At 41.3% G+C, this 57,671-nt stretch carries 49 protein-coding genes, 1 tRNA gene and 1 pseudogene (1 of these 51 running past the window's edge); 32 read left to right on the top strand and 19 right to left on the bottom strand.

Annotated elements, in window-relative coordinates:
* Positions 1-832: the 3' portion of a DNA polymerase I gene (gene polA / locus G500_RS0104565; RefSeq protein WP_035756302.1), read on the top strand. It extends 2,015 nt beyond the left edge of the window; 832 of the gene's 2,847 nt are visible here — the last part of the coding sequence; its start codon lies off the left edge, out of view; its stop codon occupies positions 830-832.
* Positions 833-939: 107 nt separating this feature from the next.
* Here the strand turns inward: polA and G500_RS0104560 are convergent, their stop codons facing one another.
* Both G500_RS0104560 and G500_RS0104555 read right to left on the bottom strand, forming a co-directional pair.
* Positions 940-1,743: a hypothetical protein gene (locus G500_RS0104560; protein WP_027001727.1), complete on the bottom strand. Its 804-nt coding sequence runs from the start codon at positions 1,741-1,743 to the stop codon at positions 940-942.
* Positions 1,744-1,895: 152 nt separating this feature from the next.
* Positions 1,896-3,587: a DUF262 domain-containing protein gene (locus tag G500_RS0104555; RefSeq protein ID WP_027001726.1), complete on the bottom strand. Its 1,692-nt coding sequence runs from the start codon at positions 3,585-3,587 to the stop codon at positions 1,896-1,898.
* A gap of 411 nt (positions 3,588-3,998) precedes the next feature.
* On the opposite strand from G500_RS0104555, the gene trxB reads away from it, so the two are divergent.
* Positions 3,999-4,949 carry a thioredoxin-disulfide reductase gene (gene trxB / locus G500_RS0104550; RefSeq protein WP_027001725.1) on the top strand — a complete coding sequence of 317 codons (951 nt, stop codon included), beginning with the start codon at positions 3,999-4,001 and terminating at the stop codon, positions 4,947-4,949.
* Between the two features lie 286 nt (positions 4,950-5,235).
* Entirely contained in the window at positions 5,236-6,177 is a 942-nt protein-coding gene (locus G500_RS0104545) for a tetratricopeptide repeat protein (protein ID WP_027001724.1), read from the top strand.
* 78 nt (positions 6,178-6,255) lie between these two features.
* Here the strand turns inward: G500_RS0104545 and G500_RS0104540 are convergent, their stop codons facing one another.
* Both G500_RS0104540 and G500_RS0104535 read right to left on the bottom strand, forming a co-directional pair.
* Positions 6,256-6,933: an ABC transporter ATP-binding protein gene (locus G500_RS0104540; protein WP_027001723.1), complete on the bottom strand. Its 678-nt coding sequence runs from the start codon at positions 6,931-6,933 to the stop codon at positions 6,256-6,258.
* A 117-nt stretch (positions 6,934-7,050) separates the two neighbouring features.
* Positions 7,051-8,145 carry an aldehyde dehydrogenase family protein gene (locus G500_RS0104535; protein WP_027001722.1) on the bottom strand — a complete coding sequence of 365 codons (1,095 nt, stop codon included), beginning with the start codon at positions 8,143-8,145 and terminating at the stop codon, positions 7,051-7,053.
* Positions 8,146-8,298: 153 nt separating this feature from the next.
* Between G500_RS0104535 and hemC the strand changes: the two genes are divergently transcribed.
* Together hemC and G500_RS0104520 are read left to right on the top strand one after the other, a co-directional pair.
* Positions 8,299-9,231 (top strand): hydroxymethylbilane synthase, encoded by a 933-nt coding sequence (gene hemC / locus G500_RS0104525; protein ID WP_027001721.1) that lies wholly within the window; start codon positions 8,299-8,301, stop codon positions 9,229-9,231.
* Between the two features lie 122 nt (positions 9,232-9,353).
* Positions 9,354-10,358, top strand: coding sequence for an SPOR domain-containing protein (locus G500_RS0104520; protein WP_027001720.1), 1,005 nt, complete (start codon positions 9,354-9,356; stop codon positions 10,356-10,358).
* A gap of 228 nt (positions 10,359-10,586) precedes the next feature.
* Here the strand turns inward: G500_RS0104520 and def are convergent, their stop codons facing one another.
* Entirely contained in the window at positions 10,587-11,138 is a 552-nt protein-coding gene (gene def, locus G500_RS0104515) for a peptide deformylase (RefSeq protein ID WP_027001719.1), read from the bottom strand.
* Positions 11,139-11,644: 506 nt separating this feature from the next.
* Between def and G500_RS0104505 the strand changes: the two genes are divergently transcribed.
* From G500_RS0104505 to G500_RS0104480, 6 genes are all read left to right on the top strand, one after another.
* A complete protein-coding gene (locus tag G500_RS0104505; protein WP_027001718.1) occupies positions 11,645-12,301 on the top strand; it encodes an LON peptidase substrate-binding domain-containing protein in 657 nt (218 codons plus the stop codon).
* Between the two features lie 36 nt (positions 12,302-12,337).
* Positions 12,338-13,507, top strand: a complete 1,170-nt coding sequence (locus G500_RS0104500) for a hypothetical protein (protein ID WP_027001717.1) — start codon at positions 12,338-12,340, stop codon at positions 13,505-13,507.
* A gap of 109 nt (positions 13,508-13,616) precedes the next feature.
* The gene (locus tag G500_RS22330) at positions 13,617-14,693 is read left to right on the top strand and encodes a hypothetical protein (protein WP_051203283.1); all 1,077 of its coding nucleotides are present in this window, start codon (positions 13,617-13,619) and stop codon (positions 14,691-14,693) included.
* A gap of 352 nt (positions 14,694-15,045) precedes the next feature.
* The gene (locus tag G500_RS0104490) at positions 15,046-15,570 is read left to right on the top strand and encodes a hypothetical protein (protein WP_027001716.1); all 525 of its coding nucleotides are present in this window, start codon (positions 15,046-15,048) and stop codon (positions 15,568-15,570) included.
* Between the two features lie 179 nt (positions 15,571-15,749).
* Entirely contained in the window at positions 15,750-17,201 is a 1,452-nt protein-coding gene (locus G500_RS0104485; protein WP_161626078.1) for a TolC family protein, read from the top strand.
* A gap of 35 nt (positions 17,202-17,236) precedes the next feature.
* Positions 17,237-17,818: a DUF1569 domain-containing protein gene (locus G500_RS0104480; protein ID WP_027001714.1), complete on the top strand. Its 582-nt coding sequence runs from the start codon at positions 17,237-17,239 to the stop codon at positions 17,816-17,818.
* 90 nt (positions 17,819-17,908) lie between these two features.
* On the opposite strand, the gene G500_RS0104475 is transcribed toward G500_RS0104480, so the two are convergent.
* On the bottom strand, positions 17,909-18,448 hold the full coding sequence (locus G500_RS0104475; protein ID WP_154657014.1) for a hypothetical protein: 540 nt from the start codon (positions 18,446-18,448) through the stop codon (positions 17,909-17,911).
* Positions 18,449-18,509: 61 nt separating this feature from the next.
* Positions 18,510-19,490 carry a sodium-dependent bicarbonate transport family permease gene (locus G500_RS0104470; protein WP_027001712.1) on the bottom strand — a complete coding sequence of 327 codons (981 nt, stop codon included), beginning with the start codon at positions 19,488-19,490 and terminating at the stop codon, positions 18,510-18,512.
* 194 nt (positions 19,491-19,684) lie between these two features.
* On the opposite strand from G500_RS0104470, the gene G500_RS0104460 reads away from it, so the two are divergent.
* Both G500_RS0104460 and G500_RS0104455 read left to right on the top strand, forming a co-directional pair.
* Positions 19,685-20,461, top strand: coding sequence for a hypothetical protein (locus G500_RS0104460; protein ID WP_027001711.1), 777 nt, complete (start codon positions 19,685-19,687; stop codon positions 20,459-20,461).
* A 112-nt stretch (positions 20,462-20,573) separates the two neighbouring features.
* A complete protein-coding gene (locus tag G500_RS0104455) occupies positions 20,574-21,251 on the top strand; it encodes a hypothetical protein (RefSeq protein WP_027001710.1) in 678 nt (225 codons plus the stop codon).
* A 90-nt stretch (positions 21,252-21,341) separates the two neighbouring features.
* Here the strand turns inward: G500_RS0104455 and G500_RS24810 are convergent, their stop codons facing one another.
* From G500_RS24810 to G500_RS0104435, 4 genes are all read right to left on the bottom strand, one after another.
* Entirely contained in the window at positions 21,342-22,193 is an 852-nt protein-coding gene (locus tag G500_RS24810; RefSeq protein ID WP_027001709.1) for a hypothetical protein, read from the bottom strand.
* Positions 22,194-22,353: 160 nt separating this feature from the next.
* On the bottom strand, positions 22,354-22,989 hold the full coding sequence (locus tag G500_RS0104445; protein ID WP_027001708.1) for a rhomboid family intramembrane serine protease: 636 nt from the start codon (positions 22,987-22,989) through the stop codon (positions 22,354-22,356).
* A 229-nt stretch (positions 22,990-23,218) separates the two neighbouring features.
* Positions 23,219-24,145, bottom strand: coding sequence for a gliding motility-associated ABC transporter ATP-binding subunit GldA (gldA, locus tag G500_RS0104440; RefSeq protein WP_027001707.1), 927 nt, complete (start codon positions 24,143-24,145; stop codon positions 23,219-23,221).
* A gap of 126 nt (positions 24,146-24,271) precedes the next feature.
* Positions 24,272-25,558: a metal ABC transporter permease gene (locus tag G500_RS0104435; protein WP_035756319.1), complete on the bottom strand. Its 1,287-nt coding sequence runs from the start codon at positions 25,556-25,558 to the stop codon at positions 24,272-24,274.
* A 350-nt stretch (positions 25,559-25,908) separates the two neighbouring features.
* Between G500_RS0104435 and G500_RS0104430 the strand changes: the two genes are divergently transcribed.
* From G500_RS0104430 to G500_RS0104390, 8 genes are all read left to right on the top strand, one after another.
* A complete protein-coding gene (locus G500_RS0104430; RefSeq protein WP_154657013.1) occupies positions 25,909-27,477 on the top strand; it encodes a DUF5723 family protein in 1,569 nt (522 codons plus the stop codon).
* A gap of 40 nt (positions 27,478-27,517) precedes the next feature.
* Positions 27,518-28,678, top strand: a complete 1,161-nt coding sequence (locus G500_RS0104425; protein ID WP_027001704.1) for a ParA family protein — start codon at positions 27,518-27,520, stop codon at positions 28,676-28,678.
* Positions 28,671-29,438, top strand: coding sequence for a hypothetical protein (locus G500_RS0104420; protein ID WP_027001703.1), 768 nt, complete (start codon positions 28,671-28,673; stop codon positions 29,436-29,438). Before G500_RS0104425 ends, G500_RS0104420 begins: the two co-directional genes overlap by 8 nt.
* A 238-nt stretch (positions 29,439-29,676) precedes the next feature.
* The gene (locus G500_RS24805) at positions 29,677-30,969 is read left to right on the top strand and encodes a hypothetical protein (protein ID WP_027001702.1); all 1,293 of its coding nucleotides are present in this window, start codon (positions 29,677-29,679) and stop codon (positions 30,967-30,969) included.
* Between the two features lie 247 nt (positions 30,970-31,216).
* Positions 31,217-31,573: a preprotein translocase subunit SecG gene (secG, locus tag G500_RS0104405; RefSeq protein WP_027001701.1), complete on the top strand. Its 357-nt coding sequence runs from the start codon at positions 31,217-31,219 to the stop codon at positions 31,571-31,573.
* 137 nt (positions 31,574-31,710) lie between these two features.
* The gene (locus tag G500_RS0104400) at positions 31,711-32,283 is read left to right on the top strand and encodes a hypothetical protein (RefSeq protein ID WP_161626077.1); all 573 of its coding nucleotides are present in this window, start codon (positions 31,711-31,713) and stop codon (positions 32,281-32,283) included.
* A gap of 66 nt (positions 32,284-32,349) precedes the next feature.
* A tRNA-Arg gene (locus tag G500_RS0104395) sits at positions 32,350-32,421 on the top strand.
* A gap of 36 nt (positions 32,422-32,457) precedes the next feature.
* Positions 32,458-32,868, top strand: a complete 411-nt coding sequence (locus G500_RS0104390; RefSeq protein WP_027001699.1) for a hypothetical protein — start codon at positions 32,458-32,460, stop codon at positions 32,866-32,868.
* Between the two features lie 37 nt (positions 32,869-32,905).
* Here G500_RS0104390 and G500_RS0104385 read toward each other — a convergent pair whose 3' ends face one another.
* Positions 32,906-35,098, bottom strand: a complete 2,193-nt coding sequence (locus G500_RS0104385; RefSeq protein ID WP_027001698.1) for a 7TM diverse intracellular signaling domain-containing protein — start codon at positions 35,096-35,098, stop codon at positions 32,906-32,908.
* 529 nt (positions 35,099-35,627) lie between these two features.
* Here G500_RS0104385 and G500_RS22315 point away from each other — a divergent pair.
* The 4 genes from G500_RS22315 (at position 35,628) to G500_RS0104360 (ending at position 44,069) form a co-directional block, all read left to right on the top strand.
* Positions 35,628-38,159, top strand: a complete 2,532-nt coding sequence (locus G500_RS22315) for a TonB-dependent receptor (RefSeq protein WP_245574458.1) — start codon at positions 35,628-35,630, stop codon at positions 38,157-38,159.
* A 514-nt stretch (positions 38,160-38,673) separates the two neighbouring features.
* Positions 38,674-39,402, top strand: coding sequence for a MarR family winged helix-turn-helix transcriptional regulator (locus G500_RS0104375; RefSeq protein ID WP_027001697.1), 729 nt, complete (start codon positions 38,674-38,676; stop codon positions 39,400-39,402).
* A 180-nt stretch (positions 39,403-39,582) separates the two neighbouring features.
* Positions 39,583-40,938, top strand: a complete 1,356-nt coding sequence (locus G500_RS0104370) for a hypothetical protein (RefSeq protein ID WP_211220135.1) — start codon at positions 39,583-39,585, stop codon at positions 40,936-40,938.
* 239 nt (positions 40,939-41,177) lie between these two features.
* A complete protein-coding gene (locus tag G500_RS0104360) occupies positions 41,178-44,069 on the top strand; it encodes a TonB-dependent receptor (protein WP_051203282.1) in 2,892 nt (963 codons plus the stop codon).
* 22 nt (positions 44,070-44,091) lie between these two features.
* Here G500_RS0104360 and G500_RS0104355 read toward each other — a convergent pair whose 3' ends face one another.
* The 4 genes from G500_RS0104355 to G500_RS0104340 form a co-directional block, all read right to left on the bottom strand.
* Positions 44,092-44,907: a shikimate dehydrogenase family protein gene (locus G500_RS0104355; RefSeq protein WP_027001694.1), complete on the bottom strand. Its 816-nt coding sequence runs from the start codon at positions 44,905-44,907 to the stop codon at positions 44,092-44,094.
* 264 nt (positions 44,908-45,171) lie between these two features.
* Positions 45,172-45,951 (bottom strand): LVIVD repeat-containing protein, encoded by a 780-nt coding sequence (locus G500_RS0104350; RefSeq protein ID WP_154657011.1) that lies wholly within the window; start codon positions 45,949-45,951, stop codon positions 45,172-45,174.
* 72 nt (positions 45,952-46,023) lie between these two features.
* Positions 46,024-46,548 (bottom strand): LVIVD repeat-containing protein, encoded by a 525-nt coding sequence (locus G500_RS22310; protein ID WP_154657010.1) that lies wholly within the window; start codon positions 46,546-46,548, stop codon positions 46,024-46,026.
* Positions 46,549-46,697: 149 nt separating this feature from the next.
* On the bottom strand, positions 46,698-47,243 hold the full coding sequence (locus tag G500_RS0104340; protein WP_035756298.1) for a cyclic nucleotide-binding domain-containing protein: 546 nt from the start codon (positions 47,241-47,243) through the stop codon (positions 46,698-46,700).
* A gap of 273 nt (positions 47,244-47,516) precedes the next feature.
* Between G500_RS0104340 and G500_RS0104330 the strand changes: the two genes are divergently transcribed.
* The 6 genes from G500_RS0104330 to rpmF all read left to right on the top strand — a co-directional run bounded on the left by G500_RS0104330 (position 47,517) and on the right by rpmF (position 53,685).
* Entirely contained in the window at positions 47,517-48,260 is a 744-nt protein-coding gene (locus G500_RS0104330) for a hypothetical protein (RefSeq protein ID WP_154657009.1), read from the top strand.
* A 186-nt stretch (positions 48,261-48,446) separates the two neighbouring features.
* Positions 48,447-49,349, top strand: a complete 903-nt coding sequence (locus tag G500_RS0104325) for a DnaJ C-terminal domain-containing protein (RefSeq protein ID WP_027001690.1) — start codon at positions 48,447-48,449, stop codon at positions 49,347-49,349.
* 214 nt (positions 49,350-49,563) lie between these two features.
* Positions 49,564-51,036 carry a UDP-N-acetylmuramoyl-L-alanyl-D-glutamate--2,6-diaminopimelate ligase gene (locus tag G500_RS0104320; RefSeq protein WP_027001689.1) on the top strand — a complete coding sequence of 491 codons (1,473 nt, stop codon included), beginning with the start codon at positions 49,564-49,566 and terminating at the stop codon, positions 51,034-51,036.
* Positions 51,037-51,399: 363 nt separating this feature from the next.
* A complete protein-coding gene (locus G500_RS0104315; RefSeq protein WP_027001688.1) occupies positions 51,400-52,566 on the top strand; it encodes a homogentisate 1,2-dioxygenase in 1,167 nt (388 codons plus the stop codon).
* A 154-nt stretch (positions 52,567-52,720) separates the two neighbouring features.
* Positions 52,721-53,362, top strand: coding sequence for a YceD family protein (locus tag G500_RS0104310; protein ID WP_154657008.1), 642 nt, complete (start codon positions 52,721-52,723; stop codon positions 53,360-53,362).
* 110 nt (positions 53,363-53,472) lie between these two features.
* Positions 53,473-53,685 (top strand): 50S ribosomal protein L32, encoded by a 213-nt coding sequence (gene rpmF / locus G500_RS0104305; RefSeq protein WP_027001686.1) that lies wholly within the window; start codon positions 53,473-53,475, stop codon positions 53,683-53,685.
* Between the two features lie 750 nt (positions 53,686-54,435).
* On the opposite strand, the gene creD is transcribed toward rpmF, so the two are convergent.
* Both creD and G500_RS0104280 read right to left on the bottom strand, forming a co-directional pair.
* A complete protein-coding gene (creD, locus tag G500_RS22305) occupies positions 54,436-55,794 on the bottom strand; it encodes a cell envelope integrity protein CreD (protein ID WP_051203278.1) in 1,359 nt (452 codons plus the stop codon).
* A gap of 438 nt (positions 55,795-56,232) precedes the next feature.
* Entirely contained in the window at positions 56,233-57,030 is a 798-nt protein-coding gene (locus G500_RS0104280; RefSeq protein ID WP_027001685.1) for a zinc ribbon domain-containing protein, read from the bottom strand.
* A 256-nt stretch (positions 57,031-57,286) separates the two neighbouring features.
* Here G500_RS0104280 and G500_RS26355 point away from each other — a divergent pair, with 256 nt between their 5' ends.
* Complete coding sequence (locus G500_RS26355) at positions 57,287-57,484, top strand: hypothetical protein (RefSeq protein ID WP_245574457.1); 198 nt, start codon at positions 57,287-57,289, stop codon at positions 57,482-57,484.
* A gap of 5 nt (positions 57,485-57,489) precedes the next feature.
* Here G500_RS26355 and G500_RS26565 read toward each other — a convergent pair.
* Positions 57,490-57,627: pseudogene (locus G500_RS26565) on the bottom strand (IS5-like element ISRfsp3 family transposase); the annotation flags it as partial.
* Positions 57,628-57,671 lie beyond the last annotated feature (44 nt).

Raw genomic sequence — 57,671 nt, 5'->3', positions numbered from 1 at the left:
GCGCGTGCATACCTCTTTCAATCAGGCGGTAGCCGCTACGGGGCGGCTTAGTTCTACGCAGCCCAACTTGCAAAATATTCCCATCAAAACCGAGCGAGGCAGAGAGGTCAGAAAGGCTTTTATACCAAGAGATGAACAACATTGTTTGCTTTCTGTGGATTATTCCCAGATAGAATTGAGAATTATGGCAGTTTTTAGCCAAGACCAAACGATGATAGAGTCTTTTGCGGCAGGTCGTGATATTCATGCCGCTACTGCGGCTAAAATTTTTCAAGTCCCTTTGGAGCAGGTTACGGCAGATATGCGCCGCCAAGCCAAGACTGCCAATTTTGGTATTATCTATGGTATTTCGGCGTTTGGACTTTCAGAGCGTTTGGGAATTGCGTCAAAAAAGGCAAATGAGCTAATAGAGGCATATTTTAGGGAGTTTCCCAGCATTAAAAAGTACATGGACGAAATCATTGCACAGGCGCGTCAGACCGAGTATGTCGAAACGCTCTTTGGGCGCAGGCGTTATTTACGCGACATCAATTCGCGCAATTACACCATGCGTGGCATGGCAGAGCGCAACGCCATCAATGCGCCAATACAAGGCAGCGCAGCCGATATAATTAAGTTGGCTATGATTAAAATTGATTCTTTTTTAGAAGAGAAAAAGTATAAAACCAAGTTAATTTTACAGGTGCATGATGAATTAGTTTTTGATGTGCCTTTACAGGAACTGGACGAGGTCAGACCTCAAATTATTGCCTTGATGGAGAAGGTAGTAGAATGGGCTGTTCCCCTACAAGCGCAGGCAGGGGTAGGCAAAAATTGGTTAGAGGCGCATTAAGGGCAGAAAGGTGCTATTTGTAAAGTTTGTGGAGAATAGAAAATAGCACCTTTATATTTAAAAATTAGTGAATATTTTGGCTTTTTACGCTTATAAAAGTAAGTCTATTATTCGTGGTCATAACCCTTTGGTACTGCTCCATAAAATAAGAAGTGAGCCGTTTGCGATTTATTTCTTTGCAACTCTTTGTAAACATAGTTGTGTTTCTTTATTTCAAATTGTCTTTTATCAAATGTTCCTTCATAAGATTTTGATATGTACAACGACTCTCCTATTTGTAGTCTAATTCTCATGAGTTGTTTTTCATTTCCACTATATTTAGAAACTAAAAAAACAACAAATTCGCCCGGATGAACTTTAAGTCCAAAATATCCATTTCCACAAAAATCAAAACCTTTGGATTCAATGGGTCTCCATCGCTCGCTATTCCGTTCGCTTGTGTCTCGCGCTTCTTGAATACCAAAGGCACGCCCGTCTTTACCAACAAATACTTTTGTTCGTGAGGTTTCATTCACCACATATACAGGAAAGTAACAATTTCCATTTGAAAAATATTCGTCTTTGTCATAAACATTTGTTTGATAATCAATAAAAATTTGAAATCCATCAGTAGTTAAAGTATCGTCTTTTGTTGGCTTTGGATATTCCCAAATAAAATCTTTTAGGTAGGTTGTATCTCTTTTGTGACGCTCACTAAGTTTTAAGGTGTCTGTAAATTTGTGTTTTCCGTAGAATTGAAAAAATGTTTGACTCAAAGAATCGACTTTGGCAAGCTCAAAGCTCTCTGGGGTTGTGGCTTGAATAAGTACAGGTATCTGAAATTCCCGATTTAGGGTTTCTATTACTTTTTCTTGACGTTGACAAGCCATAAAAAGCATAAATAAAAAAAGTATGTTTATATATTTTTTCATTCTAATTTGTTTTGTTAAGTGGTTATTATCCTGATATTACATCTAATTGTGTTGGCGTTTTGTGTAGGAAAATGGTTGAATAGCAGGCTTTCTTTCCAAAGTTACAAATAAAACCTATCTTTTCAAAACTAAGTTTTTGGGGATATTCTTTTTTACTCGTAGTAGGATACCCGCCAAATTGAGGTAGCTATTTTTGCCAATTCAGATTGTCTTTTATCTAAATTATTAGCGTTCCACTCAGGAAAAGTGATTCTTTTTGTCATTTCAAACCCACTATCTTCAAATATCTTAACTTTTTCAGAGTAGACTTTATTGCCTATCTCTCTATTTTTACCTGCTTCCAAAAGTGTATAGTTGCCAATTCTGAAAACATAGTTCTCCAATACATTTTTGGAAAAATACGCTTCCCATTCTTCGTTTGGATTTTCGGGAAGGATATGTTCTATCGTTGCGTTATGTTCTTCAAAATCATAAGAATTATTACTTATTTGGTTTTCTAATTCAAAAAGTATATAACGAATTAGCTTTTTATTTCGGCGTGTATTCAAAGAGATAGTTGAAAAATCATTTTTAAAATCTGTATCGCTTAAATATAATTCTTTGACTTCTTCTGCTAATTGCTGTGGAGATGTTATTTCGCCATTATCAATTTTTATGGCGGCTTTGTTATAGACTTCTTCTAACCTTCCACTGTGATAGCCACCTATGACGGTAGCCCGAAAAGAGATAACCGTTATTATTTTTAGTATTTTATCAAAATGATTAAATATTTTATCGTATGCGATTAGTAAAATAGGTAGGCATTGCTTTACCTGAAAAATCTCTAATTCTTTGATGCGTTTTTTGATTTCCTTGTTTCCACGCCATAATTCATCTGCCGAATTATTTAAGGCAACATACAATTCAGCATTTTTCTCTAACTCTTCAAGTAGATAGGAAAGATGCTCTGCATTTTGAACCTTAGTCCTTATATTTTTGTATAGGTACTCCTGACGCACCAATTTATTTCGTGAAATCCAATAATGGCGTAAAAATATAGGGAAATTATCTAACCCAACAGTATCTACAATTCTATTCCATTGAGAACGAATATGGGGCAAATCAACCTCAGATACCAAAGAAAATAAGTAATTCTTCAATAAATCAGTTACTGTCAAGCCCACGCCTCTTGAATTAAGGGTTTCAAAAACAGTATAAGCACGTAATTCATTTTCAACAATAATTTGAATAAACATTAACCTTTTAGCAACCGTTTCGTTCAAAAATTTGGCAATATCTTCTCCTTTGGGATTAGGTTCAAAATATTTGCTTACTTTTTCTTGAAAAAACTTATATGCTTTTAAGAGTAGTTTATCAGAGTCTTTGAAATTTCGTAAAGTTGCAGGCGTTTTTAATGTAAGAATATAAGATTGAAAAAATGTATTATTATTTTCGTTCAATTTTAATTTACTAAAATAAGTAAGTGAAGATGGGTCTTTGTCGCCAATAAATTTACTGCTTAGTAGTTTTACTCGCTCCTCATTTGCTTCTTTGTCAATATCATTCTGAGCCAATTCTTTTATTTTATCAATACACGCCAAAGCAATAATGGTAATAGTAGTTAGGCGTTGCTGCCCATCGATGATTGTATAAACATCATCCCCCTTACTTTGCAACACAATCGCGCCCATATAATGAACAGAATTGCTTTCTAAAACCAATAAAATATCTGCCCATAAGTCCTCCCAATTATCCTCTTTCCAAGAATAATCGCGTTGATATAGAGGTACAATATACTTTTTACCATTACCTAAAATGTCATTACTATTGACAGTTTTAGTATCCAATAAGTTATTGTTGTTCATTTTGTTGTGGTTTTTAGATAATAGTCGATAGATATTTTGATGCAAGTTTTATGTATTTTTACCTCAAAACCTAAGAATAAATGTTTTTTATTAAAACAGCAAAAAAAAGAAACTAATTTTATTAAAAAAGCCCCCAATAAATCCAACTCGAAAAGGCGAAGTTTCTTTTTCTCATAGCCCAAACCTACAAAACTTCCAACAACTTTCCAAACGAAAAATGCTGGTTTGTGAAAAAAGAAAATTCCTTTATTCGGCTAAAATTTGACTGCCAAAGGCAAAAAGACCTTAGAAAACTTCGCTTTTGCAGATTGCCGTTTTTTTCGTACCTTCGCTTACCAATTTCAAACCCAAGCGGTCTTTCTTTCGTACAAATCAATATGTATTCATATTAAAATCCAAGCTCTCTTTCCTATGACAACGATACAAACGAAATGTCTTATTATCGGTTCGGGTCCCGCAGGTTATACGGCTGCCATTTATGCGGCGCGTGCAGGCATGAACCCACTTTTATACAAAGGACATCAACCCGGTGGACAGCTCACCATTACCAACGACGTAGAAAACTATCCGGGCTACCCCGACGGCGTTATGGGACCTCAAATGATGGTAGATTTCGAAAAACAAGCTGCACGTTTTGGCACAGACATTCGTAGCGGTCTTATCGAGCGCGTATCTTTTGATAAAAATGGTGGCACGCACCTCGCTTGGGACGAAAACGGAAATGAAATTCACGCCCAAACGGTGATTATTTCCACAGGAGCTTCTGCCAAATGGTTGGGAATCCCCTCTGAAACACGCCTCAATGGGAAGGGCGTATCGGCTTGTGCAGTCTGTGACGGCTTCTTTTTCAGAAAGCAGGAAGTTGCCATCGTAGGCGCAGGCGATACCGCTTGTGAAGAGGCAAGTTATCTCTCCAAAATTTGCAGCAAAGTCTATATGATTGTCCGTTCGGATAAAATGCGTGCCTCACAAATTATGCAGAAGCGTGTGGAAAACACGCCCAATATCGAAATTCTTTGGAACACAGAAACCGACGAAATTTTGGGCAGCGAGGAAGTCAGTGGCGTGCGTGTGCGCAATCGTGAAACGGGCGAATTGAAAGAAATTGCCGTTACGGGCTTCTTTGTCGCTATCGGACACAAACCCAATACCGACATTTTCAAAGGGCAGCTCGAATTAGATGAAACAGGCTACCTTATTACCCAAAAAGGTTCGAGCCTTACCAATATAGAAGGCGTTTTTGCCTCTGGCGATGCCCAAGACAAAATTTACCGACAGGCAGTAACGGCAGCAGGCACAGGCTGTATGGCAGCCCTCGATGCCGAGCGTTATTTGGCTGCAAAAGAAGCGGTAGAAGCCTAAATTTGACACAAAAAAGCTAATAACAGTTCTTGTTATTAGCTTTTTTGTATTTTTTTATGAAACACTTTCAAAAAAATCTCTACAAAAAAATCTCTGTTGAATGTAGGGAAAAGGCACTGCCTTGTCCGAAGTTAGATTGAAACAAAAAATATTTTAATATTTAAACTAAATTTTACTTCATTTTTTTACCACTTCAATACAGAAGGAAAGAAAATTTTAGCCTTATTTTTCCACAATTTCGTTACCTTTGTTTTTCTTTTCAAATGCGATACAAAACACTTTAAAAATGAAGAAAAACATTCTTTTTTTGATTTTATTTGGAACTATTCCATTTCTTTCTACCTTCGCACAAAAAAACAAAAAATGGGCGCAGGCAGAGGCTTATTTTCAGGCAGAGGAACTTGACAAAGCACAGGAATTATACATCAAAGTTTTGGAAAAAAATCCCTTATTGGCAAGTGTTTATTCACGCCTCGCCGAAATAGAATGGAGCAAGGAAAGGTACAAAGAGGCTTTGGGGGTTCTCACAGAGGGGATTCGTCAGAACCCCGATTCGCTCCTACTTTACGCACATCGAGGTAAAGCCGCAGGCGCACTTCTGCTTTTCGAGCTTGCCTTGCAAGATTACGAATCTTGGTATAAATTAGTGAAAGATAGTGATGAAAAGTGGCAGCCCCTGCTCAATATGAGTTCGTGTCAGGTGAGTTTGGGGCAAAATAAGGCGGCGTATGCCTCTTTGATGGAAGCCTTTGAGGTAGCACCCAATCAGATAGAGGTACTCAATAATTTAGCTGTTTGGTATATGAAAGAAAAAGAATATCATAAATCAAATGAAATATTAGAACAAATTATTCAAATTGAGCCGCATACTTTCTATGCTTATGTCAATTTAGGCTATAATTCTAATCAACTTGAAGATTATGAAAAAGCCATAACTTATTTCAATAAAGCAGTAGAATATAATTCAGAAGAACCCTTAATTTATAGCAATCGCAGTTTTGCATACTATAAATTAGGCGATTTGGAGGCAGCCCTCAAAGATATAGAGTTTTCTATTGCCAATAAAGCCATGAATGCTTACGCCTATAAAATTCGCGCCTTGATTTTTATAGCCAAGGGCGAAAAAGAGAAAGCCTGTGCCGATTTGAAATTGGCAGAGCAGTTGCGCTACAAGCAGCAATATGGCGAAGAAGTGGAAGAACTTTTGAAAGCACATTGCAGCGAATAGGATAAAGGCAGCTAAAAAAGTCTTTCATATCCTTGTTGTGTTTTAAAATGAGGATATGAAAGATTGCTGTTTTACTTTTTATTTTATTATTTTTCCGTCTTCTAATTGTATTTTTTGGTCTATAAAAGGGTGTTGGCTTACCAAAGAATCGTGTGTGGTGAGCAAAAAAGTAGTGCCTTCGGCTTTGAGTTTTTCAAAAAGGGAGAGAATTTGTTGGGCATTTCTGCGGTCTAATTGTGAAGTGGGTTCGTCTGCAAAAATGATAGCAGGCTCGCTCACTAAGGCACGCGCTAAGGCAGTGCGTTGCTGTTCGCCACCTGAAAGTTCGCCTACTTTTTGTTGTAATTTGTGTGCAATATTGGCTTTTTCGGCAGCTTTTTGCACCTTTTCCCTGATTTCTTGGCTTGAAAAAGATTGACAATAAAGTGGCAAAGCGATATTTTCGAAAGCGGTTTTGGTGGGCAAGAGTTGGAAATTTTGAAACAGAATCCCGAAATGTTGTTGTCGGAAGGCGGTTAAAAATTTTTCTGACCAAAGGGAAAGATTGTGGTCTTTAAAAAAATAATCCCCCGAAGTGGGTTTGCTCAAACCTGCCAAAAGGCTCATCAACGTTGTTTTTCCGCTACCCGAACTGCCTTCTAAAAGCGTCGCGCTGCCTGCTTCAAGCGATAGGTCTATGCCCGAAAGTGCGACTACTTCATTTGGGCGTTTGGCATGAAAAATTTTGGTGAGCTGGACGGTACGGATAAGGGGCATTTTACTTTTGTGGGGACAAGGCACTGCCTTGTCCGAAATTTGATTGAAAAATATTTTATAGATTTTTATACTATTGTGCAAAACAAGCGTTTCGCAACACAAGCGGCTTATTTAGGCTCAAATCTCATTTTTAAGATTTAATAAAAAATCCATCGTATCGAGATTGTCGGCATAGTCGTTCAGACGGGGCTTCTGGGCTGTTCCGAAAGACAAGCCTCCCTTTCCTACCCTGCATTGTATTTTGTTTTGCCAAAGGGTTGCAAAATTTTCTACTTCGTCTTGGTTGCGATAAGTTTGGGCATAGAGGACGGCGGTAGGCGAAAAAAGCCCTTCATCGTGTTTGATAAGGCAAGTTCCTGCGTCTAAATGTGGGATTTGGTTCATCAAATAAACGGCTTTATTGTAGTCGTAATTATTGGCGTATTTGTTGTGCTGCATCAAATCTTTGCCTTTTTCGTAAAAAATATCGAGCAAGGGGTTAAAATCGTACCCTTCTGGCACAAATATTTTGGATACATTTCTGCACCCTAAACCAAAGTAGGTGAAAATATCGGTGTGCAAATTGGCTAAGTCTTCTGCACTTTCGTTGCCCTGCAAAACGGCGATAGAAGTGCGATTGCTGCGTATCAGGTGCGGATATTTGTCAAAATAATAGGCAAAGTATCGCGTCGAATTATCGCTTCCTGTGGCTATGTAAGCGTGGGCTTCTTTGAGCAGGTGGGGAAAAAATTGAATTTGAGTAGCAGCAGTAGGGAAAATTTCTACCAATATTTCTAACAAGGCAGGCAGCAAAACTGTATCTTTGCTACTAAGTTTTACCTGCGCCTGATTGCCCGACACAAAAATAGCAAGCCAATCGTGAAAAGCAACCAAGGGAATATTGCCCGCCGCAATAAGTCCAACCTTGCGCATCTGCTTTTTATCAGCCTTTTCTAAGGCAGTGCGATAGGGTGCTACCCACGCTTCTAACGCCGTTGGGTCAAGCAGGGCTGCCCATTCGGATAGCGCAAAGGCGAGGGAGGAGGGCGTAAACCAAGCATTTTGGCGATAGCTTTCTCCTACCCAACGCGCCGCTTCCAATAGGTTTGGCATTGCGACAAGGTCTTTTATTCGCTCGCCTAAGCAGGCAAGTGCGTGCAGACGCTCGTTGTAGGTAGTGGGTGTGGGTAAAGCCTTTGCGTCGGTAAGGGCGTTTTTAGGGTCTATTTTCATGGCTCGAAACGGCGGTTTTGTTTTTTTTGACTGCAAAGATGAAAAAAAATGAGCAAAAACTTTTTTTATCGACAAACAAATGTTAGTTTTTGGGGCGAAATCTTTGGTTTAGGCAAAACCCTTCAAAAATAAACCTATAAACATTCAGGAGCATTGGGAAAAGTTATTAAAATCGGAACTCGAAACAGTAAGCTGGCACTTTGGCAGGCACGTCACGTCAAGCACCTTTTGAAAAAGGCAGGCATGACTTCCGAATTGGTTACGATGGAAACCAAAGGCGACAAAATCTTACATAAAAGCATTGCCAAAATTGGCAGTAAGGGCGTTTTTACCGAAGAATTAGAGGAAAAACTCTTTGCAGGTGAAATCGACATCGCCGTTCATAGTGCCAAAGACCTGCAATCCGACCTCGATAGCAGGCTCGAAATCATTGCCTTTACTAAGCGCGAAAGGGTCAATGATGTCGTCATTTCGTTTAATAAAGACTTTCGCCTCGATACGGCTAATAAGTGGCTCGTCGGCACTTCTTCTACGCGCCGAACCGCTTTGCTTAAACAATATTATAGCAATGTGCGTACAACCAACATGCGTGGCAATCTGCAAACCCGCATGCGTAAGCTCGAAGAGGGGCAATGTGATGCCCTACTTTTAGCCTATGCAGGTGTGCATAGAATGGGCTACGGCGAATTTATCGTCCAAGAGCTTGAAAGCGAAACTTTCACTCCTGCGGCAGGGCAGGGCAGCATTGCCATTGAAGCGGCTCGCGATTTAGAGCCAACTCTTAAAATGCGCATCAGAGAGGCGGTCAATCATGAAGCCACTGAAACCTGCGTCGCTACCGAACGCGCCTTTTTGCGGCACATGGAAGGTGGTTGTAGTGTTCCCGTCTTTGCCTTAGCAACCTTAGAAGGCGACCAGTTGCGCCTCAATTGTGGCATCATTAGTTTGAGTGGGAAGAAAGAAATTCGCAGAAATGTCCTTGTTCCCATCAATGAAGCGATACACTTGGCACAACGCATGGCGCAAGAAGTCCTCGACGACGGGGGCGATAAGATTTTAGAAAAAATTAAAAAAACAAAGAAATAAGCGTCCTACTTCTACGTCCCTTAGTGGAAAATCAGTTTTCAACAACCCTGTCGGCGGCTTCAAGCCCTGACGGGGGAATCGGCGCGTGTAGCAATCACTTATTTCGCTATCAAAACTAAAATATGAGATTCTCAAAAAAAAATCTACTTCTTTTTTCGGAAAATCCTATCCTGAAAAAATATTATTTAATATTTTGGCTTGTCGGCGGACTTTTTTATCAGGGGCAGACTTGGGCGCAAACTAATACCCGTTCCATTGCACCTGCCAAAGGAAATGCTGCCAAATCAGACCCAAAAACTGCTAAGACACAGCCAGAAAAGCCCACCAAAAAAGAAACCGCTGCCCAAAGCCAAGACGACAAAACAAGCCTTGACCCAAATCTGCCCCAAGACGACAAAGAGGGCGTTATTTTTTTTGAAGGCACGTATGAAAAATTGAAAGAAAAAGCGCAGGCAGAAAAAAAGCCCTATCTCTTGTATTTTTACAATCGCCCAACGCAATACGACAGCACTACTTTTCGCAACCAATACGTTGCTATGTATGGAAACAAAAGATATTTGTTTTTCAAAGTAAAAGCCTATTCCCTTTATAGCGACTATCTAATTAAGACCTTTGAAGTCAAGACCTTTCCGCAGGTCTGTATCGTTACGCCCGAAGGCAAACTTTTGGCGCGAATCGAGGGTTATGTTTCGCCCCAAAAGATGATGGAATATTTGCGCCGCTATCCGCAGGCAGAGGGCAAGCCTGACGCGCCTATCCAAACTTTTGCGCGTAGTGCCGAACCAGAATTATCTTTCCGCTTGCGCCTCGATTCGAAGGTGCGCGGTCTTTACCGTTTGGAAGTTCATTCTATGCCTATTGAAGCGCAAACCTTAGGCGTGCAGGTGGGCGTTTTTGAAGAATATGAACACCTTTTGGCGGCTGCACACGAATTAGGCGAAAATTGGCATCGGAATATTATGGTGGCGATTGTGGAGCTGGACGGTAAAAAATATTATCGTTTGCTTTTAGCACCTTTTTATAGCTACGAACACGCACTTGCTTATCAGAAGGCTTTGAAGGAGAAAAAGGGACTCTATGGTATGATTGTGCGCCTCGATGAGGGTTTTATGCCTGTGGAAGAATAGGGGGAATTTCAAGTTTTGAAAACTACTCAATTGATAACTTTGTAGGGACAAGGCAGTGCCTTGTCCTAAGTGCTTCAAAATTTGCCCAAACTTGTTTAGGTTTGATTCAAAGTTGAAATAAGGGGTATGAGTTCAGACTCGAAATTGTCGCCGTTGTCTGTGTCCCACAAACGAGCCGTTGTCTGTGTCCCACAAACGAGCCGTTGTCTGTGTCCCACAGACGACTTCTTACTTCTTGCAGGGCAAAATGCGATAATCGGCTTCTACCTTGCCTTTTGCAATCTTATCCAGCTTATTTTTGAGCAGTTGTTTGCGAAAAGTAGAGATGTGGTCGGTAAAGAGAATACCCTCGATGTGGTCGTATTCGTGTTGGATAATGCGTGCGGCGATACCAGAATAGCTTTCCTTGTGGTGTTTCCAATCTTGGTCGTAGTATTCGATGGTAATATCTGCCTGCCGCGCCACTCTTTCGCGAATATCGGGTATGCTAAGGCAGCCTTCCTCAAATTCCCACTTCTGACCTTTTTCTTCGATGATTTGTGGATTGATAAAGACTTTCTTAAAATTTTCTAAGCCCTCTTCCATAGAGGCGGCATCTACTACAAAGATGCGTTGGCTTAGTCCGATTTGGGGGGCAGCCAGTCCCACGCCATGGGCAGCATACATGGTTTCGAACATATCTGCCACTAATTGCTTGATGTCGACGCTGCCGTCGTTGGGAATATCTTGGGCTTTTTTTCTTAGAACGGGTTGTCCGTAGGTATAAATGGGTCGAATCATATAGAAATCATAACAAGTTCATAACAAAGTCATAACAAAATAAAGGAGAAACAGCGACAAAGGCAAACAAAGGCAAACAAAGACAAAAAACGAAGAGCGCGTCCCTTTCGCCCAGTGATGTTACCAGTGATGTTAAATCCTAAAAGTTAGATTCAAACGTAGGGCAAGGCATTGCCTTGTCCTATGACCCAAACCCTAAGGGTATTCAAGACGCTTAGGGTTTAAGTCCAAATTTTATTTTGTGTCAAGTTTGAAAAAACTTTAATAGAACAAGGTTTTTCACAGAACTTAACATCACTGCCCTGTCGCCGTTTGGGTGCGTATAGAAGCAGTTGCAAAATTACAAAAAAACTAACTTCAAAGGCATTTTTTTTGGTAGCCTATGGAAGATAGACAGCGGCGCGGAGAAATTTTTTTTGCAAAATCGCCCTAAAAATGCTATCTTTTCCTACCAAAACCTTAAACAAAGGCTTACTTTTGTAGAAATCTAAACAGAAAAATATCCTATGACACTCGTGCTGCCGCTTTTTCCACTCAATTTGGTGCTTTTCCCTACTGACACGCTCAACCTCAACATCTTTGAGCCGCGCTATTTGCAGTTAGTAGAAGATTGTTTGAAAAACAAAACCAATTTTGGAATCCCTGCCTTTATCGATACCTCCATACGCGAACTGGGTGCAGAGGTGCGCATTACCGAAATTAGCAAGCGTTATGACGACGGTAGGCTCGATATCAAGACGAAGGTGATGTCCGTCTTTCGGTTGTTATCTTTTAAAAATCCCGTTTCGCAGGAAAAACTCTATGCGGGCGGCGAAATAGAGCGCATTGTCTTTGAAGATGATGCTTCTTTTTCGCAGAAGGAAAACTTTTTGGCGGCGGTTTCTGCCTTGTATCGCATCTTGCAGCTCGACCACGACTTTTCCGAAAAAGAGACCCTTCTTTCCTTTCATTTGGGGCATAAATTGGGGCTTTCGGTATTGGAAGAGTACGAACTTGTGGGCTTGAAGCGCGAATCGGAGCGGCTTGCCTTTCTGATGCGCCACTTGGAGCGTATTACGCCTATCGTTTCGGAAGTGGAGCGCAGCAAAGAGCGGATTCGCCTCAATGGGCATTTTCAAAATTTTAATCCCTTAGATTTTAAGAATGATTTTGAGAAGCGATAATTTTTGCTTTTTTTTGCTTTCCTAAAAAAAATACCTATGTCTATCGCCTTTCTGATTCAGGCTTTGGGGTTGATGCCCCTTTTTGCTGCTCGCGCTTTTTTGCCCGCCTTTTTGATGGCACTCACGATGGCTTATCCCAAGCTCATGCCTTTTGTGGAAGCCCCCGAAGTTGCGCCTGATACCTTCATTACGCACCCTGCGGTAGTGCTAATTTTGGGTGTTTTGGCTCTTTTAGAGATTTTGGCAGATAAAAATACCGACCTCAAACAGTTTTTTATCCTTGCCGACCCCTACGTAAAGCCTTTACTTTATGCCCTTATCACGACGCAATTAGTAGATGAAGCCAGCATTGGCGTACTCAAAACGATTCATCAGGCAGGTTTTGTAGGCGAATATGGCGGTACGCTGCTGTTGGCGGCAGGTGTCTATTTTCTAACCCTACTCAAAACGCAGATAGAGGAATATTTGCTTTCAATAGATGAAGATGGCGATTTGTACCTGCATACGATTGCGAGTAGTTTTCAAGATGTCTTCGTCTTTTTTGGCTTCTTCTTGTTGTTGGCTTTTGGTCTGTTGGCGTTGTTATTTTTCGGGATAGCGGTCTTGGCACTTTTCCTGCTAAAAAAGCGCATTGCTGCCAAAGAGGAGAAGCAAAAAATCGCCTGTGCGAAGTGTCAGCACCTCAATACCCCTTTTGCCCTTAGTTGCGCTAAGTGTAAAACGCCAACGGCAGTGGCTTTCCAAATTGGCTTTTTCGGACAGAAACGCCAAAAGCAGGTTTCAAACCCTGAAAAGCACCAGTTTTCCCTTCAAACCCAAAAACGCTGTACGGCTTGTGGTACGAAATTAGAAGATGCGCGTGCTTGTCGGGCATGTGGCAAGGCGGTTTTTGAAAGTGCCGAAAGCAAGAAAAAATATTTGCGCAAGATAGAATTGCGCCTGATACCGACGGTAGTTTTGGCGGTAGGATTGGGCTTTATTCCCATCTTGGGTATCGTCCTTGCGATGCTTTACGCTAATTTGTACCTCAATGCGCCACTCAAACGCTATTTGCCTACCCTACAAAGTCTTTCTACGGCTATTTTTATTAAATTCCTTATCTTCTTGGTGCTTTTTTTCGGCTCTATGGCAGGCTTTATCTTAGCCCCCCTTTACGTGCTAATTCGCTTTACACTTTGGCGTAGGGCGTTTTTGGCAGTGAGGTAGGCGGCTTTTTGCACCAAAAAATAAGATTTCCCCTTATTTCCCTCCATAAATGGCGAAAAATGCGTATTTTTGGAGGGAACTACCTTTTTATTTTTAGCCTTTTTCGTATATGATGCCCTCTGATGCCCTTGCTGCTACCTCTAACCAAAAGACTGCACCCAACCAAACGCCACTTTGGTCGATAAAATGGATTGTTAGTCCGAAGTATGATTTGTTTTTTTTTATAGGAAGTTGTGTTTTTACTTGGCTCGTGTTGGCTTTCTATGTTTGGGCGCAAAAGCAAGATTTCGCACCCAAAGGAGATGCCATTATCGTTACCTATTTCCTCTTTACCGCCTTTTTCGACCACCCGCATATCTTCCAAACCTTTTCGCGCACGCACTTCGATAAGGCTGAACGCCAAAAACGCCCATTTCTACATACTTGGGGGCTACTGCTTTTCATTGTGGCAGGGCTTGTCGCGACGGCTTTCGATTGGCAGAGCGAACTCATTGTTTTTGCCGCCGTCTTTGGCAGTTGGCATATCATGCGCCAACATTGGGGGCTTTTGCGTGCCTACAAGGGCAAAAATGGCGATTACGAAAAAATAGACCATTGGCTTGACGGTTTTCTCTTTTATGCAGGTATGTTTGCTTGTTTTTTTCAAGATTATACCGATATTACTTCGCCTGTTGTTATTTACAAAGAATTAGTAGCACATTTTCCCTATCTGCCTGCCGAAATTGCCGAAATTGTATGGACAATTTTTATGGTGGCACTTGTCTTGTTTGTCTTACGGCAGGCGCAGCGATTGTACCAGAAAAAACCGCTTAATTTGCCCAAGATTCTCTTTTTGGTAGCAGCGTTATCTACCCATTACTTCGTCTTTTTCCTGACCCTCACGCCTTTTTTGGTAGCGGAAGCCTTAGAAACGATTTACCACAACTTTCAGTATCAGGGCTTTATGATGCACTATCAGAAAAAGCGTTTCAAGGACGTGCGTCGCGTTGCCTTCAAATGGTTTGGCATTTCGCTGGCGTATGGGATTGTGGTAGGCACGATTGAGGTTTTGGGTCTGATGCACAATGGCTTTTTCAAATGGCTCTTTGTGCCTTTTTCTATGATTGTGATTTATCACTATTACGTAGATGGGCTAATTTGGCGTTTTAGCAAAGAACCCGAATTGCGAAAAGAAATTTTCAGTTGAAAAAAAGTGTCTATAAACAATTTTGCAAAACACTCTGCGGTTGTTTGTAAGGACTGTTTCTAAAAAAATGCTTGTTTTTGTAGGGAAAATCCAAACTTTATTTCGTGTGCAAACTTCCTGAACCCCCACCCTGCCCTCCCCCCAAAGGGGAGGGTTCGAAAACCAAATCATTTTTTTCGCATTTATGCGAAAAAAATGATACGAAGTTGAAGCCCCGCCCTATGGGGGAGGGGTTTGGGGTGGGGTGCATTTAACGCTTTCTTTGTTGTAACAACGCCTATCACACCCGAAAGGTCCTGCTACAAATTTGTTTATAGATGCTAAAATATCTTACTTACACTTTCAAAACAATATGAAAACTCTTCAAAATTTTACGCGCCATTCCAAAGGCTTTCTCCTGCTCTTGGTGCTACTCTTTTTGGCTGCCTGCGAACCTACCGACGAGCTACCCGAAAGCCCGCCCGAAGGGGAAATTTGGGTTACGATAGGAAATGAGTTTTTCCGCTTCAATGACCCCGGCACTGCCCTGCCTGCCATCACCAACGGCTATGAAAGTAGTGTGCAGTCGCTTTCTTTGCGCCGCCAACTTTTTGACCCCTTCAACGGCAATATGAGCCTGCGCCTACAAATTTTCAACTTCGACCTCGACGATACAAGCCCTCGACAAGTGCCTGCTAATCAGGTAATTATCAATTTTTCGCCTACCAACAATGTCATCTTCACAGGGCGCGACGGCGAATGTCAGATACAAATTACCAAGATTGAAGACGACGTAGTAGAAGGCTTTTTTGCAGGAACGGTGCGCAATACCAGCAATCCAAGCCAACTTTTTCGCCTACAAAGCGGACAATTTAAAATCCGCGTTTTGCGACAATAGCCAAAAACAAAAAGAAAATTAAAACCACAAGGGGGCGGTAGGATTCTAACAAGTTCGTCGTATCTTTGCAGCCAAAGAAAAAACAAAGGCTTCTCTTTGTAGTTTTTTGGAAAAGTAAAACTATTAAAAGAGAAAGTCTTACTATAAAAATGCTTTATCGCCCCCTTTCCTCTACCTTTATGTTGAAACATTTGTTTGTAGGTCGGTTTTTGGCTACCCGATTGCACCTTGTTTGTTGTGCCTTTGCCCTTATTTTTTCACCCTCCCTTTTGGCGCAAAGCCCTGCCGATACGCTTTACTTTCAAGATTTTCTGGCGGCGGTGGCACAGAATCACCCGCTTTTTCAACGCATCGACCTGATAGATGACATCTCCCTTGCCGATATTCGCAAGGCACGTGGCGCATTCGACCCCGTCTTGATGAGCGATATGACGGAAAAAGAATTTAAAACCACAGAATATTACAATAAATTCTTTGCAGACCTAAAAATTCCTACCCTTTTAGGCTTTGACTTGAAGGCAGGCTATGAAAATCATTCAGGTACTTATTTAGATAGCGAACTAAAAGTCCCAGAAGGCGGCTTGTTTTATGCAGGCATAGAAATTCCCGTCTTGCGAAATCTTATCTTTGATAAAAGACGAGCGGAATTGCGACAGTCTGAAGTTGCCTATCAAATGAACCTTGCCGAACAGCGCAAGACCTTCAACAAACTTTTCTTTGATGCAGCAAAAGCCTATTGGGATTGGTATGCGCACTATCAAATGTTGCTTTTATATGACGAGAGTGTCCGATTAGCCGAAGAACGCTATGAGGCAGTCAGGGCGGCTTCCGACTTAGGAAAATATCGCGCCTTAGATACCGTAGAGGCGCGTATGGAAGTGCAGCGGCGCAAGGTAGAGCAGTTGCAGGGAGCTATCAATTATGAAAATGCGCGTTTGCATCTTTCTACTTTTCTTTGGAATAATGACAATGTTTTAGACAAAAACGAGATGCTTTTTGTCAGAAACGACATCTACCCTTCTATTCGAGGGGGTGAGATGGAAACTTTTTTGGTAGAAGAATGGGCGCAAAGGGCGGCAGAAAATCACCCCGAAATTTTGAAACAGGTTCAGAAAATTAAAAGCGTAGAGATAGATAGGAAACTCTACCGCTTTCAAATGATGCCCGAACTGAATTTGGAATACAAGCCACTTTTAGCCCCACAAGGCGGTGCGAGTAGCTTTCTTTTGCAGGAAAACTATAAATTTGGCTTTTCTTTTTACGCACCACTTTTGCTAAGAAAAGAGAGAGCGGCTTTTGTTGCCAGCGGCTTCAAACTCAAACAGGAAAATTTTACCTTCGACTTTGTCAAAAAACAGGTGCGTGTAGAGGTGGAGCGTGCCTTTGTGCAGCTACAAAATACCCAGCAGATGCTTTCGCTCCAAACTTTGAATAGGGACAATGCCGCCATTATGCGTGATGGCGAACAGACGCTTTTCGAATTGGGTAGTAGTTCGTTTTTTTATATCAATGTGCGCGAGCGATATTTGATAGAAGCTACGCTTAAATTGATAGACCTACGGGCTAAGTACGCCAAGGCGAAGGCAGAATTTCGCTACAATGCAGGGGAAATGCCTGCCGAATTTGAATAAAACGCGCCTATTTTTATATCAAATACCTAATTTTTATGAACAGACGAAAATTTATACGCCTTATGGCGGGTGCAGGCACTACGCTTGCTTTGGGGGGCATTGGTGGTGCGCTTGCTTTCGACCACCATCTTTCTACGCCTAATTCCGCTTTGCAAACGCTTCGTTTTGAGTCTTTGAAAGAGGCTTGGTTAGAATTAGAAAAATTGGAAAAAGCATTTCTACTAAATCCTTCTAAGATAGAACTATTAGGTGAATGGTCTTTGCACCAAAACCTGATACATTGTGCGCAAAGTGTAGAATACTCTCTTGTCGGCTATCCCAAACACAAGCCTGCGTTTATCAAAAAAACAGTAGGAAAGTGGGTCTTTGAAAAGTTTGCCGCTCAAAATTTTATGAAGCACGACCGCAATGAGCCAATTCCTGCCGCTGCGCCACTTGAAAAGGAGGGCGATTTAAACAAGGCTTTTGAGCGTTTGCGCAAAGCCCTGACCGACTTTGAAAATCATCAAGGCAAATATGAACCTCATTTTATCTATGGGCAGCTCGATAGGGCGGCATACGAAAAGGCACACGCTTTTCACCTTGCCGACCATTTTTCGGGTTTGCGTTATCTTTGAAAAGTAGAGAAAACAAAAAAATAGAAGAAATAGAACAAACTATTTAAAAAATAGTTCGTTCTATTTAAAATTTAACTAAAAAGATAGAGTTTATTTGCTTGCCGTCATCACCTGCGAATCATAGCTTTCGCCACAAGCAAAATGATGGCAGGTATAGAGTTGGAAACGCCCTTTGATGGGCTTTTCTTCACTACCAATGCGGAGGCTAACGCTGCAAGGCTGGGCTTTGTCGTCTGTGTATTCATCTACAAAATAGGCGTTGCCTTCGGCATCTTCGTCTGATTCGGCATCACCTTCTTTGAGTGTGGCTGTGCCGCTAATGGTGGTTTCAGGACATTCGCCGCTGCTTAGATAGACTTCATAACGAATCGTTTTTTCGTCTATTTTTTTAATTTTGATACTTTCGTGCAAATCGGCTTTGTCATAATTCAAGACTAAGTCGTACTCTTGCGCTGTTTCTTGGGTAGCGGCATTTTCAGCCATCTTACTTGTGGCGTTGTCGGTTGCGTTTTCTACTTGTGCTGTCGCTACCGAATCTGCCGAAGCGGTAGTGGTGGAGTCTGCTTTTTTACCACAAGCAACTAAGAGTAGGGAAGAGAACCCTAAGGCGAAGATGAAATTTTTTTTCATAAAGATAAAATTAGAAAAAAGAAATAAATAGAATTTTAAAAAAGGAGCAAATTTGGTAGCTTTAAAATCGTTGTATAATTTCAAAATAAAGTGGCAGACCGATTGTAATATTGAAGGGAAAGGTCAGCCCCAGTGCCATTGGAATATAAAGACCCGGATTGGCTTTGGGTGCAGCCATTTGCATGGCAGCGGGAACGGCAATATAGGAAGCACTCGCCGCTAAGATAGAAAAAATGAGGCGATTGCCGATGTCGGCGGTAATAAAACCGCTTAAAAAGGCGGTCAGGATACCATTAAAGGCAGGGACAAGGATTGCGAAAAGGGGTAGGAAAAAGCCGTAATTTTTGAAGGCTGAAAACCTTTGCGCCGTAACCATGCCCATTTCCAAGAGAAAAATAGCCAAGAAGCCTTTGAAGATGTCGGTGGTGAAGGGCTTGATACCCTCTGCCTGTTTGGTATCAGCGATAAGCCCGATGAGAAGACTCCCCAAAATGAGCAAAACACTGCCGTTGGTGAAGGAATGTAGTACGATACTTTTGAGCGACTGACGGGGCGGCGCGTCGGGGTGTTCGGGTAGGGCGGCTTCATATTGTCGCATCAAAATCACGCCTACAATGATGGCAGGCGATTCCATCAATGCCATTACCGCCACCATGTGTCCGCCAAAAGTGAGCTGTTGCGCTTCCAGAAAAGAGGCAGTCGCGACAAAGGTAACGGCACTTACCGAGCCATAAGTAGCGGCTACTGCGCCTGCGTCGCTGATGCTCATGCGGCGTTTGAGAATAAAAAAAGTGTAGAGCGGCACTAAGGCAGCCAACGCCAAACCAAACAAGACCGAAAATAGAATTTCGCTATTAAAATCGCTGTGTGCTAATTCCTGCCCCCCTCTGAAACCTATCGCAAAGAGCAGATAAAGGGAGATAAATTTGGTGGAGGGTTTGGGGATTTCCAAGTCGCTTTTTAATAAAGTGGCTAAAATCCCCAAGACAAAAAAGAGTAGGGTAGGATTGGTCAGATTGGCAAGGAGTATTTCAAAATCCATAGTCTTTGTGTGTGTAAAGGGTAGGGAAAAGGTGCAGCTTTTGGTTTGTTTGCAGCCTCCCTTTTATGGGCTTATGCAGGGCAAAGGTAGTTAAAAAGGATTAAAGAAAAAGATTTTGCTACTTTTGCACGGATTTTGCACCTCCTTAGCCTTGTAATATTCTTATTCAAGCCACTAAAAATACAGTTTTCAATATGAAACAGACAAATCTCTTTCGCCTCTTTGCCTTTTTAGCTTTCCTATTTTTGGCTCTGCCACTTTCTGCCCAAGAAACCAAAGAAGAGTACAAAAAGCGCAAAGAACGTCCGCTTAATATCGCAGGGGCGAATGTTTATACGCCCGACGAAACGGAAAATTTGGCTAAGTATCGCCTCAAAGAAGGCGTAGCAGAGGATTTTCAAGCCTTTTTTAAGACTTTGAAGCCCATTAAAACGCCCTTTCATGCACCCGAAAAGGTCAATGCGGCTTCTTTTCGCCCTGTTACGGCTGCCGAATACCAAAAGTATTTTCATATCATCGACAAGCGCGACCAAAGCATCATGGAAGCCCCCGCAGGCAATAAAAAACTCTACCTCGTGGGTACTTTGCCCGTAGAAAATGAAGAAATTTTTGCTTTGATTTTTTATGGTATTGATGGGAATGTATTTCAATACACCAAACTTATTACTTTTGATAAGGAAGGCAATCCGATTGATGCGCAAAATGTGCAGTATTATATTTATGGCAAAACAGGGGGCTTCGAGCAGCTCGACCAAATGTATTGCCACGTCAATAAAGACCTGACCTTTGATTGTTATACTACTTCTACTTCAAAAGATTTTAACAATCTAAATGCAGATAAAAAACCAAAAGAAAACAAAAATCAGCAAGGTTTCATTTATGAAATTCAACCTGATGGCACGATTGAGCGCGTAGGTGAATTAGACCTAAGCGAAGAAGGTAAAAAGATGCGTCGTGAGGAGATGAAATAAGCAATTTTTTCACGAATTTTCCTAATCTTTTCATGACCTTTTTCTGACCTTTTTTATACAATTAGACAAAAACTTTATTTTCCTTTATTTATACTATCTTAAACCTCTTTTTATGCAACTAACTCCCCTTTCACGTCTTTTTACAAGCCTTTGTTTGGCTCTTTTCCTACCCTTAGTCGCGGTTACTGCTTTAAAGGCACAGGATTCGCAAAGCTATGGCGCACTGACTTTGCATGGCAGTATTCCCTCGTCTGAACCTTACAGCAATGTGGCGAAATTTGGTGGCGGTTTGGGTTTTGATGGAGCTAATTTTATTCACCCACTTTTTGGTATCGCCTACCATGTGGGGGTTAATATCAATCCTTACAACCGCAGCAACACGAATTTTGGGCTTAATGTTGGGGCAAATGATGATACACAGCCTTGGGTAAATGCAAATTTAATGTTGGGTGGTGAATTATCATATCCCATCACGCCTGCCATTGCACCCGAATTTCGCGCCTTAGCAGGGCTTATGGTAGCGCGTGCGCCGCAGGTAAAATATGGTACTTTGGGTGAAATTGAGGCTGATATTGCGCCTGCCTTTGGCTATTCTATTGGCGGCGGCTTGAAATTTATCAACAACGAAGGGGCAAGTGCCATTCGCATTGGCATACAATACCAAGCGGCTAATCCTAAATTTTCGCGCAACACCAGCATTGTAGGCATTGGCACAGGCGCAGTGGAAGGCAAACAAAAGATAGATATGTTAAGTATTTATGTTAGTTTTGCTTTTTTGAGCCGCAAGTAAAATTTTAGTAAAACTTTTAAGTTATCTGATATAAAATTTCAAACAAAAACCCTAAGTTTTTTCGAACTTAGGGTTTTTGTCTTTAAAAAGTTAGAATTGGTCTAAGGGGCTGCCTTCTCTAAAATCGCCTGTTTTAGGCGGCATGTCGGAATTATTGGTTTCTGCACCAATGTTCCCATTTTGTTGCAAAAGTATATCATAAAAAACATAGCCTGCAATCAAAGTCAGGGGGACAGTGTATAATAGACCTACTAACAATGCCAAAACGCCTAATAAATTGATAAGAAAGGAAACTATCAAAAAGAGAATCCCTATGCTCATGTTTTTGCGCATCGTCTTGCGGCTAATTTCCATTGCGTCCCAAAAAGAGAGGTTCGAAAAGGTAATCAAATAGGGCGCAAGTAGGTACATTGCCGAGATATAGAGTGCGTATATGCCAAAAAATAAAGAAGCGATTACAAAAAGACCTAAAAAGATAGGGTTATCGGTGATTGTTTTTGTAAATACTTCGGGGTTGCTAAAAACGCCCACCATCACAAACATAATCGCAAATGGAATTGCGCCCAAAGCAATGATGAAAGTTGAAACAATGGCGTACAAGCCCAAGGGCAAACCCTTTTTGAAACCCTCAAAAAAGTCGGCAAATTCTACGTTCTGCTCCTGCGAAATTTTGAAAGACACAATGTAGTAGCCTGCATAAAGACACACAGAAAGCACCGAACCTGCAAAATTTCCTATAAAAGGCACACAGGAAAGGATAAGCGAACCCACGATTAAAATCAGATAAGCCACTACAAAGTAGCCGATAAATAGCCCTAATTGGGCGTGGAAGATTTGTTGCGCTCGCTTCAACGTGTCGCCTATCGACAGCCTCCAACCGTGTAGGCGCAGGCGATTAAATTCGTCGTTGGGGGCGTAATTTGAAATGTCGTATTTGTACATATTGAAATAAAAAAGATAAAATAAAGGATTATATTTTTAAAAAAGAGTCAGGAAAATATTTCAGGGCAATGGTTTTTCAAGCAAGATGCGCCTCTTGTTTGTAGGTTTGTGTAGGGCAAACTTACAAAGAAGTGGCAACCAAGTGGCAAAAAAACAAATATTAAAACCAATGAATAATGCGTACCACAAAGTTTTGCAAGCTGCTGGGAATAAGGGCGGCACTGACGATAAAGCCAAAAACTGCCCCCCAAAGGTGCGCCGAATGGTTGATGTTGTCGTTGGAGTTTCGCGCCTGAAAGTAGGAGTAGATAAGGTATAAAATTCCCAAAATAAAGCCGGGTAGGGGTATAAAATAAATCATAATTTGTTGGGTAGGATTGAACAAAATGGCAGCAAAGACGATTGCCGAAACGCCACCAGACGCACCCAAAGAGTTGTAGTATGATTTATCTTTGTACTTAAAATAACTTGGCAAATCAGAAATGACAATAGAAAATAGATACATTGCCACAAATAAAACACGCCCATTGATAGCCCCCAACTGCTGAATATAGACCGTTTCTACCTGTAAAGCAAAGAGAATAAAAGAAAACATATTAAAAAATAAATGCAAAAAATTAGCATGAATAAAGCCCGAAGATAGAAAACGATAGTATTCGCCACGTTGATGGACGCGATAGGGATTGTAAATGAGTTTGTTCTGAATGTCAGGCTTCTGAAACCCTATCAAACTTAAAATGACGGTCAGAGCTAAAATAACAACAGAGATGGAAGATAGTATCGGTATAGTTAGCATGTTTTGTCTATAAGAAGTATAAAAATATTTTGTCTTTTTTTCAATCAAAAACAGCGTCTATGTTGGATTGAAACAGCCCAAACAAGACGCCCCACAAAAATACACTAAAAAATGAATGTGTGTTGCTTTTGGGTCGCTTTTCTTCGAAAAGAACCTTTCAGATAGTCGCCAGATAATCGCCAGATAATCGCCAGACAGTCGTCAGATAGTCGCAGGCTTGTTTTGCTATTTAGGCGTTTTGTGTATGATTTTGCGTCAGTTCTCTGAATATCGCCTCCAAGTTGAGTTCCTCTTTTCGAAGTTCTAAGATGGGATTTTGCATCTGCACCGCCAATTCGAAAAGCTCTTTTCTGATGTCGTTTGGCGAAGTAATTTCAAAAGAAAAGTTTTCTTCATGGCTTTTAATAGCTTGTATGGCTTCTATTTTCTCGAAATGTTGGCGCGGAAAGGCGTTGGCAAAGGCGATAAAAATTTTCCATTCCTTTCCTACATTGTCTTTCAAATCCTGCACCGAGCCGTCCCAAACCTTCTCTCCCTTGTTGATAATCAAGACTTTATCGCAAAGGGCTTGTACCTCTTGCATGATATGAGTAGAAAAAACAATCGTTTTTGATTTGCTAATATCTTTAATAACCTGTCTAATTTCTAAAATTTGATTGGGGTCTAAGCCCGTCGTCGGCTCATCTAAAATAAGCACGTCGGGATTGTGTAGCAGTGCTTGTGCCAGCCCTACGCGCTGACGGTAGCCTTTTGAAAGTGCGCCTATTTTTTTGTGCTTTTCGCGCGTGAGTCCTACTAATTCTATCATTTCTTCTATCCTTTCGCTCAATTTTTTGCCTTTAATTTGATGCAGTCCCCCAATAAAACGCAAATACTCTTTTATATATAAATCTAAATAAAGTGGATTGTGTTCAGGCAAATATCCAATGTGTTTGCGAATAGATTTGTCTTGCTCACTTACTTTTTTGCCACAAACTTCTACTTCACCCGAAGTGGCAGAGATGTAGCCCGTAATAATTTTCATGGTTGTAGATTTGCCTGCGCCGTTAGGTCCTAAAAAACCTGTAATTTTTCCTTGTTGTGCCTCAAAATCGAGGTTAGAAACGGCGCGTTGTGTGCCATATAGTTTAGTAAGTTGCTCTACTTTTAAAGACATTTTGGTATAATATAAAGTAAGATTGTGAATAGAAGTCGCCTCCGAAAGGCTTAGGCTCTGTTTGGGATTGCCAAAGGACGCTCTAAATAACGCATTTTTTGCCCTTTTAGGTACAAAAAAGTGCGTTTAATAGGGAATATTTCGATTGTGTGGGTCTTGTTTGGGGTAGGCTAATAGCTTTTCCAATTTTGCCTCTAATTCAGGCGTGAGAATATGCTCGATATTTTCAGCATCTTCATGCACATGGTCGGGCGCGATTCGCAGGCGTTCGGTCAGATACAATTCCCAAAGGCGGTGCAGTTTGGTCAGGCGTTTTCCCTTTTGTAGCCCCAATTCGGTGAAAAAATAGCGTTCGTCTTTGGTGTAGAGTAGTTTTTGTTTTTCCAATTTGATTAGAATTTTTTGTAAATGTTTTTTTGAAAAGTTAAAATTTCTCTTTTCTAATATAGATTCAATCGCAATGCCTTTGTTTTCTTTTTCTTCTACAATATGATAAAGCGTCTTGACTATATTTTCTAAAAGTACCCTATTTCTATGTTTTTTTTGTTTGACAAGACGAACTAAAATACCTTTGGGTGCTACCAAAAAAGAGCCAAAGGCGCAAATCGAGGCTACCAAAACTATCCAAGGTCCTGTGGGCATTTGTGGGAAAAGATACGAAATAAGCGCACCGAGCCAAGCCGAAAACATGCCAATAAGTGCAGCAATTAAGATAATGATTTTCAGGCGGTTAGACCACTGCCGAGCCGCAATCGCAGGCGTGATAAGCAGAGCAGACATCAAGACAACACCTACCGCCTGAATCCCCAAAACTACCGCCAAAACGGTAAGGGTTGTCAGTAGAAATTCCATCAAACGGACAGGCAGACCAAGACTTATTGCAAAACTTTTATTAAAAATAATGGTAACAAATTCTTTGTAAAAAAGAAAAATAATTAAAATTAAAAGTGCAGAAAGAGCTGCAAAGACCCAAACGTCAGCACCAATAAGAGCAGAGGCTTTTCCAAATAAAAACTGTTCTAAGCCTGCTTGGGCGGCAGAGCCTGTTTTTTGAATGTAGGTCAGTAGCATTACACCGAAGCCAAAAAATCCAGATAAAACCAAACTAAGTGCAGTATCTTCTTTTATTTTTGTGTTGTTTTTTATATAATCTACTAAAAGAAGTGAAAGCCAACCTGTCAGAGAAGCACCTATGATAAGATATAAAGAAAATTTCACCTGCGTAACTAAAAACGCCAAACAAACACCGGGCAGCACCGCATGGGCTACTACATCACCCGAAAGCGAGCGTTTTTGTAGCAAAGTAAAACAGCCCACTACGGCAGCACTCAAACCCAATAACAAAGTCGCTAAGACGACATAGCGCGTATTGGGGGCAGTAAGTAAGAGAAAATCTACAATTTTATCGTACATTTTTTTTGTGTGAAATAAGTATCTTTTTTGCTTCAATTCGGAAAGGTTGTAGAGATTCATTTTGCCTTTCAAAACGAAAAGATAGACAAAGCTAACAACTTTTTTTGATACTTCAAACCAGTTTCAGACCCAACTGCGCGATTTTGTAGCTCACTTTCCCACCAAAACAAAAATTTAGTTTAGGATTTTTTGGCTTTTCAAAAAGGTTTTTCTATTTTTAGACTCCAATTGAGATACCGTTCTCTATTTTCCTCTACCTGCTTTTTATGAAAGCCTTTGGGGGTAGGAAAGCTATCTTTGTGGTATAAAAATTGAACTTTCCGTCTATACTAATTTTGTCTTTTTACAATATGAAACTCAACATTTTTCCTATATTTTTTGATACCCTTGCGTTCAGAAAAAGTGCCTTGTCGCTGTTTTTTTCCTTATTTCTGTTTTCTTTTGGCTTGCTCTATGGGCAGGATTTTGCTTCCTACACTGCCATCGGGCGCGGTGCAGCTACTACCTTCGAGACGGATTATCACGCCCTTAGTATCAATCCTGCCAATATCGGCTTGCGAAGGAGTTTTCGCGACCCTGCCTTCACCGTTGGTATTTTGGAAGGGAATGTAGGCGTATTTTCTTCGGCAATGCCACGTGCAGATATGTTACAAAGTTTGTTTAAGCCCTATCAAACCCAATTTTCTTTTGAGGAAAAGCAAGCGGCGGCGCGAAGTTTTGCCAACAAACCTACGGCATTAAACGTCAATCTTACTTGGCTTGGCGTGCATTATAGCCATGAAAAATTTGGTGGCATTGCGTTTAGTATTCGCGATAGGGTCGATTATTTTATGCGTCTGAATCAGCAGGCGGCAGAGTTTATGTTTTTGGGTCAGAACGCGCCTTACTTCGAATTTTTGTTATTGTCAGATGGTTCGCAAATTCAAAATCAGCCTGATTTGCCCGAAAGTGTGCGCGAGCGCGTGATTGAAGGTTTTGTAGAAGATGGCAATGCGCGTACTTATGGACAGTTGCTCAACGGTTCGGAGGTAAAAATGACTTGGTTTCGCGAATATAATTTGGCGTATGGCGGCAGATTGATTGATACTTATAACTTCCGTTTGTATGCAGGAGTAGGGGCAAAATTGTTAAGTGGGATTGGCTACATAGATTTGGCTTCTCAAAATGAGGCACTTACGCGCAACACAATTTCTATGTCCCCTTCTTTCGCCCTCGATTTTGGCGACGACCCCGATGTAGCACAAAGTCCTACTTTTCGCGGCTTTGAAGACCGTTCTGTTTTTAGCATCTTGACTACGCCTAAGTCAGTGGGAAATGGTTTAGGATTTGATTTCGGATTAAATGCAGTTATTAAAAACAAATTGTATCTTGGGGCTTCACTTATCAATTTAGGCAATATGAATTGGGTAGGCAATGTGGCTACGATTACCGATGGTTCGCTTTTTCAGCTGCAAGGTACGGGCTACAACAACTACAATTTTGCCTTTGTTTCCCCCGAAACGCTGCAATTTGCAGGCTCGGCTTCGCCCTTTCAATGGACGGGCGGCAGCGGCAGTATTCGCACCGAATTGCCTACGATGTTGCGTTTGGGCGCAAGTTATGAGTTTTTCAAGACTGCCCAAATTGGGGTAGATGTGGTCTTGCCACAAAATGAGGCGGCAGGAAATTTACAAGAAAACTTCTATGCCTTGGGCTTTGATTTGCGTCTGACGCGCAATATTTGGATTTCTTCGGGGGTCAATACTGGGGGCAATCAAGGCAGCAACCTCAATCTTCCCTTCGGTTTTCGCTACGTTTCCCAACGCGGACTCTATGAAGTTGGCTTTGGCACACAAGACCTTAGCTCTTTTGTGAGCCAATTGGGTGAAGGTACAAACCTTTCTTTTGCCTTCGGTGCTTTGCGCGTGAGGTTTTTGTAGGAGGAGGCTATCATTTGAATACTAATTAAACGTAATACTTATGAAAATTTTGTCTATATTTAATAATAAAGGAGGGGTAGGAAAAACTACCTTAACCTATCATTTGGGACATATTTTGGCTGAAATGGACAAAAAAGTCTTGATGATTGATTTAGACCCCCAATGTAATTTGAGTATTTACAGTATTTTAGAACAAGAGATTGGTGCTATTTGGGAAAAAGAAAATGATTTTATCAAAGACTTTAAAGCAGCCAAAGAAAAGATGGGCGAAATTGCCTTTCAAAAACTGATAAGCGAGCCAAGAAGTATTCATTTTTTATTAAGCCCTACCGAGCAAGGGGAGTCAGACCTTGAAACGCTGCCACCGCCTTATAGCCTTACAGATGGTACAATTTCAGGTAAATTGGATTTGATAGTGGGCAGACTTTCTGTGAATACGTATGAAAGTATTATTTCGGAAAGATGGAGTAAGGCTATGTTGAGCGACCCTTTGGCTTTGCGAACTATTTTCAAAATCAGAAATATTGCACAAGAATATAGTAAAAAAAATGACTACGATTTCGTACTAATAGATACTTCCCCAAGTTTAGGTACGCTTAATAAAGCTATTATTTCTACAGTAGATGGCTTTTTCATTCCTTGCTTGCCCGATTTGTTTTCTTTGTATGGTATCCGAAATATTGGTGAGGCTTTGGATATTTGGAAAAAGGAGTTTGATGTAATGCGTTTGCTTCTCAAAAATGGCAAAAAAGAAATCTATGACTTTCCATTTGTGAAATTTTTGGGTTATACAATTTTTAATGCAAAGAAATATACAGGGGTGAACGATTTAGACTTAGCCAAAGGAAATTACTATTACGCTCAATTAATTGCCGAGTCTATACAAAAATATATAGCCAAAGATATAGCTATTAGTAAAAACGTTGATAAAAATATAGGTAGTAAGTCTATTATGTACACACACAATACACACCCTAATTTTGCGCAAAGGCTGAAAACTCCTATTTGGAATTTGGGTAAATGTGATTTTGACGCTTATGTAAAAAAGTATCCAGAAGAAGCAGAAGATATTAACAAATATAAACAAACTATGCCTTTACAAAAAGATGCGTTAGAAGAAATCAGAAAAGGCTATGAAACGTTTGCCAAGGATTTGTTAGAAAGGATAGAACTATTAGACCGACCAGTTACACATGGATAAAAAAGATTTATTCAAAGCCCAAATTTCTGAAAATCAAAATAATTTTGATAAAAAGAAACAACTTATAGACCTTTTTAGGCTACACAAAGAAATTTCTGAAAAAGCCTTTGAATTGATGGATATTGCTCAAAATGATGATTTATTATTACTTTCAAATGAGTACAAACGTGTAAATAAAGAACTCAAAAGTCGTAACAAGACTTACGAGCAACTCCACAACGAAAAAGTTTTCGTTGATATTTATTCAGCTTTCGAAAAGTTGCTTTACGACCATTTGCATACTCTCTATTCCTTGTTTCCAAAAAGTTGTTTTCTGCAAGATAGGCTCTCTGTAAGATTTACGGATATTTTTTTGAGTGAAAGTTTAGAGAACAGTCGAGAATATATCATACAAGAAACAATTAAGGGCATTGTACAAAGCAATACGATTGATAAAATGATAGAAATTATTTTAGACAAAATTTTGATTAAGAGAAAAGAACAAAATATTTTATCTAACGACGATAAGAATAAGCTATTAGTATTTTCAAAAATTAGAAATTTAATTATACATAACGAGGCTTTTATGAATAAAATTGTATTTGAGGAGGTAAAAAAATTACAAATACCACTTTCCTATCAGGAAGGAGAATCGGTATCGGAAAATTTGGATGATGACATATCACAAATAGAACTTTTACTCGAAAAACTATCAGAAAAAATTACAACCGCAATCTTAGAGAAAACTGAGCAGTTGCTCATCTATGAACAAGAAAAGTAAGAAGGTAGCTCGATAGATGCCTCTCCCTCTCTTATTCTCTCCTTTTCTACCTTTATCTTAAAAAAAAAGCTATCTATCTTTTCGTTTTGGCGGTTTGTCTATTATTTTTGTGAAGCGCACGGATTTTGCAATCGCTATTGCAGTCTTTACGTGTAAGAGAAGGAAGCTCCATTTTTCTATCTCCACAGACTTTTTAAAATGCTATTCTAAAACCGAATACCCTCAAAAACAATTCCAAATGGCAACTAAACTCAATCCCCAAGCAGTAGAACAATATGCTGCCCAAGTAGCAAATAGTATTTGCGATAATTTTTTTAGCCAAGAAGCGCGTGTGTTGGGTGCGCAACTGATGCGCCTTACGCCCATCGAGCAGGTCAATCAGTTTCTTATTAAATTGCTTTTTGAAAAGTGGCAATTAGAAAACCAAAAACTCAAAAGTCCGTTTTTTGACTACGAAAAGCCCGATGTCAAAGAAGCTCTTAAAGCCTTGCAAGACAAACTTTCACACGCCATTTCGATGGAAAGACCCACTTTCGAGCCGCTCCTAATCGAAGCCCTTGCCGACGCGCTTTATCTTATTTTAGCACCTTATCAATTTTTTGAGAAAGAGTATGATAAAATTGGGAATAACTTGCATCTGCCAAGTCAATTAGCTCCTACTTTCAAACGCATCAAAATTCATCAGCAGTTTAAAGAAACTTATTGGGATAAAATCCTGCGCAAATCCATCAATGAAAGCATAGAGAAAACAACCGCCCTTAAAGTGTTGGAAACGCTATTGTCAGAATTTGAAGCCTTTGACAACCCACGCGAAATTTTGCGCATCTTTAATAAATATGCACCGCTCGAACTTAAAAACCTCACTTGGGTAGAGCCTCAAAAGCCAAAAGAAAGCAGTAATTTCTTTGAAAGTGCGGAAACAGCCACCTCCGTTGTACCCGAATTGAAGCCACAGCAGACGCAATCATATACAGAAAAAGAGCCGCTTCATTCAGAAAGACAGACTTCTGATGCCCTATTGAAAGAATGGCAGACCGCAGGTGCGCCCAACGGACAAGCCAAAGAGCCTTTTGTGCAAGATTGGAAAGCCGACAAAGGCGGACAAGCAGAGGCAAATGAGGTGGAAATGCCCTTAAAAGAGCCAAAAACAGAGAAAAGAATCCCTTTTGACTTTGAAAATAATTTCGCACCCGCCCTCGACGACGTACAGCAGACGCGCGATTATTTGCAAGAAGTGGAAAAGCCATTCAAAGAAAACCCTACTGTTTTAGAGGCGTATAATAGTGTTAGCTTCGAAAGTTTGCGCGATATTATCACCTTAGAAAATAAAGTGGCTTACATCTCCGAACTCTTTGGCGGTGATGCAGAAAACTACGAAACGGCGATTGCTGAAATAGACCAAACACGCAGTTATGAAGATGCCATGCAGGTTATCAGAAGCCGTTATTTTCGTCCTTTGGGGTGGGAATACGACAAAGAAGAGGTCTTACAACTTTTCCAAGCCGTAGAGCGCAAATTTGGCAGTGCTTAAATGCAGGTTGAAAATGGCAGAGCCTTTTTTGGTTGCAAGACCTTTGTTTGATGCCTTCAAATCGAGGTCTTACCGCTATTTTTCCCGATAAAAATAAGAGAAAGGTTTATTTTTTGGGGTTTAAATTTGCGTAGGCGTATAAAAATTCGTTTCTTTGCGGTCTTAATTCAATATCTCCAAAGGGCGCAAAGTTCCCTTAGAGATTTTGCTTTCTAATCTTTATTATATTTCTTTACGGTACGCCCTTATGACTACCTTTCTTATCGTTTTAGCTATCATCGTTTCTATTTTGTTGATTGTGGTTGTGTTGGTGCAAGACCCCAAAGGCAGCGGCTTGACAGGGCAAACAGGCGCAAGTGCTTCACAGGTCTTTGGCGCACAGCGTTCAGGTGATATTTTCGAAAAACTTACTTGGGGCTTAGTGGCTGTAATCTTGGTTTCCTCTATTCTGGTTACTTCTTTCGGAGGAGGCAGCAAGCAAGAAAATAGCAATATGCGTTCCGTCAATTTGGAGCGTGCCAAAGAGCAGGTTACCGTACCTGACGAAAATAGCGAACTCGCAAATCCTGAAACTACTACCACAGGCGATTCTACGCAAAACTAAAACTTTTGCCTTGCGAAATAAGTTTATAAATTTTAGTGTAGGGATAACGCATTGCCTCGTCCGCAAAGACTTCATCTCATAGCGTAGGGTTTAAGCCCTATGCTATGTAGTGGCTAAAACTCTTGCACGAAACTTATTTGAAAACTGAAACTGCCATGATTCAATCGTTGTCGTCTATTGCCGCCCCTACTTTCGAAGCCCATTCGGAGCAGGCACGTATTTGGATTTATCAAAGTACAAAGCCTTTTTCGGAAGCCCAACTACTTGAATTAGAAGCGCGGCTCACGCATTTTGTAGCCCAATGGCAGACACATGGCAAGCCGCTTGTCGCTTCTTGGTCTGTGCTTTATGCGCGGATAATTGTGCTTTCGGTGGAGGAGCGTGTGGTAGCCGTTAGTGGCTGTGCCATAGATTCTTCTGTGGCTCTGATGCGCCAAATTGAAAAAGATTTCGAGCTTTCCCTTTTTGAGCGAAAATTAGTTACCGTCCAAATGGAAGATGCTTTTGCGGAAAATGGGGCAGAAGATGGGACAGAAAATAGAATAAAAACCCTTTCCCTTGAAGCACTCAAACAAGCCCTCTTGGAAAAGAAAGTAACCCCTAATACGCTTGTTTTCAATGCTTTGGCAGCTACAAAGGGCGAACTCATGGCGCAAATGTGGCAGCCTCTCGCCCAAACTTGGCTCAAAAGGTTTCTCCCCTCGCATTAGGTCAATTTCAAGACTAATTTTAAGGTTCGCGTAAAAAAACTTTCAAAGTCGTTGCTTTCTTCAAATGCCCCTGTAGTTCAACGGATAGAACGGCAGTTTCCTAAACTGTAAATCTGGGTTCGATTCCCGGCGGGGGTACAAGTTTTTTATACCCTACTCAAACACTCTCAAATTATGCTCGACTTTCTCTTTTCCGACCCAAAACTGTTGATAAGCCTTTTGGCAGGTATTTTCTTCGCCATTCTTTTTTTACAGTCTGGATTAGACAAAGTTTTTCAATGGCAGGGCAATCTTTCTTGGTTGGAAGGGCATTTTTCGAAGACTTTTCTTCGCTCCTTTGTGCCTTTGCTCTTGGGCATTATTACGCTGATAGAAATAGCGGCAGGCGGTTTTTCGGCTATCGGAACGGTGCTGGTTTTGGTAGAAAAAAGTAACCTTTGGCTTTTGCAAATGGGCTTTTTCCTTTCGGCACTTAGCCTGCTGATGCTATTTTTTGGGCAGCGCGTAGCACAAGACTATGCGGGTGCTGCAACCCTTACTACCTATTTTCTTATTGCCCTTTTTGCGATTTTTATGACGGTGTAGCCTTTTTGGGGCGGTTTTTGGGGTGTCTGTGGGCGATTTAGTGCCTCAAATTGATTCCTATAATTGTAATGTCGTCTGTTTGTTTTGCCTCACGCCCTTCACTAATCCAATTTTGTAGTGTTTGCGTCAGAATCATTTTTTGTGTGCTTCCCTTTTCTCCTCTAATTTCAAAGAGCAGTTCTTTGAGTCGTTTTTTCATAAATTTACGGTAGTCCTTGCCTCCAAATTGGTCTTGAAAGCCGTCTGTGGCGAGCCATAATTGCAAGTCTGTTTCAAAGGAAAGGGTTTGCATCTCAAAAGGAATTTCGCGCTTCTGCCATCCACCGATACTTTGTTTGGTAGCCTTTAATTCTGCTATGCCTTCTGGGGATACATAGAAAAGCGAAATCATTGCACCTGCATATTGAAGTTCTCTTTTTTCCCAATTGAGAGCAATTAGGGCAGCATCCATGCCATCGCGGTTCTGGGTAGCATCTTGTTTCAAGACTCGCTTGACTTCCTGATTGAGGCGCGTTAGTATCTGGTTTGGCAGGACTAAGTTTTCACTTTCCACCAAATTATACAAAAGTTGATTGCCTATCATAGACATAAAAGCACCCGGCACGCCATGCCCTGTGCAGTCTAAAATGGCGACAAAGGTCATTTTTTTATCATCTTTTTGCAACTGATGTAGCCAATAAAAGTCCCCTGAAACAACGTCACGCGGCTGATAAAGAACAAAAAAATTATCTTGACCAAAGATACTCTCAAAACGATACTCGAAAGGTAGCATCGCCTCCTGAATCCTTTTGCCATAGTTGATGCTGGCAAGCATGTCCTGATTGTGCTTGGCTACTTTTCGGCTTTGTTGGTCTAATTGGTGTAGGGTTTCTGCCTGCCTTTGGTGTGCGTGTTCTAATTCTTCTTTTTGGGTTTGCACAAATTCGAGTGTGCTATGCAGTTCGTCATTCACTTGTTGCAGTTCTTCGGTGCGTATATGCACTTGTCTTTCTAAATCCTTATTTTTTTCCTGCACCAATTTTTCATTTTCTTGTAAAGAGAGAATTAAATCTTGCTCTATTTTGCCTTTTTCTTTTCGCAAAACGTAAATTTTATCTGCTAAGGCAAAGGCTAAGAGAATGGTAGTAGAAGCCGAACCCCAGACAATAGAATATTTGGTAAAGATATTAGAAGACAAAACGGCTTGTACCTTTAAGATGAAAATAATCGCACTCACTCCATAAAAAGACCAAGCTAAAATGAAAAAGCGTGCCGTTTTATTTCCTTTCCAATAGCCTACAATACCGACGGTTAGTGTATAAAGCAAACCCAGCAAGGCAATAGTTTGTGAGGGCGGGGCAGCCAGAGAAAAATTCCCGCTTAGGTTGATAAGGATAATTAGAAAAAAAAGAAATCCAAAAATGTAATAACCCTTATGTAGCATAGGGGTATTTTTTTTACTTTCCAAAAAATCAGACGATAAAATCATGACAACAGTAACCAAGACACAAGACATCGTAGGGGTGTAAAAATTGATTATCGGACGGTTTGCCCATAAAATCTCGAAGGAATATCCAAAAAGGTGTAGGTAGAAAACTACCGCCAAACTGATATAGAGTGCGTAATAAAGATAACTTTTGTCGCCAAGCCGTAGGAATAGGAAAAAATAATAGAGCAACATGCTCAACATAAACCCTGCATACATGCCAAAGAAGAGGTCTTTTTTATGATTCTCTTCTAAAAACTTATCTTGGGTGCTAACAGTAAGCGGCAGTTCGAGCGGGAAATCGCTTTTTATTTTGAGATAATACACGCGCTTGCCTACTTCCTTGTGCAGTGGCAAAATATAGCTTGTTACTTTGAGAAAACGTTGGGAAAAAGGATAGTAAGCACCCATCTCTTTGATAAGATAATGCCCTTGCTCACTGGGCGCGTAAAATTCGAGGTAATCTAAAAGAGGAGCATCTAATTCCAAAACCCATTCGGCAGGAGTCCTGACCTCGACTTCAAGCCGCAGCCAAACAGTAGCTTTGAGGTTGCCTAAGTTTAGAATCTGACGACTTTGGCGTGAAAATGCAAGATTTCCAGCGGCAATTTCTTTTTCAAGCTCTAAAAGATTAGAAATTTGATTTGTACTATCTATAAAAAAAGCAACTTCTTTGCCTAATTCTATGCTCTTTTCTTTGTCTGATAGCATAATATCCTGACCCTTTGCAACAAAGATAAAAAGCCAAGTTAGAGAAAAAAACAAAAGGCAAAAATAAGAGGAAGATGTTTTCATAATCATACTGCAAAATAAACAAGCGAGCTAACGAAGTAGAAATGAGGCTGGTAATATACGGCGTTTTCTCTTAAAAAAATAAAAATGATTCTTTTCGGAATATATTTTCTTTGTTTTTTTTGAAGTAATAAGGGCTAACCCTTATTTATTTTGAGTGTAAAACCTATTTTTTGCAACGGACTTTATTCCAAACCTAACAAGGTTAAGTTCTCTGCAAAGTCTTGTATTGTCAAATTTGAAGCGAAATAAAATTTGGGTTGAAACCTATTTAGGTCTGAAAAGCCTTTTTACTCCCATCTCACTGCGGATAAGGCAATACCTTGTCCCTACATTCGTGCCTGACTTTTAGAACAAAACCTCACCTACCCTTTCCCCACAAACTCATTTTTTTCTAAAATTCTCAAAACCTTTTTCAAAAAAGTATGTTATTGTACTTGAAAATGCCTATTCGGTACGTTTTCGTATTAAAAACTTCATTTCTAACCCTAATTCACTTTGTATGTCGGTACGATTTATACGATTCCCCAATTTTGGCTTGGGTTTTTTAAAGCTCTTTTTCTTGCTGATGCTTCAATTTCCGCTTTTAGCACAAGAAAATACAACAGAAGAGGCACAAAAGCAGCCAGAAAATCAAACAGAGAAACTACGTCAGGGCAAAATTTTGGGCAAAGTATTAGACAAAAAAACACAAGAGCCGCTTATCGGCGTTTCCGTAACGGTAGAAAATAGCAATCCCCTTATCGGAACGGTTACGGATATAGAAGGGCGGTTTTCGCTCCAACTACCTATCGGCAGCCAAAATATCAAGGCTTCTTTTGTGGGCTATTTGCCACAGACCAAATACAACGTCGTTGTTACGACGGGAAACGCCAATTTTCTTGCCTTTGAACTTTCCGAAGAAGATTCTACCTTAAATGAAGTGGAAATTGTGGCAAAACGCGCAACGACGGCTTCAAGTGCCAGCATAGAAACGCCACTTTCTATCCAAACCCTAACGACAGAGGAAATCAGGAGCAACCCTGGGGGCAATTTCGACATCTCGCGTGTAGTACAAGCCCTACCGGGTGTCGCAGGCACTTCGGGGACAGGTGCTTTTCGCAACGACATTATCATCAGAGGGGGCGCACCCAACGAAAATGTTTATTATTTAGATGGAATAGAAATTCCAACTATCAATCACTTTGCGACGCAAGGCAGCGCAGGCGGTCCCACAGGGATTTTGAATGTTTCCTTTATTGAAGATGTAACCCTTAGTTCGAGTGCTTTCGAGGCGCGATACGACAATGCCTTAGCCTCCGTCTTCCAATTTAAACAAAGAGAGGGCAATCGAGAGCGGTTTCAGGGCAACATTCGCCTAAGCGGAACAGAATTAGCCACTACTTTCGAAACGCCTATCGGCAAAAAAACTACCGTCTTGGCTTCGGCGCGGCGTTCGTATCTGCAACTTTTATTTGCTGCCTTAGATTTGCCTATCCGCCCTAATTATTGGGACTTTCAGTATAAAGTAACCCACCAGATAGATGCCAAAACAACCCTAACGGCGATTGGCGTAGGGGCAATCGACGAATTTACTTTTGGTGTGCCAAAGGAAAGCACGCCCGAAAATGAATACATCTTGCGTTCAAACCCCAGCATCAACCAATGGAACTACACCACAGGTTTCGCCCTCAAACGCCTGATAAACAACGGTTTTATCAATGTGGCTTTGAGTAGAAATATGTTTGACAACCAATTAGACCAATTCCAAGACCGCAGGACAGGGCAGGAAGAGTTCAGAACTTTGGGCATCAAATCCCAAGAAATTGAAAACAAGTTGCGTATTGATGTTAATAAATTTGTAGGAAAGTGGAAATATGCCTATGGTCTGATGGGGCAATATGTCAAGTTCAATAATGATGCTTTCATTCGCTTAACCAACGAAATTCGCGACCAAGAGGGCAATATTGTGCAGCCTGCTCTTAGCTCAAATTTCAATACCCAAATAGACTTTTTTCGTTATGGCGGATTTTTTCAACTCTCTCGCAATTTTATACAAAATAGATTAGGTGTTTCATTTGGTCTAAGAACAGATATGAACTCCTTTACCGATACGGGCAATAATCCGCTCGAAACGCTTTCGCCACGCCTTTCACTTTCCTATTTGGCTTCCGATAAATGGACGGTCAGTGCCTCTGTGGGGCGTTATTTCAAGATTCCGATTTATACCATTTTGGGCTTCAAAGATGAAAACGGCGATTTTGTCAATCGTGATGCCAAATATGTGCAATCTACGCACTATGTAGCAGGATTGGAATTTTCGCCACGCGAAAGTACAAGATTTACCTTAGAAGGTTTCTACAAAGATTATCAAAATTATCCTGTTTCGGTGCGCGACGGCATCTCTTTGGCAAATCAGGGGGGCGATTTTGGTGCAATCGGGAACGAGCAAATTAACAGTATCGGCAAAGGACGCGCCTACGGGTTGGAATTTTTCTTCCAACAGAAACTCACCAAAAATATTTTCGCCGTCTTTTCTTATACCTTTGTTAGAAGCGAATTTGCAGGGTTAGATAATCGCTTTGTCGCTTCGGCTTGGGACAATCGCCACCTCATTTCGGCAATTTTAGGGCGCAAATTCGGCAAGGGCTGGGAAATGGGACTCAAATACCGCTTTGCCGCAGGCGCACCCTTCACGCCCTTTGATTTGGCTACCTCCCAACGCAACTATCTACTCACAGGCAGGGGAACGCTCGATTTTACACGCCTCAATAGTGAAAGATTGGGCAATTTTAGTCAATTTGATTTTAGAATTGATAAAAAATGGAACTTCAATCGCTTTACCTTTGACCTTTATTTTGATGTAACCAACGCCTTTGTACAAGCCACGCCTGCACTGCCGCGCTATACCTTTGAGCGAAATGCCGATAATACAGGCTTTGCGACTACCGACGGGCAGCCCTTACGCAACGACGGTTCTAACGCCATTCCTTTTATCTTAGACGACCAAGAGCCTTCTGTTTTGCCAACTATTGGCTTTATTTTGGAGTTTTAAACTTCGAACCCCAAGAGTCTTGTCAAGCGTCTTTTCTAATGGTGTTAAATTCTAACTTGTCAAGACTCTTATTCGTTGTTTGTTCGCTATTGTTTGTTCGCCGTTGTTTGTTCGCCGTTGTTTGTGTCCTCACAAATGACCAAAAAATCATTTCAATCACCGTTGTTTGTTCGCCGTTGTTTGTGTCCTCACAAATGACCAAAAAATCATTTCAATCACCGTTGTTTGTTCGCCGTTGTTTGTCTCCCACAAATGACCAAAAAATCATTTCAATCACCGTTGTTTGTTCGCCGTTGTTTGTCTCCCACAAATGACCAAAAAATCATTTCAATCACCGTTGTTTGTTCGCCGTTGTTTGTCTCCCACAAATGACCAAAAAATCATTTCAATCACCGTTGTTTGTTCGCCGTTGTTTGTGTCCCACAAATGACTAAAAAATCATTTCTTCGCCGTTGTTTGTGTCCTCACAAATGACCAAAAAATCATTTCCCAATCATTAGCACTTCAAAAAGGCATGTCCTACGACTTTCTAAAACAAATTTTATCGGCTTTGCAGCAGTACGAAAAAGAGCAGCAGGCAGCACAAGGGACAGATTTTGAGCCAAAAGACCTGACGCATTTTGCAAACTGGATTTTGATGCAGCCGCAAGAAAAAGCGGAAATACAGGCAGAGCCACAAGCCACAGTGGAGGCGCAAGAAAAAAGTTCGCCCCCAACTTTCGGGGGGGAAACCTTAGATACGATTATAGGCAAGTATCTGGGACTTTTAAATCGTTATATGAAAAATTATGTGAAGATAGCGTTAGAAAATAGCGATTTTTATAGCATAGACGACTTTACTTATTTAGGGACGCTTCTCAATGCGCAGTTGCAGCAAAAACAAATCAGCAAGACCGAACTCATAAGTGAACATGTGCATGAAAAGACGACAGGTATAGAAATTTTGAAAAGACTACAAAAAAATAACTTCATTACCGAAGCAGCGCACCTACAAGATAAGCGCAAGAAGCAACTCTTGCTCACCCCCAAAGGCAGAGAGGCGTTTTTTACACACGTAGAGCGCATGCAGAAAGTTGGGGTGCTTTTGGGTGCAGGATTGGCACAAGCCGAAAAAAAGCAGTTGGTTTATTTATTACAAAAATTACATGATTTTCACCTTTATTTTAATCAACAAGCCACAACTACTGCCAAAGAATCGGAAGACTCGCTCGCTGGTATAGACAAATTGCTTGCTGCCCTATAAAGCACAAAGATTTGCTTTTTTATGCTGCTTGGGCGGTAAAAAATGCGCGTGCAGTTCGTTATCTTTCATTTTTTTTCTATTTTTACGATTGTTTCTCTTATCTCTTTCAAAAGAGCGATTTTTGCGCAGGGCAATTTTTGTATGCCTTTGCTTATTTTCCACTTATTGCATCAAAACTATATGAATCAGACCCAACAAAAGAAAAAGAAACCCACACAGGCGCAAAATTGTAGCAAGCCAATGCCATTTTGGGCTTTCACTCTTTCTATCGTATTTTTCTTTGCCTTCTCTTATCCTTCGCTTCTCAAAGCGCAAAACGACGATAAAAGGCTGATGGATAGCCTCTCGGTAGCGATACAAGAAATGATGCAGAACATGGGCAATCCTGCCTTCGACCAAATTCTGAACGAATCTTCAAGGCAGGGCAGCGGAGATAGCACGCTCAAAAATATTCCGCTTACTACTTATTTTTCTACAAAAGGCAGCATTTCGCCTGATACTGCTTATACAAATCCTTTGACACAAAAGTTAGATTTATTTTATCAATCTACTGACTATCTTATCAAAACCCAACTTGCTTCCAGCAGCGATAACGCCTTGAAGGAAGCGCAGGATTTGATAGACCGCCAGAAGTGTATTGCTATCGTGGTAACGGGTGCTGAAACAGGCACTGTTTCGGGCAATGTCGCCAACGGTTTTCGCGCCAATGGCAGCAAAGGCGCGACTGTGGCAGTTGCTTTTTCTTCTGATTTGCAAAGTAGCCTATTCAAACCCGAAACTTTCGCTTTCCTAACCAAACGCCTTTTGGCTTTGGAAAAACTTACCAGTGAGGAAATAAAGCCCGAAGATTACCTTTTTCTAACCCTCGAAGGCGCAGCCGACCTGATGGCACGCGCCCTTAGCCCTGATTTGCCGCCCCACAACCTCACGCCTTTTATCGGCACGCATCTGAAAGACGAAGCAGGTTGGTTTTCAGACGAAGAAGCCCAAAAAATAGAACAGTTTTTGGCGCAGCCGCGCAAATGGCAAGCTCCTATTTCCATCATCACCAGCGACGGTTTTGAAGACGAAAACGCTTACGACCTTTCAACTGCCATTCGCATCAATTATTATAGCACGCCTTTTGCCCCTGCCGAGCCGCCTACTTTGGAGAGTAGCATCGAAACAGGGCTTAGTGCCGAAGATGAAATGCTTTTGGAAAAAGATTTACACAAGGGAAAATATACCGAAGCCATCGAACGCCTGATTCAGACGCAACACGTCAATGCGCAGATGAGCATTATGATTGGCGGCATTATTTTAATGGCAGGCTTGCTATTAAACTTTTTTGTGGCTTGGGGAGTGGCTGCCAATGGCACAAATGCAGGTTGCGCCTTTTGGTGGACACCGCTTTTGGGTATCATCATCGGTTTTATCGGACTTGTATTTATCGGCACATCAAACCCAAGCAATGGCATTTATTATGGCGCAATGGCAGGCACGTTTTTGTTGCCTTTCCTCTTTTCGTTTGCAGGTTTGAAGTTAGGCTCGAAATAGGAAAGTTGCTATCAAAACGCCTTCTAAAAAAGGGCAAGCGTCTGGCACGCTTGTCCTTTTTTTATTTTTTAACACATTTTTTTGAAAAAAACAGCCTTACTGCCTAAACTTTTCTTCTTTTTGAGGGTCTATCTTACATTGTTTTTTCTCCTTGCCCTTCTTAGGAAAGCGGCTTTTGTGTTTTTCTAAAAAAAGGACGACTACATTTCTTTAAAAATAATACAAAAAATAATACGAAAATGAAAAACTCTACTTTTCATCACTACGCTTTTGGCTTTTTATTGAGTTTGTTTATCGCAAACTTCTCTCTTTTCAATGTTTTTGCACAAAACCAATATAAAGTTTTGGGTAAAATCATAGATGCAGCCGACAATACACCGCTAATTGGTGCTACCGTTGTGCTTTCGCCCCTCGAAAACCCAGAAGCGGGGCAGGCGGGAGCAGCAGTAACCGACCCGAATGGGGATTTTAAGATTGCCTCATTGCCAAGCCAAACTTATCAAGTGGCAATAAAGTTTATAGGCTATGAAGATAAAATCTTGACAGTCAGCATTTTAGACCAAAATCTAAACTTAGGCACAATCGCTTTGAAGGCAAGTAGCGAAATTCTACAAGACGTAGTAGTAGAGGGGCAGCAGGTGATAGCTGTCCAGAAAGGGGACACGACCGAACTCAACGCCAATGCCTTTCAGACTCAAAAAAATGCAAATGCTGATGATTTAATTCAAAAAATGCCCTCTATTTCGATAGAAAATGGCACAGTAAAAGCACAAGGCGAAGAAGTAAAACAGGTTTGGGTAGATGGCAAGCCCTTTTTTGGTGATGACCCAAATGCAGTGCTTAAAAATCTGCCTGCCGAGGTCATTCAAAAAATCCAAATCATAGATAGACAAAGCGACCAAGCGCAATTCACAGGCTTTCAAGACGGTGAAACACAAAAAATTATCAATATCGTTACAAAACCTGAAATGAGAACAGGCAATTTCGGACGTATTTTTGCAGGTTACGGCGACCAAGACCGCTATCAGGCAGGAGGCAATATGAACTTTTTTACCGAAAAACGCCGCCTTTCCATTGTCGGTTTGGCTAATAACATCAATCAGCAAAATTTCGCTACCGAAGATTTGGCAGGTGCTATGAGCGTTTCGCAGCAAAATGGCGGCAGAGGGCGCAGAAGGGGCGGCAGAGGAGGCTGGAATCGCAACGAAACGGAAAGTTTTTTGGTAGGGCAGCAAAATGGCATTGCCACTTCGCAGGCTTTGGGCATCAATTATAGCGACGAATGGGGCAAAAAAATTAAAATTTCGGGCAGCTACTTTTTCAATCGCGCCGAAATTGAAAATTTGCAGCTTACCGATAGAAATTTTTTCCTTTCCGAATCGCAAAATCAGGTCTATAATGAAAACAACGACAACCAAACGACGAATCAAAACCATCGATTTAATGTTCGTTTAGAGTATAAAATTGATGACAAAAACGAACTAATACTAACGCCAAGACTAAGTCTGCAAAGCAACACCCAAAATAGTTTGCTCAACGCCCAAACTACCTTAGGCGCAGCCTCTAATCTTGAAGCCCTAAGTGAATTGCTCAATCGCAGTTTGAACGACAACAATACCCAAATTGCGGCTTACAATTTTGTCAATGACGCGCTTTGGCGACACAAATTTAAAAAGGAAGGGCGCACGCTCTCGCTCAATTTGGGCGTGAGGCTTCAAAACAATCAGACCCAGACCCAATTAGAGGCGTTGAACGAATACTACCAAACAGGCGAAATTTTCCTGCTCGATTCTATCCGCCAACTTGCTGATAATCAAAGTGATAGCCGCAATTTTAATAGCAATCTGACCTATACTGAACCTATCGGAAAAAAGGCACAACTTAGTTTTGGCTATCGCAATAACCTCACTTTTAGCCAAGCCGAGCGCGAAACCAACGCCTTTAATGCCGACCTCGAAAAGTTCAACTTGCTCGATTCAGCTCTTTCAAACCGTTTTGAAAGCCAATACCAAAGCCATCAGCCCAATATTGGTTATAGATACAGAAGTGAAAAAATAATTATCTCTACTTCGCTTACTTATCAATATGCGCAATTAGATAATAAACAAAGTTTTCCGCTACAAAATCAAATCCAGCGTCACTTTCAAAACCTGCTACCTTTTGCCTTTGTGCGCTTTAATTTGAGTGAAGATAGGGCTTTGCGCCTTATCTATCGCACTTCTACACAAGAGCCAAACGTCAATCAGTTGCAAAATGTCTTGGATAATAGCAATCCTATTCTGTTGCGCATTGGCAATCAAGACCTTGCGCAGGCTTATACGCATCGTTTTATTACACGCTATTCGAGCAATAATACCGATAAAGTAAGCAGTTTGTTTTTCTTTTTCTATGCAGATTATACACAAAATTATATAGGAAATGCCTCTTATATCGCGCAAACAGACACGCTGATTGGCGTGGGAGAGCAAGCCCTTCCCCTTGCAGCAGGCTCTCAATTAGACCGCCCTGTAAATTTAGACGGGGCTTTCAATTTGAGAACGGTTGTTACTTATGGCGTGCCACTCAAAAAATTGCGTTCAAATCTTAACTTTAATATTGGTTTAGATTTTCGCAATACGCCCAGCCTTATCAATGATTTGCGCAATACGGCAGCGACCTATGCTTTCAATCAGGGACTTGTTTTGAGTAGTAATATTAGCCAAAATTTAGACTTTACTTTGGGCTATAATGGAAATTATAGTATCGTGCGCAATTCCTTACAACCCGAATTAGACAATAATTTTTACTACCAAACGCTCTCTGCCAAATGGACTTGGGTTGTAGATAAAGGGCTTTTTAAAGGTTTTCTTTTTGAAGGAAATACCCAACACTCTCTTTTCACAGGCTTGGGCGAAGCCTTCAATCAGTCCTTCTTTTTGGTTAATTTGGGCATAGGCAAACGCTTTTTGAAAGACGAACGAGCCGAACTAAAAGCCACCGTCTTCGACCTTTTGGGGCAAAACAATAACATTTCCCGTAATGTAACCGAAACCTATGTAGAAGACTTGCGCTCACTTGTTTTGCAGCGATATTTTATGCTTACTTTTAGCTACAATTTGCGAAATTTTGGTGGAAAAGCGCAAAACAAATAAAAAAGATATTTGTCTTTTTAGGTCAAATTTTATTTGATTCTTGATACCAAATTTGCCAAGCGGCTTCGGCTTGTCCATACAACATGGGCAAGCCATTTTCTATTTTCGCGCCCTTTTGTTGGGCTTTTTCTAAAAAAAGGGTTTTTTCGGGATTGTAAATTAAATCTATAAAAAATTGATTTGGGTCGATGGTATCATAAAAATAAGTAGGCAGAGGGGGCAAACTTTGCTCGTAATTTGGTGTGCCTGCCATGCCCAAGGGAGTAGTTTGTATAAATAAATCAAAATTTGAGAAAAAATAAGGATTTTGTTCTAAAAATAAAGGCATAGAAAAATCTTCGTAAGACCAATCTACGGTTGCCGATTTTTGGCGGCTTACTGCCTGATACTCAATTTGGTAGTCTTGCAAAACTGCAAAAACTGCCGCCGCTGCGCCGCCATTTCCTATCACTAAGGCTTTCTTTTTATGTTTTAAATTTTGATTTAAAATATAAAAATCTACTAAACTTTTCTCAAATCCGATATAGTCGGTGTTAAAGCCTTTCCACTTTTTTGTTTTTTCATCGATAAGAATGGTATTGACTGCACCCAAACGTTGTGCCTGTGTGTCTATTTCGTCTAAATAGTCGAAAATCTGTTTTTTGTAGGGAATGGTTACATTCAAGCCGCGTAAATTGGGATATTTTTTTATCAAATCTCTAACTTCTACAAGGGTATCCATCTCAAAAAGGGCATAGTGAAAGGGCAGATTTTGCGCCTCAAATTTGGCAGTAAAATATTTTTGGGAAAAAGAGTGTCCCAATTTTTTTCCAATCAAACCAAAATGTAAATTTTTCAAAATTAAGTGAGTTTAGGTTATTTTAAAGTAGCTTAAAGCCCAGCTTCGCCCGTTTTCTAAGGCATTGTTGCAACGATAAAAGTCTTAGATGCACCCCACCCCAAACCCCAGCGTTGTTAAGTTCTGTGAAAAGTCTTGTTTTATTACAGTTTTTTCAAATTTGACACGAAATGAAATTTGGGCTTAAACCCTAAGGGCCTTCAAGACCCTTAGGGTTTGGGGCATAGGACAAGGCATTGCCTTGTCCCTACAAAGTATAAAGTTTTATTCTTGTACCAAAATCTCACAGAGTTTTTCCATCGTGCCGTCGGGTGTGAAATAATATTGGCGCAAGCCGTCTTCACCAATCAAAATCAAGAGGTTTTGGTGGGTGATAACGTCTTTGGCGTGTAGGTCGGGAAAAGATTGTAGTAGGCTAAGATTGAGCGGGTCGGCGGCGTTAAATACCTTCAAGCCTTCCTCTCCGTCACAGATAAAAAGCAAATCGTTTTCTATGCTCAAACCTGCGGGCGCGTGCATTGGATATTGGCGCATCAGCGTTGGGCGGCGCATATCGGCAATAGAAATCACTTGTAACTCGTTGATACCGAAGTTCCTACCATTGCGCAAGGTTACATAAGCCCAATTCCCTTGTGCTACCACAGGGTCGTAACTACGGACGTGCGTAATTTCGGATACAAAAGTAGGCGAAATAGGATTTTCTAAACTGTAAATAAGCATACCATTTTGTGTGCCAAAAAATAGGTAATTTTGGTATGGAAAAATGGTTTCTACGTTTTCAAAGCGCAAATTGGTAGTAGAAGCGAAAGTGGGCTTGTCGGCTTGCTGCAAAGAAAAGGTATTGAGCCTGCGCCCTTCGCTGACGGTATAGAGGTAGTCGCCTTTGACGGTGAAACGCGCCAAAGAGCCGCCTTTGTTTGCGCCACTGCCGCCGCCGCCGTCGGAAACGGCAAATTCGGCGTTGTTTTCACAGGCGGAAAATCCTACGGCAAGGAGCAGGAAAAGGGCTGTGAGCAGTTTATATTTTGTGTATCTGATTTTCATATTGATAAGATTCAAAAAGATTCAAAAAGATTCAAATTTTGTATAAAGAGAAGGCATTTGAAAGTGGAAGGCTTATTTCCAACCAATCACATAACCCTTGTCGGGGTCGGGGGTAAAGCCCAAGCCGTCGGGGGGAGTTGTCAGGTTGCCTTCGGGAAAAACCTCGCGTAGGCGTTCTGTAATCTGAATCTGTGGCAAATTTTGAATGTTTATCGTAACCAAATCTACACTATTATCGACATAGAGATAACCATCTTTGACCGCCATATCGACGTTGGCAGGAATTTGTATAAAGCCAATCGGGTTTGGATTGCGTGGGTTTCGGTTGTCAAAGACATGAATCCCCTCGTATAGCTCATTGATAAGCAAATAATTTTGATAGAGATAAATCTTGCCTGTCTTTTTGAGGGGGCGTGAGGGCAAGAGTTTGACAGAGCTTTCCAATTCGCTGCGCGTCAGGTAGATGGGCTGATGCTTGGTTTTGGGCAAACCTGTGCGCCCGTCGAGTTCTATGTCGGTGGTATAACAGCCTTGTAAGGAGGCTATTAGCAGGAGGATTCCGAAGAATTGAGTAAATTTTTTTCTATAAAATTGCATATTTTTGGAATGTAAATAGGGAGAGGCAAAACGAAAAAGGGCGTAGCTTGCGCTCCTTGCCATGACGCAATTTGGGTAGGAAAACGTTACAATAGGGTTTTATTTTTTTTAGAAAGTTCTATCTGACGCGCCTATTTAGGGCTACTGTATTAGAAATGGTCGGAAAAATAGGCTTTGCCCAACTCGAAGAAGGCAAAGGATTCGCGGTAGATTTTGAAAAGGGCATGCGTGTGTCTGTTCCAATCGTTGAGGAGGGCTTCGTGCAGTTTTGCTTTTAAGGTCAGGTCGCTTCTTAAAATTTCTTGTAGGTTGATTTGTGGAATGAGATAGACTTCGGTTTCTGCCTCACAGCTAATGGCATTGTAGAGGCGGCTCGAAGATTCGAGCAGGCTATTTTCGCCCATGTGGTCGTGCGCCTTCAAAATGACCAATTCTTCAAACTTTTCTTGCACATCTAACGCCAAACGGACACTGCCGCTTTTGATGAGATAAAGGGCTTGGCTTGGGTCGTTTCTAAAAAAAATAACTTCCTCCTGTTGGTATTCGCGCAGGTGTAGGTAGGGCAGAAAGCGTGCAATTTCTTCTTCGGAAAGGGTTTGGAAGAGGGTGTTTCGTTTTAAAAACTGTATTTTTTCGCGCTCACTTTCAGAGAAGGCGCGTTTGAAGGGATTTATTTTTTTGAGAAATTGACGCATAAAGATAGACCGTATAGAGATAGAATGTATAGAGATAGAAAAAGATAGGCAGAGAAAATAGTTGAAGAATGGTTGAAGAATAGTTGAGCAATAGTTGATGATTATTCTGGGGCGCGATAAAAGTCCGCCCAAGGGGACATAAACGCAAGGCTTTGGACAAACTTTGCAGCATTTTGTTTTACCTTTGCGTCAGAATGGCGAAAGAGAAAGCGTGCGCAGGTTTGCTTTTTCCCAAATGAGTCGAAAGTTAGTCTTTATTTTATTTCTTACCAAATGATGTACCTTCAAAAAAGAACCCTCAAAAAAATAGCTCTCGCTTGCGGTCTTGCGTTTTTAGGCTTGTTTCACTTTTCAAGCTATGCACAAGGAGAGGCAGAGCAGCAACTTACGCCGCTGACCGAAAAAAGAACCATTATTAAAGTTACGCCACAGCAGTTTTTGCGCAATACTTTTCAAATTGGCGGAGAGTTTTTCCTTTCTCCTTCCATGAACCGTAGCCTTTCGCTCTACCTTGCGCCCACAGCAGGTGGTGGAACGATGAATAATTGGAGTTGGAATAGTTATGATTATAGCGAAACGGGCATCAGCGGAGAATTGCAATATCGCTACTATGCTTCGCCCTTCAAAACACAACGCGGGCGCAAAGATAAGCCCTTCCAACAGGGCGTTTATGTGGCGGCTTACCTACGTGCCGAATATTTTAGCAACGATTACGAAGTGCGAAATTTTACCATCTTCGACCCTAATACCAATACCAGCATCACCCTCGATGCCGACATCAACGAAAAAATCTTTGCCCTCAATCCGGGCGTAATGCTTGGCTTTCAGCGCACACTTTGGGAACACGTCGTGATTGATGCCTACGTGGGCGGCGGTTTGCGCTACACAGGTACGGACAATACGACCTCTTTGAGCGACATTCCCGACTTTCGTCATCCTTGGGGTGAGGGGATTTTTGGAAGGCAGTTTCAGGGCATGGTGCCGCGTTTCGGACTTAGCGTAGGGGTTGCCTTCTAAAATAAATACTGCCCTGCTTTCTATTCTAAATAATTTTACAAGACAACACAACGCCAAGCGCAAGTTTGGCGTTTGTTCTTTTTGTGGCTTTGGCTACAAAAAATAGGTTCATTCTTTCTAATTATCGCTATCTTTGTGCAGGACACGCATTTTTTCGAAGTGCCAAAACTTTCCCATTAGAAACCCTTGATTTTCGACCACATGGAATACAGAGATTATTACAAAATTTTAGGTGTGAAAAAAAACGCCTCCGCCGAGGAAATTAAGAAAGCATACCGCGAACTGGCTAAAAAATACCACCCCGATAGAAATCAAAATGACCCTATCGCCGAAAAGCGATTTAAAGACATTGGAGAAGCCTACGACGTATTAAGCGACCCCCAAAAGCGCAAACAATACGACCTTATCGGCTCTAAATGGGGACAATTTACAGGCGCAGGAGGCGGAAATTATACAGGAAACACAGGAAATGCGACAGGTGAAGGTGCAGAATTTAAAGACATCTTCGGTGAGGGCTTCGCTGATATTCTGAAACGTTTTAATATTTTTGGAGATAGAGAAAAAGACGAAAACTCGCGCAACCAGACGCGCCGCCGCCCCGAAACTACCGCCCAACTGACGCTCTCTTTGGAGGAAGTCTATGCAGGTACGACGCGCATCTTGACACGCGCCGATGGCGAAAGGCTGCGCATCAAGATTAAGGCAGGAGTCCGAGATGGGCAAAAATTGAGGCTCAAAGGAAAAGGCAATGCAGGGGAGGATTTGATTATCGAGTTGAAAGTAGAAAAGCACCCGACCTTCGAGCGCGACGGCGACGACCTTAATTCTTTCCTCAAAGTGCCGCTCTACAAAGCCATTTTAGGCGACGACATCAATGTCCGCACTATGGACGGCATCATCAAATTTCCCCTGCCTGCCGAAACGCCAAATGGTAAAATCTTTCGCTTCAAAGGAAAAGGGCTGCCCAATTACGACAAAGAAGACCAAAAAGGCGACCTCTATGTCAAGATTGAAATTGATTTGCCTAAAAATCTGACCGAAAAAGAACGCCAACTCTTTCGCCAATTAGCACAGGAACGAAATTCTTAGCCTCTTTGAGAGCCGTGATGTTAAATTCTAAAAATTAAGTTCGAATGTAGGGACAAGGCATTGCCTTGTCCTATGCCCCAAAAACCCTAAGGGTCTTGAAGACCCTTAGGGTTTAAGTCCAAATTTTATTTCGTTAAAAACTCGAAAATACAAGGTTTTTTCTGTTTCCCTGTTTTCTCTTTCTTATTGTACCAAAAACGCCATGCCAAATCCGATGAAGGATACGCTGCGGCTTCTTGCCGCCCTTTCTAACAAAAAAATACAAGGAACGCTTCCCGATACGATTGCCAACCTTGGGTTCGATTCGCGTCAGGTGCAGTTGGGTGATGCCTATATAGCCCTGCGCGGCACACAAACCGATGGACACCAATTTATTCCCCAAGCGATAGCAGCAGGCGCAAGTCTGATTGTCTGTGAGCAAGTGCCGCCCATAGATTCGCTGCAAGTGCCTCAAAATCAAGAGATTGCCTTTGTGCTTGTTCCTGACACTGCCGCCGCCTTAGCACATTTAGCCGCCGCCTACTACGATTTTCCTTCTCAAAAGTTGCAATTAGTGGGCGTTACGGGTACAAATGGCAAGACCACAACGGTTACACTTTTGTACCAACTTTTTCAAGCCTTAGGCTACAATGTGGGCTTGCTTTCTACGATAGAAAATCGCATCAAAGACCAAATCCTAACCGCTACCCATACTACGCCTAACCCTTTGGAAATCAACCGTTTGCTTGCGCAAATGGTAGAGGCAAGGTGTGCTTTTGCTTTTATGGAAGTAAGCTCGCATGCGGTTGTGCAAAAACGCATCGAAGGGTTGCATTTTGCAGGGGCAGTCTTTACCAACATTTCACACGACCATTTAGATTATCATAAAACTTTTGAGGCTTATATCAAAGCTAAAAAAGGATTTTTTGACGGACTTTCTGATACGGCTTTCGCTTTGGTCAATCAAGACGACAAGCGTGGCAGCGTGATGTTGCAAAATTGTCAGGCAAATCATTATACTTTTGGTTTGAAATCCTTAGCCGATTTTAGAGCTAAAATTGTAGATAATCTTATTTCGGGTTTGGTATTAGAAATAGAAGAAACGACCATTTATACCCAACTTGTAGGGGCTTTTAATGCCTACAATCTTTTGGCAGTTTATAGTGTAGCACTGCTATTAGGCGAGGAAAAAGGGGAAGTCTTGCGTGCGCTTTCGGCTTTGAGAGGCGTAAAAGGGCGTTTTCAATCGCTTACGGGGGCAAGTGGCAAATATGCAGTTGTGGATTATGCCCATACGCCTGATGCCTTAGAAAATGTTTTGGATACCCTTTTGAAAGTGCGCACGCCGATTCAAAAAATCATTACCGTTGTGGGTTGTGGTGGAAATAGAGATGCTGCCAAGCGTCCGATTATGGCGCGTATGGCGGTAGAAAAGAGCGATTTTGTCTTCCTAACTTCCGATAATCCGCGTTTTGAAGACCCTGAAAGCATCTTAGACCAAATGGAGGCAGGGATAAAAGGGGAATTGATACAAAAAACAAACTACCAACGCCTCACTGACCGAGCGCAAGCTATCGCTGCGGCATTGGCACGCGCTCAAAAGGGCGATATTGTGCTGATTGCAGGAAAGGGACACGAAAATTACCAAGAAGTGGCGGGCAGCCGCCAAGATTTCGACGACGCACAGCAGGCTTTAAAGTGGCTCTGACCTGCGGCAGGTCGATTGTTTTTATTTGGCAGTCTGCCTCAAATTTGCTAATTTTCGCCAATCAAAACAAGTCCCAATCCGACCCTATTTTCAGTCTTTATTTTCAGTCCCCATTTTCAGTAAGGTTAAGTTCTAAAAAAACATGGCTATTCGTAGGAACAACAAGGCACAGTCTTTTTCGAGTCTGGATAGAAACACAATATTGCAACAAACTCTAAGACTTTCCAAGATGCTTCAAAAGTCTTAGGCTTTAACCCAAATTTTATTTCGTCTCAAATTTGCAAATCTGTTGCCTTTCGTAGAACTTACCCAACTGCCTATTCTCCACCTTATTCCAATTTACAACCTAAACAAATTATTTTTATGAGTTATTATTATCGTTTGGGTCAGATTCCTCCCAAAAGGCATACCCAATTCAGACAGCCCGATGGTAGCCTCTATCACGAGGAATTGGTCAGCTCTTATGGCTTTTCAGGCATCTATTCAAACCTCTACCACTTGTATCCGCCTACGCGCATCAAAAAAGTGTTAGCTCCCATTCCCCTGCGAATCGAGCGCAAAGAGGATTTTCCCTTGCAGCCTATGCACCTCAAAACCTGCCTTGCCGAGCGTACAGGGGCAGATTTTTTAAAGGCACGTTTGCCGCTTTTGGCGAACCAAGATTGTGTGATTTCTATCTGCAATCCCTCTGAAAATACGATGGATTATTTCTACAAAAATGGGGAAGCCGACGAAGTCTTGTACGTCCATGATGGCAGTGGCTACCTTTTTTCGCCACAAGGGAAATTGCGCTTTGTAAAGGGCGATTATGTCGTCATTCCGCGTACTACCGTCTATCGCCTCGATTTTGATAAGGTAGAGGAGGTGCGTTTGCTTATCACCGAATCGCGTGCGCCTATCGAAACCGTTAGCCGCTACCGCAATGAGATGGGGCAACTTCTCGAACATTCGCCTTATTGTGAGCGCGATATTCACCCGCCACAGGAACTTGTTACGGAAAAAGAGCCAAAAGAAACCTTGATTATTACAAAAAAAGGTAATTTTCTTCATCAGCACCTTTACGATACTTCGCCTCTTGATTTAGTCGGTTGGGACGGCTGTTTGTACCCTTATACGCTTTCTATCTATGATTTTGAGCCAATTACGGGCAGAATCCATCAGCCGCCACCTGTGCATCAGACCTTCCAAGCGGCAAATGCCTTTGTGATTTGTTCTTTTGTGCCACGTCTTTTCGACTATCACCCAGAGGCGATTCCTGCCCCCTACAACCATTCCAACATCGATTCCGACGAAGTGCTTTTCTATGCCGAAGGCGATTTTATGAGCAGAAAGGGCATTGATAGAGGTTCTTTTACGATTCACCCTGGCGGACTGCCCCATGGTCCCCACCCTGGTACTTACGAGGGCAGCATTGGAAAAAAAGACACCCATGAGTATGCCGTTATGATAGACACCTTCCGACCGCTTTATCTAACCGAACAAGCGATGTCGTATTTAGATGAAAACTATCCTTATAGTTGGTTGGTCTAATAAAAATTGGGCTTGGGTCTGAAAGTAGGCTGCGTTTCCAATTCCACTTCGGGCAAGGCTCTGTCTTGCCCTTACTTGCTTGTTTTGGTTGGCTGCCGCTGCGGAGCTAAAAAACGGCAAAAAAGCAAAAAAGTCCTTCTCAAAAGTTGGCTTATTGAAAAAAATCGCTATCTTTGCAGCCTTAAACCTCAAAACAGTCATCTTAACGACAACCCCCAATAAGGTGCTAAAAAATTTAAAGGCTTTTGAGATAGAGATTATTGCGCTGCGCAATGGCACGCATCAGTATCATTTTCTTATGGAAGATGACTTTTTTGCGTATTTTCAAAGTCCGCTCCTTGAGGCAGGGAATTGCGATGCTGTGGTGGTTTTGGAAAAAAGCGAACGCCTGATTCGTGTGGTCTTTCAAATCAAGGGAACGATACGCCTTATCTGCGACCGTTCCTTAGATGAGTTTGATTATCCTATCAAAATAAAGGAGGAAATCATCTTTAAATACGGTGAGAAAGAGCAGGAAGTTTCGGAGAACCTCATGCTCATCACGCCACACACGCCTCACCTTGCTTTGGGTACGTATCTCTTCGAATTTGTCGCTTTGGCAGTTCCGATGAAGAAGCTACACCCCCGTTTTGTACAAGAGCAAGACCCCGACAAAGACGACAACAAGCCGCTTTGGGTTTATTCTTCACAAGAAGCCGAAGACCCACAGCAAACCGACTCCGACGCGATAGACCCGCGTTGGGAAGCCCTTAAAAAATTACAAAATAAGCCCAATAAGTCTGATAAGCCGCGTTAGTATCTTTCTAATAGGCTTATAGTGGGAAAGCCCACTTGCCAGCACTCTATGGTCGTTTTGCCTTTTTTATTTTATTCTTAAAATTGTAAATTCCAAACGAATTTTGCGATATGCCAAATCCCAGACGAAGACACTCCAAAGCTCGCCGCGACAAACGCCGCACGCACCATGCTTGTGAACCTAAAGCCATTACTACTTGTGCTACCACAGGCGAATCTCACCTTTATCACCATGCTTATTTTCACGAAGGCAATCTATACCACAAAGGTAAGATGGTGATTCAATTTGTTAAAGAAGACGAAGCCGCAGAAGTAGAAGAATAACAAACGGCTTATCGTTTCAAAACAAAAAATAAAAAGAGAAGTCCTTATGAAAAGGCTTCTCTTTTTTTATCTTCCTGCGGCGTTGTTACAACGGTCAGAAGGTCAAAAAACGGGGTCTTGTGCGAAGCACAAGCCTGCTGAACCCCCACCCTGCCCCAGTGATGTTAAGTTCTGTAAAAAGCCTTGTTTTATCAAATTTGACACAAAATAAAATTTGGGTGAAAGACTTTTTTTTAGGTCTGAAAATCCTTTTTTTATTTCAATCTCGCTGCGGACAAGGCAATGCCTTGTCCCTACATTTGCACTTGATTTTTAGAATTTAACATCACTGCACCCTGCCCTCCCCCCATAGGGGAGGGTTCGAAAATCAAATCATTTTTTTTGCATTTATGCAAAAAAAATGATTCCGAATTAAAGCCCCGCCCTATGGGGCAGTAATGTTAAGTTCTGCGAAAAGCCTTGTTTTGTCAAATTAGAAACAAAATAAAATTTGGACTGAACCCTATTTTTGGGTCTGAAAGTCCTTTTTTATTTCAATCTCACTGCGGACAAGGCAATGCCTTGTCCCTACATTTGCATTTGATTTTTAGAATTTAACATCACTGGGGTTTGGGGTGGGGTGCATTTAAGACTTCTATCTTTGCAATAACGCCCAAACTGCGGACAAGGCATTGCCCTGTCCGCAGTTTGATTGAAATAAAATTTTGTTTAAAACCTGAAAACAAAATATTTTGTAAGCAGGCGCAAAATTTAGTCTGTGCCACTTTTGGGAGTCGTGGGCGGCTCGGCTGTGGTTTCGCCCAAATTGAGCTTGTACCAATCTATTTTTCGTGAAAAATACATCACCAATCCTAAAATGATAAAAATACCGATACTACCGATAAGCAGGGCATAGTCTTGTAGTTGGATAATGACAAAGATAAAGGAGTATAAAGTAGTCAGGATACCAGAGATGAGCAAGACCAACTGCATCGATTTTAAAATGGCGCGTATGTAGCCTGCCACTAATAAAAGGGTTGCTATCATAGAAATTCCGAAAGCCAGATTGTAGTGCAGATGCTCGGAAATGGAAAGCAACAGGGTATAAAAGACGACAAGGGCAAAGCCTACCAAAATGTATTGAATGGGGTGAATAAAGACTTTGTGCAATGCCTCGATAAAGAAAAAGGAGAGGAAGGTAAAGGCAATAAAAAGAATGGCGTATTTGATGGAGCGATACGATTTTTGATAGTTATCCACAGGCAGGAGCAAATCAATCCCAAAGGAGGACGAGGAAATATTGTATTGGTTGTTTGTCCAAATTTGTGGGTAGTTGCGATTGAGGTGCAGCACGTTCCAATTCGCTTCAAAACCTGCTTCGCTTACTTGGCGCGTATCGGGCAGGAAAGAGCCATTAAAACTGGGGTTTGCCCATTTTGAGCTGACGGTTACGTCTGTAATTTTGCCAACAGGGGTAAAGTACAAAAGCTGGCTGCCTTTTAAATTTAAAGACAAACTAAAACGATACTGCGTGCTATCTTTTTCGCCTACCTGCACCAAGGCATTGATGCCACTTGAAACGACATCGGTAGAGGAAACACCCGGATTAAACAAAACGCGCTGCTCATTCCAACGCACTTCTACCTGTTCCTCGATGCCTCTCAAATCATCTATGCCCAAGACAAATTCTGCCTTGTCAAAAAGAATATCTTTGGGATTAATGTCCAAATCTTCGAGGGCAAGAGCCAAAAATTCGCCTTCAAGTGTGAGCTTCGAATTATAGACAACAATTTCATAAATGCCTCTATTGCGCTCTTCGGGGTTGATTTCACCCTTGACGGTGAGCTGATTGGGGAGAATGTGCAAATATTCCTTTATTTTTACTATCTTTTCTGTCGAATCTTTTTTAGAAAATTCCTTGATGTACTTGTAATAAGGAATGGATAGAAAAGGTCCGGAAAGCGTTTGCGCTTCCCCCCATTTGCTGCTAACCTCGTAGATGGCTGCTTGCTGGGTGGCTTCGCGTTCTGAAATAAGTTCGCGAATCATGGAAATAGGAATAAGCAAAAGCAAGACAATAACAAGAATAATTGTTATTTTAAAATAAACGTTATTTTTTAGTTTTATCATAAAAATAAATTTTAAAAACTGTTAGAAAATAAAAACTTGTATGCGGACTGCTCAAAAGTGGCTCTTTCAGAAGGGCAAGAACCGTTGCAACTCAATAGTGTTAAGTTCTAAAAAAAATGGTGCGTGCAAAGACAAGGCGTTTTCTTATCCGAAATGAGAGGGAAACAAGAAGGGGTTTTCAGACCCAAAAAATAGAATTCGAGCCAAATTTTATTTTGTTTCCAGTTTCGATAAGACAAGACTTTTTGTAGAACTTAACCTTACTGCTTCTGCATTTTGGGCAGCAAAATAGAGATGCAAGATAGGCGCAAAGTTGGCAAAAAAAAGCCATTTTTTTTGAAAAAAAAACGCCTTCGAGGAAAGAAAGCCTCAAAGACGTTTTTAGAGATTCGAAACGAGCTGCGCTCTATATTTATTTTTCGGTTTTATTCTTTGGTTTTATTCTTCGGAGGCTTCGGCTTTTGTAGCACGCGCCTTGCGAACGGTGCGTTTCTTTTCTACTACCACTACCTCCTCTACATCGGCTAAAATGCGCCCACAATGCTCACAGATGACGATTTTTTTGCGCTCCTTGACATCAACCTGACGCTGCGGCGGCACGATATTGAAACAACCCCCACAAGCGTCGCGCTTTACCGACACAACCGCCAAGCCGTTGCGTGCATTCGAGCGTAACTTTTGATAGGCTAAATAAAGGCTATCAGGTACGTGTTTTTTGCGCTTTTCGCGCTCTTTGTAGAGTTTTTCCTCATCTTCTTCGCTTTCTTTGATGATACTCTGCAATTCATTTTGTTTTACTTCTAAATCTTTCTGACGCTCTGTTAGGTTGTTGTGCGTCTTTTCGATTTCATTGTGCTTATCGCTAACCTTGCGATTGAGGTCGTTTATCGTTTTTTCGGCTAATTTAATGTCCAGCTCTTGGCTTTCTACTTCGCGCATAATTGCCTGATACTCACGGTCGTTGCGGACGTTTTCTTGCTGCTCTTTGTATTTGGCGATGAGCTTTTTATGCTCTTTGATGGCTTGCTCTTGGGTCTTGACCTGTGCATCTAATTCCTTGATTTCGCCTTTGAACTTCTGAATCCGCGTTTGCAGACCCGCGATTTCGTCTTCTAAGTCTTGCACTTCTTCGGGCAAGTCGCCTTTGATTTTCTTGATTTCGTCTAATTGCGAGTCAATGTCTTGTAGTTTGACAAGGGCATCGAGTTTTTTAGATACGGTAGTCGTGGTTTCCATAAGTGAAGACAAGGAATAGGTGAGAAGCGAAAGATGACAAAGTTTGAAAATAAATACTTCATATCCAAACCCAAGAGGGATTGACCCAAGAAGGCTTGCCAAAGGTGCAAGGGCGTGTCGGTTTGGGTTTGAAGGCTAAAAGCAAATAGAGTGCAAAGTTAGGATAAAAAAGCGAATTTGCAAAATTTTCACGCCGCTTTTCAACTGTATTTTTTACTACCTTTTTAGATAGGGCGCAAATCTAAGAGCCAAAGATTTGCCTGCCAATCGGTATCAAAACCTGCCAAAGAGCCTGACAAAGAGCCTGAAAAAGAGTCTGACTTCTGTACTTTTTCTAATAGAGTTTATGAATAATTATAGCCGTATGACTTTTCTTTTTAGGGCAAAAGTTTTCCTGAAATTGTATAGTGCTACGGCTATGGTGAATACGGTTTCTTTTGTTTTGTCTATGTAAGTTCTGATTCGTTCTTTGACAATTCGTAATGCTTTTAGGTGTGCAAACGCATTTTCTATTCTTACTCTTTCTTTACTTTGTAGTCTATTTTGAACTTTTTGTATTTTGGTAAGTTCCTTATTTTTGGGCTTCTTGTGGGGCATAATAAGTGTTGTTTGTGGAAGTTTCCAGCCATAAAACCCTAAAT

It is taken from the genome of Hugenholtzia roseola DSM 9546, assembly GCF_000422585.1.
In the GTDB taxonomy this organism is placed as follows: Bacteria; Bacteroidota; Bacteroidia; order Cytophagales; family Bernardetiaceae; genus Hugenholtzia; species Hugenholtzia roseola.
Note: the sequence above shows the minus strand (reverse complement) of the source record. Positions and strands in the feature narration are given on the sequence as shown.

What these genes read in the sequence shown, in the direction of transcription:
- G500_RS22315 (WP_245574458.1), top strand. Translation starts at nt 35,628, where the DNA reads ATGTCGGTACGATTTATACGATTCCCCAATTTTGGCTTGGGTTTTTTA.
- G500_RS0104535 (WP_027001722.1), bottom strand. Translation starts at nt 8,145, where the DNA reads ATGAAAATAGACCCTAAAAACGCCCTTACCGACGCAAAGGCTTTACCC.
- G500_RS0104330 (WP_154657009.1), top strand. Translation starts at nt 47,517, where the DNA reads ATGATGTACCTTCAAAAAAGAACCCTCAAAAAAATAGCTCTCGCTTGC.
- G500_RS22330 (WP_051203283.1), top strand. Translation starts at nt 13,617, where the DNA reads ATGATGCCCTCTGATGCCCTTGCTGCTACCTCTAACCAAAAGACTGCA.
- G500_RS0104480 (WP_027001714.1), top strand. Translation starts at nt 17,237, where the DNA reads ATGAACAGACGAAAATTTATACGCCTTATGGCGGGTGCAGGCACTACG.
- G500_RS0104280 (WP_027001685.1), bottom strand. Translation starts at nt 57,030, where the DNA reads ATGGAAACCACGACTACCGTATCTAAAAAACTCGATGCCCTTGTCAAA.
- G500_RS22310 (WP_154657010.1), bottom strand. Translation starts at nt 46,548, where the DNA reads ATGCAATTTTATAGAAAAAAATTTACTCAATTCTTCGGAATCCTCCTG.
- G500_RS0104375 (WP_027001697.1), top strand. Translation starts at nt 38,674, where the DNA reads ATGTCCTACGACTTTCTAAAACAAATTTTATCGGCTTTGCAGCAGTAC.
- G500_RS0104500 (WP_027001717.1), top strand. Translation starts at nt 12,338, where the DNA reads ATGTCTATCGCCTTTCTGATTCAGGCTTTGGGGTTGATGCCCCTTTTT.
- trxB (WP_027001725.1), top strand. Translation starts at nt 3,999, where the DNA reads ATGACAACGATACAAACGAAATGTCTTATTATCGGTTCGGGTCCCGCA.
- G500_RS0104340 (WP_035756298.1), bottom strand. Translation starts at nt 47,243, where the DNA reads ATGCGTCAATTTCTCAAAAAAATAAATCCCTTCAAACGCGCCTTCTCT.
- G500_RS0104540 (WP_027001723.1), bottom strand. Translation starts at nt 6,933, where the DNA reads ATGCCCCTTATCCGTACCGTCCAGCTCACCAAAATTTTTCATGCCAAA.
- G500_RS0104485 (WP_161626078.1), top strand. Translation starts at nt 15,750, where the DNA reads ATGTTGAAACATTTGTTTGTAGGTCGGTTTTTGGCTACCCGATTGCAC.
- G500_RS0104370 (WP_211220135.1), top strand. Translation starts at nt 39,583, where the DNA reads ATGAATCAGACCCAACAAAAGAAAAAGAAACCCACACAGGCGCAAAAT.
- G500_RS0104320 (WP_027001689.1), top strand. Translation starts at nt 49,564, where the DNA reads ATGAAGGATACGCTGCGGCTTCTTGCCGCCCTTTCTAACAAAAAAATA.
- G500_RS0104445 (WP_027001708.1), bottom strand. Translation starts at nt 22,989, where the DNA reads ATGCTAACTATACCGATACTATCTTCCATCTCTGTTGTTATTTTAGCT.
- G500_RS0104435 (WP_035756319.1), bottom strand. Translation starts at nt 25,558, where the DNA reads ATGTACGATAAAATTGTAGATTTTCTCTTACTTACTGCCCCCAATACG.
- G500_RS0104425 (WP_027001704.1), top strand. Translation starts at nt 27,518, where the DNA reads ATGAAAATTTTGTCTATATTTAATAATAAAGGAGGGGTAGGAAAAACT.
- creD (WP_051203278.1), bottom strand. Translation starts at nt 55,794, where the DNA reads ATGATAAAACTAAAAAATAACGTTTATTTTAAAATAACAATTATTCTT.
- G500_RS0104460 (WP_027001711.1), top strand. Translation starts at nt 19,685, where the DNA reads ATGAAACAGACAAATCTCTTTCGCCTCTTTGCCTTTTTAGCTTTCCTA.
- G500_RS24805 (WP_027001702.1), top strand. Translation starts at nt 29,677, where the DNA reads ATGGCAACTAAACTCAATCCCCAAGCAGTAGAACAATATGCTGCCCAA.
- G500_RS0104315 (WP_027001688.1), top strand. Translation starts at nt 51,400, where the DNA reads ATGAGTTATTATTATCGTTTGGGTCAGATTCCTCCCAAAAGGCATACC.
- G500_RS0104490 (WP_027001716.1), top strand. Translation starts at nt 15,046, where the DNA reads ATGAAAACTCTTCAAAATTTTACGCGCCATTCCAAAGGCTTTCTCCTG.
- def (WP_027001719.1), bottom strand. Translation starts at nt 11,138, where the DNA reads ATGATTCGACCCATTTATACCTACGGACAACCCGTTCTAAGAAAAAAA.
- secG (WP_027001701.1), top strand. Translation starts at nt 31,217, where the DNA reads ATGACTACCTTTCTTATCGTTTTAGCTATCATCGTTTCTATTTTGTTG.
- G500_RS0104545 (WP_027001724.1), top strand. Translation starts at nt 5,236, where the DNA reads ATGAAGAAAAACATTCTTTTTTTGATTTTATTTGGAACTATTCCATTT.
- G500_RS0104455 (WP_027001710.1), top strand. Translation starts at nt 20,574, where the DNA reads ATGCAACTAACTCCCCTTTCACGTCTTTTTACAAGCCTTTGTTTGGCT.
- G500_RS0104430 (WP_154657013.1), top strand. Translation starts at nt 25,909, where the DNA reads ATGAAACTCAACATTTTTCCTATATTTTTTGATACCCTTGCGTTCAGA.
- G500_RS0104350 (WP_154657011.1), bottom strand. Translation starts at nt 45,951, where the DNA reads ATGAAAATCAGATACACAAAATATAAACTGCTCACAGCCCTTTTCCTG.
- G500_RS0104420 (WP_027001703.1), top strand. Translation starts at nt 28,671, where the DNA reads ATGGATAAAAAAGATTTATTCAAAGCCCAAATTTCTGAAAATCAAAAT.
- rpmF (WP_027001686.1), top strand. Translation starts at nt 53,473, where the DNA reads ATGCCAAATCCCAGACGAAGACACTCCAAAGCTCGCCGCGACAAACGC.
- G500_RS0104360 (WP_051203282.1), top strand. Translation starts at nt 41,178, where the DNA reads ATGAAAAACTCTACTTTTCATCACTACGCTTTTGGCTTTTTATTGAGT.
- G500_RS0104555 (WP_027001726.1), bottom strand. Translation starts at nt 3,587, where the DNA reads ATGAACAACAATAACTTATTGGATACTAAAACTGTCAATAGTAATGAC.
- gldA (WP_027001707.1), bottom strand. Translation starts at nt 24,145, where the DNA reads ATGTCTTTAAAAGTAGAGCAACTTACTAAACTATATGGCACACAACGC.
- G500_RS0104470 (WP_027001712.1), bottom strand. Translation starts at nt 19,490, where the DNA reads ATGGATTTTGAAATACTCCTTGCCAATCTGACCAATCCTACCCTACTC.
- G500_RS0104475 (WP_154657014.1), bottom strand. Translation starts at nt 18,448, where the DNA reads ATGAAAAAAAATTTCATCTTCGCCTTAGGGTTCTCTTCCCTACTCTTA.
- G500_RS0104520 (WP_027001720.1), top strand. Translation starts at nt 9,354, where the DNA reads ATGAGATTCTCAAAAAAAAATCTACTTCTTTTTTCGGAAAATCCTATC.
- G500_RS0104560 (WP_027001727.1), bottom strand. Translation starts at nt 1,743, where the DNA reads ATGAAAAAATATATAAACATACTTTTTTTATTTATGCTTTTTATGGCT.
- G500_RS0104390 (WP_027001699.1), top strand. Translation starts at nt 32,458, where the DNA reads ATGCTCGACTTTCTCTTTTCCGACCCAAAACTGTTGATAAGCCTTTTG.
- G500_RS0104505 (WP_027001718.1), top strand. Translation starts at nt 11,645, where the DNA reads ATGACACTCGTGCTGCCGCTTTTTCCACTCAATTTGGTGCTTTTCCCT.
- G500_RS24810 (WP_027001709.1), bottom strand. Translation starts at nt 22,193, where the DNA reads ATGTACAAATACGACATTTCAAATTACGCCCCCAACGACGAATTTAAT.